Consider the following 57,671-nt stretch of genomic DNA (forward strand, 5'->3'; position numbering starts at 1 on the left):
ACCAGGCTCAAGAACAAGGAATACAAACCGTCACCAGTGCGTCGGAAATATATTCCCAAAAAGAACGGGAAGATGAGACCGCTGGGAATACCGAACATCGAAGACCGGATAGTGCAGCAGACAGTGGAATATAGAGCAAGGCTACAACCACATCTACGACTGTGACATCAAGGGCTTCTTTGATAATATCCCGCACAAGAAACTGATGAAAATTCTCAACAAGTATGTGGCCGATGGCACAGTGCTGGACATGGTCTGGAAGTGACTCAAAGCAGGATACATGGAAGATGGCAATCATCATCGGGCAGAAGCTGGAACTTCTCAGGGCGGCGGTCATTGGAATTATTTCCCGGTGAAACAGGCTTTTGATGCTGCCGGCAAGTCCGGCTTCCTTTTCAAAGCGGGTGTAGGTTTTGGTCAGGTTTTTGGTTTCAATGATCATGGTAATCCCTCTTTCTAAAATTTAAGATAAAAAGCCCGCAGGCATTACCGCACAAAAAGTGCAGAGTGCTCCTGCGGGCTGAGAATACACAAAATATGCCGGTACATATCAAAAACGCGGCACAGAGCCACGCTTCCCATAGATTAAGGACCGGCGTAAGATTTAAAGCAGTCTGTACGGTAATGGATTGCAAAGGTACGACGAAATAAAGGGTGTAATGCCCCTCATTAGTCAAACCAGTTGCAGCTTTTTAATTACTTATCACCATTACAGACTGGACGGACAAAAAAACATCCTTTCCAAGTTAAGACCCTTACAGTTTAGCAAACTCTGGTTTTGCTGACAATCGTGAAATAGAAATGTAACTTTGCCCAATTGGGGACGGAGGTTGGGTGAGCCATTTTCGGCAGAAAGTCGAGGGCTGTCCCGGACAAGGGACCTGTGCCCCTGTCCGGGAAATGTTTTTAGCAGGTGGCAGGATTTTGGGCAGAAATGTGGAAGTAATTTCTATGCAAACGATTGTGCAAAGGATTGTGAAGGGGAGAACGCTGTGGTTACGATTAAAGATGTTGCTTTGCGGGCTGGTGTTTCCGCCAGTACCGTTTCGAGAGCTTTAAGCGGTAAAATTCCTGTGGACCCGGCTACCCGGGACAGGGTGCTCCAGGCGGTGGAGGAGCTGGGCTACCGACCCAATGTCATTGCTCAGGGTTTAAAATTCGGTCGTTCCCAGACCATCGGTCTGATAATACCCAGCATCCGGAACTTGGTGTTTCCCGATGCAGTGCAGGGGATATCCCAGGTTGCTCGGGAGCGGGGATATAATGTAATACTTTGTGACAGTGAGGAAGACCCGGAGCTGGAGCGGGAATTAGTGGATAATTTGCACCGGCGTTTGGTGGATGGGTTGATTCTTTCTACCGCCCGGGGCAATGGTGAACATATTGAAGCATTGCGTAAGGCCGGGTGTCCGGTTGTGCTTTTGCTCCGGCATCTGGGCGCCTCTGTGGATGCTGTTATCGCTGACAATTACCAGGGTGGGCAGCTGGCGGGCAACTTCCTTGCCGACCAGGGGTTTCGGAAGCTGGCAATAGTAAGCGGGCCTCGGGATTTGGATTTGTTTCAGCAAAGATTTCAGGGGTTTGTCGATGCACTGAAAGAAGCCGACTTGGTTGTGCCCGAGCCAATGATTGTCCAGGCCACATCCGCATGGCAGGAATCGTACAAAGGGATGTTGGCGCTGTTGGACAGGGGTTCGGTGCCGGAAGCGGTTTTCGCCACCAGCGATCCCCAGGCTCTGGGCGTAATGAAAGCGATTCGGGAGCGGGGATTACGGGTGCCGGACGATATCTCCGTCCTGGGCTTTGATAATCTGGAACACTCATCATTGATGGACCCACCCTTAACCACCATCAGTCAACCCTTTTTTGAGATGGGCCGCCGGGCGGCCCAGCGCCTGTTTGAACTGCAGGTTGCAAAAAAGCCTCTGCCCCCCAATGTGGAGAAACTGCCTGTGGAGTTGGTGGTCAGGGATTCGGTTCGGATTACAACTGAGACGGGAGTGAGAGTGTGAAAGCAAAGGCAATGGTCCTGGAGGAGTTTAACAAACCTTTAGTGCTTCGCGATTTTGAAATCCCCCATCCGAAGCCGGGGCAGCTGCTGGTACGGATGTTGGCTGCCGGGGTTTGCGGCTCCGACCTACATATGTACCAAGGAGAGGATCCCCGCACCCCCCTGCCCCTGATTTTGGGCCACGAGGGAGTGGGGCGCATCGAAGCAATTGGCGATGAAGCCGTCAGCGTCTGCGGTCGGCGGCTGCAAACGGGCGACGTTGTTCTCTGGAACCGGGGTGTGAGTTGCGGACGCTGCTGGTATTGCCAGATCCTGAAACAACCGGCCCTTTGTACTCAGCGTCAGGTCTACGGCATCAATTTGGGGTTGAACGACCCGCCGGGATTGAATGGTTGCTATTCTGAATATATTTTGCTGCGGGAACGGACCGATTTGTTTTACGTTCCCCCGGGCGTGGATCCGGCAGCGCTGGTCTCGGCGGCGTGCTCTGGTGCTACAGTTGCCCATGGTTACGAGCTGGCGCCAGTCGGGCCTGAAGACACTGTGGTGGTCCAGGGCCCCGGTCCCTTGGGTATCTGGGCGGCGGCAATGGCCCGGGTACTGGGCGCCGGCCAAGTAATTGTCATTGGCGGTTCTCCAGAGCGCCTGGAGCTTTGCAAACGCTTTGGTGCCACCGGTGTGCTCAATCGCCGGGAGACTTCTGTTGGTGAGCGTCAGCAAGAGATTATGGCCCTGACCGATGGGCGCGGAGCGGACCTGGTCGTGGAGGCCACCGGCCATCAGAGCGCGTTTATTGAGGGAGTTGAGCTTTTGCGTCGGGGTGGCACCTATCTCTGCACCGGCTATGCTCAACCGGTGGGGACTGCGGACCTAGACCCGTACCGACATTTGGTGGGAAGGGGCGTGAAAATTCAGGGTGTGTGGGTCAGCGACACTGCTCATGTGCGGCAGGCGTTGGCTCTGGCCCTGCGGAATCCGGAGCATTTCGCGCAAATGGTCACCCTTCGTTTGCCATTGGAACGGGCCAACGAAGCCCTGGCGGCGGTAGCTGCTAAACAGGCCCTGAAAGTGATTCTGGAGGTGGGAGCATGAATGAATATAGCTGCGATGTACTTGTAGTCGGGGGAGGGGGCGGTGCCCTCAGAGCAGCAATTGCCCTGGCTGAGGAGCATCCCGAGTTAAAGGTTCTCCTGGCCACCAAGGGACAGCTGGGAAAAAGCGGAGTAACCGCGGTTGCCTGTTCAGACCGGATGGCGTTTCATGCCACTCTACCCCATACACCGCCCGGGGGGGAAGATGCCTGGCGCTACCATGCGGAAGATATATATCGAATCGGCGGCTGTGTGTCCGACCCTGAGTTGGCGGCAATTCTCGCCAAAAACTCCGGTGATGCGTTTCAGTACCTGGACGCGCTGGGGGTGCCCTTTGTCAAGGAGGGCACTGTGCCCCGGCAGTTTGTGACCGACGGCTCCGAGTATCCTCGGGCCTGTTACACCGGACCGCGCACAGCAGTGCATATCGAGGAAGCGCTGGTGCGTCGGTTTCACGCGCTTAACATACCAGTGCTGGAGCAGTGTATGGTTACACGCTTGCTCACGGATACGGCCGGAATCAATGGGGCCCTGGCCCTGCTGGGCGGAAGGGTTGTGCCAATCAGTGCAGGCGCGGTAATTCTCGCCACCGGTGGCGCCGGACTTATTTATCAGCAGCATGTGTTTCCACCCGGGATGACCGGCGATGGTTATGCCATGGCGCTGCGGGCAGGTGCGGAGTTGGTAAATATGGAGTTTATCCAAATGGGAGTGGCCTCGGTAAAGACCCGGCTTAACTGTTCCGGCAGTCTATTCCGGGCCCTGCCACGGCTGGTTGACGATAGCGGGCGTGAGTTTCTTTCCGAATATACTGGGGAAATGACGGTTGGCGACCGCTTGTCGCTTCTCTTCCGCAAAGGCGCCAGCTGGCCGGTGAGTAATGAGCATGATACCAAGTTGATTGACATCGCTGTTTACCGGGAACAAATGGCCGGTCGCCGGGTGTTCCTGGACTTTGGCGCCAACCCCGCGGGGTATGACTTTGAGGCCCTGCCGGCAAGTGACCGTAAGCGCTATCAGGATGAAATGGTCGTCGATTTGGGCAGTGCCCGAGACCAGACGCCCCTGGCCCGGCTCCAGGAAATCAATCCCGATTCCATAGCCTGGCTGCGGGAACACGGAGTTGACTTGGAGGCAGGGGATGCGATGGAGATTGCCCTCTGCGGCCAGCACTTCCAGGGCGGGATTAAAATTGACAATCAGGGGCAGACAATTGTGCCCGGACTCTATGCTGTTGGCGAGACCGCTGGTGGCCAGCATGGCGCCAACCGGCCTGGGGGCAACGCACTTTTAGACAGTCAGGTCTTTGGCTTTCTCGCTGCCCGGTCGGCGGCAGAACGGGCACGGGAACACAAGCAGACATCTGTAAGTGCGGCTGCAATCAAGGATGCCCAGCATCAATTGGCGGCAGCCGGGGGATACAAGCCGCAGGAGTTCAGGGAGCGGCTTCAGCAGGTGGTTTACCGTGCCGGCGCGGTCGTACGCACCGAAGCCGGGCTCAAGCAGGGGCTGGCTGACTTAGAGGAATTGACTGCCAAGGGCATGGTGGCCGGGGACCCGGTATTGATTGCCGAAAACCATAATTTACTGCTGGTGGCCCGGGCGGTGTTGACGGCTGCCCTGTGCCGGGACGAAAGCCGGGGACCACATCTGCGTTTCGAGGATGCAGCCGGGACCCGGCCGTTGAAACGCCGGGATCCGGAGTGGCAGAAATATATTATTATCAGCGGCGATGAGGCAGCGTTAAAGCTTGCTGTTCGCATGCCAGGGAGTTGAGATAATGAGCAAGCACTTTCCCTACAAGTCGGCGGACCAACTGGCAGCAGATTGCCGGGAGCGAGGCCTGGATCTAAGCGTCACTGAGGAAATCAGTCTCTTGACTGAACCAGTGGCAGTTGCCGAACGTCGACTGGATAATCCGCTTGTGATTCAGCCGATGGAAGGATGTGATGGCACAGCCGATGGCCGACCGTCAGAATTAACTCATCGACGGTATCAACGGTTTGCCGCTGGCGGCGCTGGTCTAATCTGGTTTGAAGCAACTGCCATCACCCGTAACGGACGGGGCAATCCGCGTCAGTTATGGCTTAATCCGCACACACTGGATAGTTTTAGCGATTTAGTTGCTTCCACCCGCTCTCAGGCGACAGGCAATCCGATTTTGCTCTTGCAGCTGACCCATTCCGGGCGCTACAGTCGGCCCGTTGGAGTGCGGGCGCCGGTGTTTGCCTTCAGAGATCCCCAGCTGGACCAGCGCACCAATGTGACCAGAGAGCATGTGCCAATATCTGACCAAGAGCTGACGGAGCTGCAACAGCAGTTTGTGCAGGCGGCAGTTTTGGCAAAAGCGGCCGGTTTTGATGGCGTGGATATAAAGGCCTGCCACCGCTACCTGGTATCAGAACTGTTGGCTGGCCACACGCGGCCGGGCGGTTACGGAGGCAGTTTGGAAGGTCGGACCCGGTTTTTGCGTGAAACAGTGGCGGCTGTCCGGCAGGCGGTGGGCGAGGATTTTATTCTGGCGACACGGCTTAATGTCTGGGATGCGGCCCCCTGGCCCTACGGTTGGGGTGTCACGGAAGGGAGCCCGGAGCAACCGGAGCTTTCTGAGGCCCGTTGGCTGGCGGCTGATTTGTCTGAGCGCGGCGTTTCTATAATTAATGTCACTGCCGGAAACCCCTATGTGCTGCCCTACATCGGACGTCCGTTTGACAAGCCGGTGATCGGGGGCGCTCTTCCTGCAGAACATCCCCTCACCGGCGTAGAGCGGTTGCTTGGCTTTGCCGCAGAGATTCAGAGTGAGGTGCCGGAAGTGGCTGTTGTTGGCACCGGGTACTCCTGGTTGAGGCAGTACTTCCCCCAGGTGGCAGCAGCAGAGCTTGCCCGTGGACGTTCCCGCCTAGTGGGGTTGGGTCGAATGGCATTTGCCTGTCCGGATTTCCCCCTGCAGTTGGCAGCGGGAGAGCTGGAGCCCGGAAATTTGTGCACAGCTTGCAGCATGTGCACCCAGATTATGCGGGACGGTGGCCGTACCGGCTGTGTGGTCAGGGACAGCGACGTATATCTTTCGGAATACAGGGCCGGTCACGCAAAAGCCTGATTGGTCGCTGAGTTGAATATATAAGGAGGGGTGGCGAATGACGGTAAAAATAGCGATGGTTGGTTTGGGGCGTTGGGCGATGTTTTTGGGCGCAGCGCTGATGGAGACTGAAGGTGTTGAACTGACGGGCGGGTATGATTCCAGTTTGCAGAGTGCCGAAAACTTTGCCGAGATGTTTGAGGTGCCGGCGGTGGCAGACTTGGCGGCAATTGCCGGCGATCCTGAGGTTGACGCTGTAGTGGTGGCCACCGCCAACCACACCCATCATCAGGTGGTTAAGACTTTGCTACAGGCAGGCAAGGATGTGTTTGTGGAGAAGCCGCTGGCTAACTCTTTGGCGGAGTGCCGGGAACTGATTGACCTTGCCCGGGAGCGCAAGCGAGTTCTGATGGTCGGCCATAATTCCCGGCGCTATCCGGCTGTGCGCAAACTTAAGGAACTGATAGATGCCGGGAAAATTGGCCAGGTGCATTCAGCGACCGCGATATTTTCTTACGAGAATCTGGCCGATATCAGCACCGATACCTGGCGCAACGATCCCGCCAAATGTCCCGGTGGGCCCTTGATGCAACTGGCTGTGCATCAGGCAGATAATTTGCTCTGGTTGCTGGGGCCGGTTGAGTCGGTGAGCTGTCAGCTGATGGCACCCGTTCCAGGAGGGAAAGTGCCGGCCGGCGGACGTCTGGGCCTGAAATTTGCGTCCGGCGCCCTAGGGGTGTTGGAAAGCGATTATCTCACTACCCCCGAGAGTTTCAGCATCACTTTGCGGGGTGAAAAGGGTGAGTTCCAAAGTCGAGGGCCGGGACATGTGAAAATCTGGGATAGCAGCGGCCAAGTGGAATCACTGGACTTAGGGCGAGACGATTCGCTTCGCCAACAGATGGCTGAATTTGTCGCCTGTGTCCGGGACCGGGTCCCCCCGGAAACCGGAGGCGAAGTGGGCATCGCTGCCCTTGCTCTGATTGTTGCAGGGCTGGAGTCCGCTGAATTGGGCCGTCCTGTGGAAGTGGGTGGTTACGATGATTAAGCGCTTAACTCCGGGTCGGATTATAGCCCTGGTTGTGGTGCTGGCCCTGTTGGGCGGTGGCATTTACCTGGAGCGCAGCCTGTATGTTGCACCTGAGTGGCCGCCCCCCCGGGAAGGGGACCCCCAGCCGGTCCGGCCCACTGCTGATGATCCTGAGTTTCATCGCACCCCGTTTGCCGAGACCTTCGAAGAGCGGCGTGAGCTCTATGTAGAGTGGGCTACCCAGCAACCGACACCGGATTCCCGGAACTCAATCTGGGCTGAATTGATGAAGATAGAGGCGGGGCAGGATTATTTTCCGGAGGCGACCATGGACTGGTTGCTGGACTTTGTCAATGCCCGCAATGATTGTGCTGATTTTGTGGTGGCAGGTCTGATCCGTCTTTACTACATGTACCCGGAAGTGCTTTCAGCCCAGCAAGAGCAGGCACTTCGTAATACACTCCTGGATTTCCAGTACTGGTTGGATGAGCCCAACCCCGATAAGGGTGCCATGGAATTATGGACTGAGAATCATCAGATTCTGATCTATACTTCTGAGTATTTGGCCGGCCAGTTGTTTCCCGAAGAGACATTTACCAATAACGGCATGTCCGGCGTGGAGCGCATGGAAAACGCCCGCCCGAAGATTATGCGCTGGATAGACTGGCGGGTGCGCACCGGCTTTGCCGAGTGGGATTCGATTCCTTACTACCCTGAAGATATTGCCTCGCTGGCAAACATCGTGGACTTTGCCGGCGATGAAGAGCTGGCTTTACATGCTGAAATGTTATTGGACTTGTTATTGTTTGATGTGGCAGTGGACTCTTTTTATGGCCAGTTTGCCACCTCCCACGGCCGGGCCTCCGGCCATCATGTGCAAAGCGCTGCCGGCGATTCCATGGTTTCAGTTCAGGCATTGCTCTTGGGCTTGGGACGTTTTCAGTCCAACAGCAATATGGGAGTCGTTTCGCTGGCCCTGAGCGAGAATTACCGCCTGCCGCCGGTTATTGAGGCGGTAGCTTTGGACATGCCTGAGGAAATGATAAATTATGAGCGCCATTCGATTCCGGTGACCAAAGAGGAGGCCGAGAGGCGAGGTTTGAGCATGGATTCCCCTGAGGATATCGACATCTGGTGGGGTATGGGCGCCTTTACCCATCCTTTGGTCATTGATCAGACGATTGCCCTGGCCGGTGAATGGGACCTATGGCATTACCCGGATTTTAAAGACTTTGAGGTCTTGGGCAAGGTTTTGGGCAGAATCAATGCTTTAGGGCTAGCCAGCAGGCTGCTGGATCCTGATCCCAACGGTACATTGATGTCTGAAGTCAATAAAGTCAGCTATCGCACGCCGGACTATATGCTCAGCAATGCCCAGGATTATCGTCCGGGAGAAAAGGGCTACCAACAGCATATCTGGCAGGCGACCCTTGGTCCCTATGCACGGGTCTTTGTCACTAATCCCGATTCGCTGCGTTCAGATGGGCATCGCCCCAGCTATTGGGGTTCCCACGGCCGCCTGCCCCGGACTGCTCAACATGAAAATGTGCTGGTAGCTGTGCATAAAATCGGTCGCTATCAGGGATTGTTGGAGGCCAGGCATTTTGCCTTCACCCATGCCTACTTCCCCCGCTGGGCCTTTGATGAAGTGGTGGAAGTGCCGGTGGACGACGGTAGCGGCTGGGTGTTTGGCTGCAAGGATGATGGTTATGTGGCCCTCTACAGCCACCTGCCCTATCGCTGGCAGGATGAAGGTATAGACGCCGATCAGGAAATCATCGCCTTGGGCCGGGAGAATGTCTGGATTACCCAAATGGGGCGCCGGGCGGTGGATGGCGATTTTGAGGACTTTGTCGCCGCGGTGAGTAATGCACCGCTGGCAGTCGATGATTTACAGGTAAATTATAAAGCCCCAGGCGTGGGCGAGGTTGAATTTGGCTGGGAAGGACCGTTCATGGTGGACGGTCAGGAAGTTTCGCTACGAGATTATCCCCGCTGGGAAAATCCCTACACCCAGGCCGCCTTTGATTCCCGCGAGTTTTTAATCCGGCATAACGGTCTCGAATTACACCTGGATTTTGACCGCAATCTCCGCTACCTGGGTCAGGAGGAGAACTAAATGTCCGCCGGTGGACAGTCCCCCCGGCGGCCCCAGCCTGGGGACAGGCCTTTTCACAAGGTTCCCCTGGCAGAAACTTATGGAGAGCGCCAACGCTTGTTTCTGGACTGGGCCACTGAGCACCCGACTCCGGACGATCTCTATGCCATCTGGGCTGAGATTTGCAAGCTGGCCCGGGGCGCGGCAGCCATTGCCGGGAAGACCTTAGATTTTGCCCTGGAATTTGTGGACGCCCGCCGGGACTGCGCCGATTTTATCGTTGCCGGCTTAATCCGGGCGCTCTACTGCTATGGCCAGAATTTGCCCGGGGAGCAGAGGGAGGCAATTGCCCGCTCGCTCTTGGGCTTCCAATACTGGTTGGATGAGCCCAATCCCAATTTGGGCGCAATGGAGCTCTGGACCGAGAATCACCAGATTCTCATCCACAGCAGCGAGTATCTTGCTGGCCAGCTTTTCCCCGACCAGGTTTTTGCCAACGGCATCACCGGTCGGGAGCGGATGGTCCAGGCCCGGGAGCGGATTTGTAAATGGATTGACTGGCGGGTGCGCACTGGTTTTGCCGAATGGGATTCAATTCCCTACTATCCGGAGGACCTGGCTGCCCTGCTGAATCTGGCGGACTTTGCCCAGGATCAGGAGCTGGCTCGCCAGGCGACAATGTTGGTGGACCTAATCCTGTTTGATGTGGCGGTGGACTCGTTTTATGGCCAGTATGGATCCAGCCACGGCCGGGCCTATGACGAACATATCAAGAGCGCTGCCGGTGATACAATGGTCACCCTCCAGGCCCTGCTCTGGGGAATGGGTAGGTTTCAGACCAATAGCAATATGGGAAGTGTCGCCATGGCAACCAGCAGTTACCAAATGCCTGCTGTGTTGGAAGCAATCGGTCAGGACATGCCTGACGAAATGACGAACCGGGAACGGCATTCCATCGAGGTGGAGGCAGCGGCCGACTGGGATCTGCACTTTGACAGCGATGAAGATATCCGCATTTGGTGGGCAATGGGTGCCTTTACCCATCCCAAAGTGATAAAAAAGACTATGGAGCTGGCCGGCCGTTGGCAATTTTGGCATTATAGCGATTTCCGACCATTTCGCGCCTTGGCCCGGGTCCTGGGAACGCTGGGGCTGCTGGGTTTTGCCAGCCGGGTGTTCGATCCAGATCCCAACGGGGTGTTGATGTCCGAGGTAAACAAACTTACCTTTCGCACCCCCGATTACATGCTCTCCAACGCTCAGGACTGGCGCAAAGGGCAGAAGGGTTATCAGCAGCATATTTGGCAGGCGACCTTGGGTCCTTATGCCGTTGTGTTTGTGACCAATCCCGATTCCCTGGAAGTGGGTGACGCCAACCGGCACCGTCCCAGCTATTGGGCTTCCCACGGGCGTCTGCCCCGGACTGCCCAGTACCGCAATGTTCTGGTGGCTGTGCATAAAATCCCCGCCCGCAAAGGACTGTTGGAAGCACGCCACTATACTTTCACCCATGCCTATTTTCCTCGCTGGGCCTTTGATGAGCTGGTGGAAGTGCCGGCAGCGGGCGGTGGCGGCTGGATTTTTGGTCGCAAGGATGAGGGGTATATTGCTTTCTACAGTCACCTGCCCTATCAGTGGCAGCAGCAGGGGATTGATGCCGACCAGGAGGTTATTGCCCCAGGGAGGGAGAATATTTGGATTACTCACTTGGGACGCCGGGCGGTGGACGGCAATTTCACTGATTTCGTCCACCGGGTGAGTCGCGCCCCATTGACAGTAGATGGTCTGCAGGTGGAGTACGAGGCCCCAGGAGTAGGGTGCATCCACTTTGGCTGGCACGGCCCGTTAACTGTAAACGGCGCTGAGGTTTCGCTGCGGGATTACCCTCGTTGGGACAACCCCTACGCCCAGGTTCCCTTTGATTCCCGGGAGTTCACAATTGAGCACAATGGTTTGCATCTACATTTGAATTTCCCGCGCAGTCTGCGGCAATTCAACTCCCAGGCATAGACAGGCAGTTACTTCCGGCTTTCCGGAAGCAAAAATAATTTATCAGGAGGGGTACTGATGGAAATTCCTGCTTTCATGCTCAAAAAGCTCTACAAGAAAGGTTCGTTGACCAACACCGATGGCGGCGTCAGCTTTATCGTCAAGAACTCAATCTCGCCGGCAACAATAATCGGACTCGATCAATTGCTCATCGATGGCGAAGAGGTTGAAATCGCCAAGGTAAAGCTGATTACCAGCAAGAGTGAAGTAAATGCCGCTGAAATAACCGAGGAGCAGTCCCTGCATGTGAATTGGAATGACGCAATTACTTTGGTGGTGGATGGTCTGACTCTGGCGTCAGGCAGCCACAAATTGGCATTGACAATTAACACCCGGGACGTGGGCCCCCTGACTTTGGAGGTCAGCGACACCCTCGCCGGGTAGCAGAAAATGAACGACACAAAAGCGCTTGTCCTGGAAACGGTCACTGGGCTAGCCCGATTTCTCCATGGCTGCCAGGTAATAACCGGGGATATTGAGGTGGATGTGCCGGATGGGGAAACAATCAGCGTGGATTATCAGTTTCTGCGCCGGGACCCCGGCCCCTATCCCCTGGAAGTGCGCCGCCAGGGCGCCGATATCTGGCTGCGGGCAATTGAATCGGAAGCATGGCATGGTCCCCTGGTGGCCGACAGCTTTGTCCGGGTGTTCCCGGGGCGGGGAATTCGCAACCCCGCCCGGGGGGGCGGCGGCATTACTTTCCGCTACCCTGGCGGCGCAGAAACAGGCCGGGTGATCTTGGAGGCCTATGACCGGGGAGGAATTTGGGACGATTTGCCCAATATGGAGGTATTTATCTACGAACCCCAGGTGGCGGCCACCTTTTACGCCGATGCCTATTCGGCCTGGATTTTTGCCTGGCTTGCATCTCGGGGCGAGAAACAGTACCGGGAGCCGGCGGCCATGGCCCTGGATTTTGTCCAGCGCATTTATCCGGTCTATACGCCGATGATCATGGACGGACTCAACCACAGCGATTTTAAGAATCCGGCCTTTATCGAGGCAGTGGAAGAACTGGCGGTGGATTGGGCCCAGCCGGAGCAGCTGGAGCGCTGGCGAAAGCTTTTCCCAGGGATGGTTAATGATGACGCCTACTCCCCCACCAATGTCCACGCCCTGCGCTATCACTGGAGGGCAGTCCGCCAGTATTACACAGGACTGACCGGAGCCGAACCCCAGCAATATCTGAAACGAGTCTTTGCCGACGCAACTGACGACGGTTTGATTCACGACAATAATACATCGGAGCTTTCCTTTGGCGGCCACACCGACGCCCACGATTTGACCTATCATTTGTATACCTTGGCCTGTCTTGTTCGGGGCTATCAATATCTGCCCCTGCCGGAAGTGCTGGCAACCATTGAACGGGGCGCAAACTTCAGTTTGTCCCTGACAACTTCCGGCGGCGAGGTATCGTATCTCGGCCGTGGCGCCAACAATGTCTATCATCTGGCCTCGGCATTTTACACCTTTGCGTTTATGGCCAAACAGCAGGTAGAGCAGGCGGGACGTTTCCGGCGTGCAGCGACGTTAATCCTCAACTATATACGTGGCTTTCAACAGGAGAGCGGAGAGATTGCCACTGCTCTCAACCGCTACCCCGAGGAGCGGATGGGCTGGAATCACTGTCATACTCCCTACAACGGGCTTACCGCCTATTTGTTGGCACAGGCTTTGCCTCTGTTGACTGAGGAAGGTGAGCAAAGTCTGGTGCTAGAGGGTAAGGCGAAGCTCCTTTACCCCGAGGCGCGATACGCTGCCGTCAGCACGAAAGATTACTATGCGGTATTCTTTGGCGGCAATGCTCTGTCTTACCCCTGGTCGGGTTGTCATAAGACAGGGGTGGCTGGACTTGCTCATCTTGGTGTCCAGGGACGTCCGGGCCAGCTGCCGATACTTGAGCAGTCGCTGCGGGAAGGCGAGTGGTCCACCGGTGACCTACCGGATGTTGTCAGCGCTGATGGCGATACAGCCGTGCCGGCAGGTCTGGGCAGCTTGCAGGAGGAAGCTGACGGCTTCTCCCTGGAACTGGAATACGGCGGCTTTCAGGCGCGGCAAGTTTACCGTCCAGAGGCCAATGGGCTGCTGCTTGAGACAACACTAGTCTGTTTGAATCCTGGGCATTATCAATTGGCTGGACTGCCAACCATTTCGGTTTTGGTTGATTCGGGCTGGCGGCACGAGGTTTCCGACAAGTTGGTTACGTGCTCTGGGCCCAACGGCAATTTGCGTTTAGAGGTGCTGGACGTTTCTGAGCCCGGGGAATGGCAAACCTTTGAAGAATCATCTACAGCCCGGGGGCTGCATTCCAAACTGGCCCGGGTTGTGGACCGGGAGTTTAGCGTCGGAGACACACTCACCTGTCGCGTCAGGATTACGGTGGGAATTTAACTGGCCCTTGCAGGCGCAGGGCAAACATCTGAAATTAAGGGAGAGGATTTGTTTGGCCGAGATGCAAAATAAGCATAGGCTGCCTCTGCTCACCAAACTGATTTACGGTTCGGGAGATATGTTTGGCGGCGGTTCCCTGATGTTAATAGGCTTCTTTTATCTGTTCTTCATGACTGAGGTTGCAGGGTTGAATCCGGGTCTTGCGGGTATGGTTCTGCTTCTGGGCAAGGGCTGGGATGCTGTCAGCGACCCGTTGATGGGTTGGCTCAGTGACCGCACCCGCAGCCGCTTTGGTCGGCGCCGGATTTACTTTCTGGCCGGGATTGCACCGATTTTTATCTGTTTTACACTGCTCTGGATGGTGCCGCCCTTTAGTTCCCAGATTGGCACTTTCCTGTTCTTTTTAACTGCGAATGTATTGTTTAACACTACCCTTACCATGGTAATGATTCCGTACAATGCTTTGGTTCCCGAGCTTACTCCCGATTATGACGAGCGTAGTTCGCTCACCGGTTTCCGACTGGCATTTTCCAATATCGCTTCATTGCTTTCGGCAGCGGTGCCAATGCTGATCGTCGATGCCTTCGCTAGTCCTGCCAATGGTTACCTGGTAATGGCGATGACTTTTGGCCTGCTTTTTGCCCTGCCATTCTTGGGCGTGTTCTTGGTAAGTTTTGAGACCACAAAAGAGGTTTCCAAAAGCCGGTTTAATCTGCTGGGGGATGTCACCCAGGCTCTGTCCAATCGTTCTTTCCGGCGTTTGGTCGGCGTTTACCTGCCCACTTTTCTGGGCGTTGATGTTATCTCTGCGGTTATGGTCTACTACTTAACCTATGTTCTGGGGCGGGGCGAGGGCATGCAGGTGTCTATGGTTCTTGGTCTCTTGCTCTTGTGTCAGACCCTGGCGTTGCCCGTGTATGTAAAGATAGCCCGCACACGGGGCAAGCATGTCTCATACACAACAGGCGCGCTGATTTGGATGATACTACTGCCGGTGCTCTGGTTCTTTACGCCGGAGACTCCATTCGCCGTGGTCTTGGTATTGGCAGCCATGGTGGGGATGGGGACGGCCGGTGCGGGCTTCAGCCCGTGGGCGATGTTCCCGGATGTAATTGATGTGGATGAGTTGGTTACTGGCAAGCGGCGGCAGGGTATTTATTCTGGGGTCATGACTTTCATGCGTAAAATCTCTTCGGCCCTGGCTCTGGCTGTTGTTGGCTGGATGATTGACTGGTCTGGTTACATCGCCAATGATGACACAATTGCCCAACCGGATGGTTTTCTGACCATGGTCCGGTTTTTGGTGGCGGTATTCCCCATCTTCTTGGTGTTGACCGGTCTTTGGTTCTGTCGCCGTTATCCCTTGAATCAACAGCGACACGATAAGTTGCGCAACATCCTGGCAACCCGGCCCGCAGGCACCGCCGACCTCAGCGGCGAAGCCGGTGAGCTGGCCGACTTGCTTTATGGGCCGCTACCTGACGATATTAATAACGAGGTGAGTTAAGTGTCTGTTCTTTTAGGCGTTGTAACCGATGAAGTCTCCCAGGATCCTGTGTACGCGCTGGATTGGGCCCGGAAACATCGCTTAGATTATGTCGATATCCGCGATGTCTGGGAGCTGAATATCGCTGAGCTTAGTGAGCAGCAACTGGCTACATTGGAAAAGCTATTGGTTGATTCGGATTTTAAGGTGAAGACGATTTGCCCCCAGCTGTTTCGGGCGGAACTTGATCCAGAGGCGGTGACCCGGGTCACTGCCAATCCGGATTTAGTTGCCACAGACCCCAGCGAGTATGCCGAGCATTTACGGCTGCTGCTCCATAGTCTGGAATTGGCCGAGCGGCTGGACGCTCCCTATGTGCGCTGCTTCGGGTTCTGGCGGGAAGAAGAGCCTGAGGATGTCTGGGATACACTGGTGAGCGCGTTCCGGTTTGCGGCAGATTTAGCCACCAAGCGGGACAAGATCTTGCTTTTGGAGAACGAGGCAATGACCTATGCCATTTCCGGCAGTGAGGCTGCACAGGTGATAAACGCTGTTGACAGTCCATCCTTTGCTGCAATTTGGGATCCGGCTAATGGATTTTTCCATCCGGAAACTCCTTTCCCTGATGGTTATATCGCCCTCGGTGATCTAATCAAAGTTGTGCACGCCAAGGACGCCGGTGCCCAGGGGTTCACTGTCATTGGCCAGGGGGAGTTGGATTGGGAGGGGCAAATTAAGGCCTTGAAACAGTTTGATTCAGTTTGTGTCTCGGTGGAACCACGTACCGCTCCTGACGACGGCACGCTGGAGCAAGCTTCCGGAGCGATTCTAGACTGGCTGCGGGCTCGGATTTAATGTATAGGAATGACGCCTCGGCAATGGGCCGGGGTGTCATTTATTTGTAAATTTTGTGTATGTGTGTCGGGAGATTCAGAGAGAAAAATGGAGCCACGCAGAGTAATTCTAGGATAATATTCCGACAGCCCGGTTATTAAGGTGATTCTACTTCAAAACAAACCTGTATCTAGGGCGAGTTGTTTCCAATTTTCCTGTTTCAGGAGTATACTGTAAGTGAAACGGATTTCTTTCACAAGCGATGCGGCTTTGATGTGTTGTATTATCCTTTTAAAGTCAGGGGCTGCTGTATTAATACAGCTCTAGCTGCCAAGGAGGTGCTGTGAAATGCTAAAGTGGAACCCGCTGATTAAATTCGTTGTTTTACTGTTATTTTGGCTTGTTATTTCCGGGGAGTTGGACTGGCAGCATGTTGTAGCCGGTTGCGGCGCCGCCCTTTTAGTCATGCTTTTTTGGCGGCGCAAAGGGGAGAATGAGGAACTGTTTGGGATTAATGCGGTGTTTTATGCGCTGGCCCTCGCCCTGGTGATGCTGGTGGATATTTGCCGGGCTGCGTGGCATGTGGCAATTATCATTCTCACTCGTCGACCGATACAGCCGCAGTTTGTGCATTTGGATACACCGCTGCGTTCCCGCTTGGCCCGGGTTTTACTGGCCAATTGTATCACCCTTACCCCCGGCACGCTGTCGGTGTCCCTGGAGGGAAATACGCTGCTGGTGCATGCGCTAACTGATGAGCATGCCCAATCCCTGAACGGAGGCCGGGTACAAAGAATCTTGATGAAGATGGAGGGATGACAGATGGCCGATTGGACAACCATGATAATAACTTTAATTACTGGTTTATTGATCTTTCTTTCATTGGCCCGGACGTTGTCCTCGCCAGGGGTAACCGATAAATTGGTGGCGGTAAACATCATCACCACCAAGACGATTATACTGATTGTCTTGCTCAGTGAACTGTTTGAGAGTTGGTTTTATCTTGACGTTGCGCTTGTTTATGCCCTTTGCAGCTATGCGGCAACTGTAGCCGTGCTTAAGGGGCAGGTCCGGCAGCGGCTGGATTAAGGGGGAGATTGAAATGGATTGGCTGTATGTAATTTTGCTGGCAATCGGCTGTTTCTACTTATTTACAGCGACAATTGGTTTGTTTATGCTTCCTGATGTATTTACCCGCCTCCATGCCACGACAAAATGTGACACCATGGGCGCTGGCTGCATTCTGGCCGCAGTAGCGGTTAAGTCGGGAAATTGGTTCGTTGCCGGCAAACTGGCTTTGATTTTTGTGTTTATATTACTAGTCAGCCCGACTGCTTCACATATGATTGCCTGGGTGGCAAAAGAGCAGCTACCCAAAAAAGCCTCTGAAAAGGAGGCGGGGTAATGGACAACTTGTTCTTGTTTATGTTTCTTACCTTTCTGTTGGTTGCATCAATTTCGGTTTGCCTGATTCGCAAGGTTCTACACGCTGTGATTGTATTTGGCATATACAGTTTGGTAATGTCCATCGTTTGGTTGCAATTGGGTTCGCCCGATCTGGCTATTACCGAAGCCGCCGCCGGTATCGGAATGAGCATTATAATGGTGGCGGTTGTCACCAAACTGGGGAGGGAGTGCCAGTGAGAAAGGTTTTGGCGCTATTGGTGGTTCTGCCATGTTTGGCCGCCCTGGTATTGTTGGCGGCGGAATTGCCCGCCTTCGCCAGTCCCGACAATCCGGCCAATAACGAGGTCATCGCCCGTTATATAGAACAAGGAGTGGAAGAAACCGGCGCCATAAACGTTGTTGCCGAAATTCTAGTGGATTACCGGGCTTACGACACTTTAATTGAGACCACGGTGCTGTTTACGGCCCTAATCGCCGTGCTGTTGGCCCTGAAAGGGGAGAAAAAAGAACATGCCTGATTTAATTCTAAGGGAAGTTACCGCCCTATTGCTGCCGTTGATTCAGATGTACGGGATTTATGTAATTCTTCATGGCCACATCTCCCCTGGCGGTGGTTTCGCTGGTGGGATGATACTCGGTGTAAGTATGGTATTGTATTTGTTGGTCTTTGGCTTGGACAGCTGTTTACGCAAAGTTCCCCATCGAATGTCTTCTTTCTTGGAGAGCGCCGGGACGCTTTGGTACGGTGCGATTGGTCTGGTGGGTGTAATGCGCGGGACCAGTTTTCTGATGAATAAAGGCGCCGGCATCCCGTTGGGCACGCCCGGACGCCTGTTCAGCAGCGGTTTAATCATTATTATTACAATTGGTGTTGGCATCAAAGTGGCATCGACAATGCTCAGCCTGTTTTATACTTTGATTGAGGAGGACTAGCAGTGGCAGTTAAACTTCTTCAAAACTATCCTTATCTGATTTCAACCTTAATCTTCGCTGTCGGCTGCTATACGGTTTTGACCCACACCAATTTGATGCGCAAGGTAATTGGCATCAATGTGATGGAAAGCGCAGTTTTTTTGTTCTTTATCGCTGCCGGCAATGTCCAGGCGGGTCGCCCGCCGATTATAGATCTGAATAACCCGGATGTTATTTATGTGAACCCACTGCCCTCAGCCCTGATTCTCACCGGGATTGTGGTCAGTATCTCCGTAACTGCATTGGCTCTCGCCTTTGTGGTAAAAATTCATCGCCAGTACGGAACGATTGATGCCGATGAGATAGCGGCTATCAGGAGTCAGCAAGATGCTTAGCGCCAACTTTCCTGTGCTGGGTATAGTTGCTCTGTTGATGACCGCATATCTTCTGCCCCTGGTGGCCATGCGGAGGATGCGTTTAGGTCAGGGGCTGGCAGGCCTTATTCTGGCGTTGTCCGCAGTTTACAGCGCGTTATTGTTCTACGATGTATTGGACTCGGGCCCGGTTTATTATGCCATGGGCGGGTGGGAAGCGCCTTGGGGAATTGAGCTCGCCATCACACCGCTTTCGGCATTTGTCATGACAGTGGCAACAGGTCTGACAGCGTTGGTTGCCCTCTCCCTGCCCCAGGAGCTGGTGGATTGGTCCAAGCGGAAAGCGGGTTGGTATATTACTTTACTCTTGCTGTTGACCGCAGCGCTTCTGGGGATAACCATGGCCAATGATTTGTTTAACCTCTACGTGTTTACCGAGGTGAGTACGCTTGCTGCCTGTGCTCTGGTTTCAGCAAAAAAAGACCGCAACGCCACCGATGCGGCATTCAAGTACCTGATGTTGGGGGCAATCGGTTCCGGATTTATATTATTTGCGATTGGTATTACTTATGTTATCACTGGCCATCTAAATATGGGGTTTGCAGCAGCGGTTTTTGCTGCCAGCGATCTCCATCCGATTATTCCCTGGGTAATGAGCGCTTTTTATCTAGTAGGGTTTGGGGTAAAGGCAGGCTTGTTTCCCTTGCATGTCTGGTTGCCTGACGCCCACTCTTCGGCGCCGACCACAGCCAGCGCATTGCTTTCCGGTGTAGTGGTCAAAGTCTTCGCCGTGGCAATGGCCCGGGTGTTTTTTGGATTGTTTGGCAGCGCTGCCCTGGAAACGATGGGCATCGCAGGAATGGTGCGGCTGATGGCCGCCGCCAGTATTTTGGCCGGTTCGGCCTTTGCTGTGGTCCAGACCGATATTAAACGGTTGCTAGCCTACTCGACCGTCGCCCAAGTTGGCTATATCTTTCTGGGCTTCGGCGTTGGCGGTGTTGTCGGTGTCGCCGCTGCCCTTTACCATGTGCTGGCCCATGGCTTGATGAAATCGATATTGTTCTTGACCGCCGGTAAGGTCATTGCCATCAACGGAACACGAGAAATCAGCGGCTTTGAAGGGATGGGACCAAAACTGCCGCTGCCCATGGGCGCATTCTCCCTAGCTGCGCTGTCTATGATTGGGTTGCCGCTTCTGGCGGGGTTTGCTACCAAGTGGTACTTGTTTAATGCTGGTCTGTCAGCGCAGATTTATTGGCTGCCAGTGTTGATAATCATCAGCGGCCTGCTAAATGCAGCCTATTTCCTGCCGATTGTCTGGAAAATTTGGTTTGGGGTTTCGGAAGCGGAAGCTACCGACCGGCGAGTTCCCGGGCTGCTGGTATTGGTTGCCGTCCTGGCAGTAATCGGATTGGTGCCGGGGGCAGTGCTGGACCTGCTGGAACAGGCCGCCGGCTGGTTAATTTCCTGATTAGGGGGCGTCCAAATGAATGTTCTTATCACCTTAATTATCCTCTTGCCGATAGCCGGGGCAGCGGCAATATGGCTCCCTGGGTTGCGATCCCGGCCGGTTGTTGCCCCAATTCTGGCAGCCGGCGGTGTTGCGCTTGCAGTCTGGTTTGTCGGCCGGACGCCGGAGGTTGCTCCGGTTGTAACCTGGTGGCAAGTGGTTCCCGGATTACCCCTGGCATTCCGGGTCGATCACGCCGGTTGGCTGTTTGCCTTGTTGGCGGCTGCCCTCTGGGTGCCGGCAACTGCCTATGCCAACAGTTACAGCGCCCATCATCCCCATAAGCGTCGGCGGTTTTTCACCTTTTATACATTGTCCCTGACCGCCACCATGGGGATTGCCCTGGCTGCAAACTTTTTCACCCTGTATCTGTTCTATGAACTTTTGACGTTTGTCACCTGGCCGCTGGTAATTCACAACGAAACGCCGGCGGCGAAACGGGCTGGTAAACTATATTTGATCTATAGTCTGGCCGGCGCCGCCTTGGTTTTGGCGGCAATGGTTGTAACCTGGGCCACCGCGGGTACATTGGATTTTGCCGTCGGTGGTGTGATTGGCTCCGAAATATCCATTAGAAGTATCCGCTTGCTAGTGGTCTTGTTGGTGGCGGGTTTTGGTGTCAAGGCGGCAGTTATGCCTCTGCATACGTGGTTGCCGACGGCGATGGCAGCGCCGACTCCGGTCAGTGCGCTCTTGCATGCCGTGGCAGTGGTTAATGCCGGCTGCTTTGGGCTGGTGCGAACTTTTTACAGCCTGGTTGGGACTTCTGCTTTGGAGCGGGCAGCTTTGGCAGATTACCTGATTCCAGTAGCGGCAGTGACGATTATTCTGGGTTCAGTGATTGCCCTGCGCCAGGACCACTTGAAACGGCGTTTGGCATATTCTACTGTAAGTCAGCTGGGCTATATTACCTTGGGTGTGATTTCCGGCCACGCCGGCCTCTTGCTTGGCAGTTTAGTGCACTTTGTAAATCACGCGCTGATGAAGATTACCCTGTTCTTCTGTGCCGGAGCGATTATCAGCGAGACGGGAGTGGAGAATATCTCCGAAATGGATGGAATGGGCAGGCGGATGCCGATGGTGATGGGGGCATTCACGTTGGCTGCACTTGGATTGGTGGGTGTTATTCCCATCAACGGCTTTCAGAGTAAGTGGTCGTTATTTCAAGGCGCGCTGGCGGCAGAACGTCCGGAGATTATTGTCATCCTTTTAATCAGTGCTATGCTCAACGCCTTCTATTTCTTCCCGATAATCGGCGCCGCTTTTTTCCGCGGCACCGGTCGTTGGCAGCAGGAGCGAGTCAGTAGCGGCTTGGTGTGGCCACCGCTTTTGACCGCTATTCTCTGCGTGATATTTGGGCTGTTACCGGCCCTGCTTTACCCGTATCTGTCGGAAACCGTGCAAGTCTTAATGAATTGAGGGAGGGGGGCGCAAAATGTGGTTACTGGTTTTGACACCGCTGTTGGCGGGCAGCCTTTGCCTTGCCAGCACTAACTTACGGCGTCAGGTGACTCTGTCGGTTGCTGCCTGTCTGTTGGCGGCTGGCGGCCTCGTTGCCATGTGGCAGGGTTGGCTCTCCGGCGCCGGCAGCGAACTGGTTCTGCCGGGGATAACGCTTTCGTTGTCAACCGGGGGAATCGGCTTGGTTCTGGCTGGATTTGCGCTAATCCTTTGGGTTGCGTCGCTGTTATTCAGCCTTAGTTGGTTTAAACCCCACCAGGATATGCGGCGCTATATGCTGCTATTGGGAGCCACCTGCACCGGGATTCTGATTACTTTCCTGGGTGGGGATTTTCTGACGCTGTTTTTGGGGTTTGAGTTGATGTCCCTGGCCTCCTGGGGACTGGTTGTTCATTCCCAAAGTGATGAGGCCTATCGGGCCGGCGGACTGTATCTCTACCTGGGCGTGGCTGGTGGAATGTTGCTCCTTACCGGATTGAGTGTGCTTTACTTCTATACCGGCAGCTTTGCCTTTGATGCTGTAATGCCCGAGGGGGCGCCCCTGGACCTGGTGGCAATGTTGATGATAACTGGGTTTGGCATCAAAGCAGGAATGATTCCCGTGCATATTTGGCTGCCGGAGGCGCATCCCGCAGCTCCGGTTCCGGCAAGCGCACTGCTTTCCGGGATATTAATCAAGACCGGCGCCTACGGGATTTTACGGACCATGGGAGTGGCTGCGAGTGTTCCTGAAACCTTGCAGGTTCTGGGATTGACCGTCCTTTTGGTCGGTATCCTGACCATGAGCTTCGGCGTTGTCATGGCGCTGCTGCAGCATGAGGCCAAGCGCATGCTGGCCTTTCACAGCATCAGCCAGATGGGTTATGTTATCACCGGCCTTGGCGCCGCGGCATTCCTTGCCGGCGCCGGGGGCGAGAGCCTGGTTGGCGCCGTTTACCACATGCTCAATCATTCGGTGTTTAAAGCGCTATTGTTCTTGGTAGCAGGCTCTGTGTACCTCTATACAAGCCGCCTTAATCTCTATAAACTGGGCGGAATGTACCGGCTGCTGCCTTTTACCTTCGGTCTGGCGTTGGTTGCGGCCATGGGCATCACCGGGTTTCCGGGGCTCAACGGCTTCGCCAGCAAAACGATGCTCCATCATGGGCTGCTGACAGTGGTCGATACGATGCCGGCCCTGGCCTGGACGGAAAAGGTCTTCGTGGTGGTTAGCGCAGGCACAGTATGTTCGTTCATCAAGTTTATCTGGTTTATTTTCGCTGGCAAACAGGCAGAAGATGTGAGCACAGACCAAAAGACTGAAACCTGGCCGATGCTGGTGGGGATGGTGCTCTTGGCGATCGCGGTTATTGGGCTTGGCGCTTTTCCATACCAGGTGGCGGATAACCTGTTAGCCCCGGCCCTGGCGGAGTTGACGGTGTATGGGATAGAACATTTCCACGCCCATATCTATTCCTGGCACAGCTTAATGGATATTGCCATTGCCTTTGGCCTCGGCGCCGTAATTTTCTGGGCCGGCTGTCGCTGGCATCTGTTCCACCTTTCGCCGCCTTCTTGGTTTAGCTTCCGCTATTGGGGAGGAATTCTGGCCCATGGCGCCGATGACAGCATCAGCTCAACGGAACAGAGTTGGGGCAGAATCTGCGCCAGCACATCGCAACGGTTGCTGAATCTTGAGCGCAAGGGAGAGCAATTACTGCAAAACATGGACTGTCGGCCCCGTTCCCGATTTGAGCAGGCATTGAGTGTAATCAACCTCAATTTCGATACATTGCTGGTAATGGCTGTCTTGAGTTTGGTGCTGCTCCTTTACTTCCCGTTGAACGCCATGTTCATTTCCTGATGATGTCTCATTAAAGACCGGGTCTGTTTCCCGGTCTTTGTTCTGCTATAATGGTGGCAGGATATGACAGGAGGGAGCAGTATGAAGATAGTGATCGTCGGCGGAGTGGCCGGAGGGGCCAGTGCGGCTACCCGGCTGCGCCGGTTAAACGAGCAGGCTGAGATAATAATGATTGAGCGAGGCGCACATATCTCGTATGCCAATTGCGGTCTTCCCTATTACATTGGTGGCGCAATCAGAGAGCAGGAGCGTCTGACAGTCCAGTCTCCGGAGGGACTGGCTGCCAGGTTCAATATCGATGTGCGGGTAAACAACGAAGTGACTGCCATTGACCCAGCTGCCAAAGAGGTAGTGGTAAAGGATCTTATCAGTGGTGAGCAATACAGCGAAGCTTACGATAAGCTGATCCTCTCGCCGGGGGCAGAACCGCTCCGCCCGCCAATCTCCGGCATTGACTCGCCAGGGATTTATACCCTGCGGACTATCCCCGATACCCTGGCCATCAAGCAGTTTATCGAGGAGCGAGATGCGCGTAAGACAATTGTGGTGGGCGGTGGATTTATCGGCCTGGAAATGGCTGAGAATCTCCGGGAGCGTGGATTAGAGGTGGTTGTGGTGGAAGCCGCTGACCAGGTGATGGCGCCCCTGGACCCGGAAATGGCAGCGATGGTGCACGACCTGCTACGGGATAAAGGTATTGATTTGCGCCTGGCAGACGGGGTGCGGGAGTTCTCCGCCGGAGAAGATGGACTGAATGTTACACTCCAGAGTGGTGTAAGTTTAAGCGCGGATTTGGTGCTATTGGCGATTGGTGTCCGACCCGACAGCAAGCTGGCAAAGAATGCCGGACTGGAATTAGGTGACGGTGGCGCAATCAAAGTCAACGCGCATCTGCAAACTTCTAGCCCGGATATCTATGCTGTTGGCGACGCTATCGAGGTAACTGATTTTGTCAGTGGCAACCCGACCCGAATTCCCTTGGCCGGTCCTGCCAATAAGCAGGGGCGAATTGCCGCCAACCACATCTGCGGTATCGCCGACACATACAAAGCCACCCAAGGCACAGCGATTGTCAAGCTGTTTGCGATGACGATTGCTGCCACCGGCAATAACGAAAAGCAATTGCAGCGGGAAGGAATTGCGTACGAAAAATCTTATACCCACTCTGGTTCCCATGCCGGATACTATCCCGGCGCCACGCCGCTGTCTGCGAAACTGTTGTTTGCCCCGGATGACGGCAAGATTCTTGGGTCCCAGATTGTCGGCTATCAGGGGACAGACAAGCGAATCGACGTCCTTGCCACGGCTCTGCGGGCCGGCCTCACGGTTTATGACCTTGAGGAATTGGAATTGGCGTATGCACCGCCCTTTTCCTCTGCCAAAGATCCGGTGAACATGGCTGGTTATGTGGCCGCCAACATGCTCAACGGTCACCACCCGGTAATCCACTGGCATGAACTGGACGATTTGGACCAGGAACAGGTTTTGCTCCTGGACGTTCGCAGCAGGGAAGAGCATCAGCTGGGGGCGCTGCCCAACTCGGTTTTAGTTCCACTGGACCAGTTGCGGAGCCACCTGCACGAACTCCCCCGGGACCGGGAAATCATTGTCTACTGTCAGATTGGTCAACGGGGATATCTGGCAGCGCGCATGCTGGCACAAGCAGGATTTAAAGTGCGAAACTTGAGTGGTGGTTATGTCACGTACCGCTACGGAATATCTGAGTGAAATAAACCCCAGGCGTTTTCACAGCATGGGGTCTGCTGTTCGGGGAATGATTTCAACATCAGCTTCCGAGATATCATTGACCACAGTCAAGAGGTAGCCCCAATATTCTGTAAGCTGGCGGAACAAAACGATATGTCGTTTTTTCACTCATACACTTCCCTTGTTCTAGCTTGTTACAGATCTGAATCCGCTTCTCCTGACAAGATAATCTAGGCAGGATTTGTTTAGTTTATGTAGAATCTCACCCATAGAAGGGTGAAGTAAGGGAGTTCACCCTGGAAAGGGTGATAAACTTGCAGCGGATTACAGTACTCACAGCTGATGTAATTGCATCCCGCTCGGCCCAGCAGGCCGTTGGCGCGCTGTCTACGGCTGTGACAGAAATTGTCCATACTGACTTAGTGGTGCCGTTTACTCTGTCCCGGGGCGATGAAATCCAGGGTGTGCTCCGGGGGTGGTTGACGGCTCCAGAAATAATCCGTATCTTGCGGTGGCGATGCCGGCCGCTGGACCTGCGTATCGGTATTGGACTGGGCACATTTATAGGTGAGCTCGGCAATAACCCCTGGGCGCTTACGGGTACCGCTTTTTTCCGGGCACGGGAGGCCCTGGACAGGTTGAACGGCCAGCGTCGACCTGGTACTACCCTGGTAAGCGGAGGACCGGGGGAGTATGATGAATTGGTGAACGCTCATATGCATCTAATTGATACTATTCAGGGCGCCTGGACTGATGGGCAATGGCAGGCGGTTATGAGTTATGAAGCGGTGGGGACATATGCGGCAGCGGGCCGGGAGTTGGGCGTTGCCGCACAAAATGTTCAAAAGCGTTGTAAGGCGGCCCGCTGGCCGGAGATTCGCCAAGCAGAGCAAGCGCTTGGCGCCGCCGGTCGCCTGTTAATGACAATTTTGGGCTAAGCAAATGGGATAAGGGAGAGGGTGTAATGACTATGTTTTGGTTATTGTTGCTTGCCCATGTTCTGGCAGATTTTGTGTTTCAGAACGAAGCGATGGTTGCCGCCAAAAGCAGGCGGGACTGGCGTGGCTATGACAGCCATGCCTTGGCAGTGTTTCTGTGCGCTGCGGTTTTAATGCATTTTTACGGCTGGTTTATCGCGATTTCTGCTGCCCTGCTGGTTACTGTTGGCCATCTGCTCTTGGATTTATTGAAGAACGCCGCTTATGACCTCTATACCCGCTTTGTAGGCGGTAAGAGTAGGCGGGGCGTGATGGGATTTCTGTTGGACCAGCTGCTGCACGTATGGATACTGTTCTGGGTCACAAACCTTTGGGCACAGCCCCCCAGTGCCGCTGTGGTCTCGTTTTGGCGTAGAGTGGCGCCAATTCCAATAGACTTTTTCGCCGGCATTGAAATTTGGGCTGCTCTGCTTGCAGGTTACGTGCTTACTGCCTTTGGCGGCGCGGTTTTAATCCGCATGGCTTTGGACGGAATTTTTGGCCCCGAAACAGCGGCTCGGGGCGGCAGCCCGGCCGGTAAATACATAGGGATCTTGGAGCGGTTGCTGATTCTGACTTTGGTGTTGTCTGATTCCCTGGCGGGAGTGGGGTTTGTTTTCACAGCCAAATCGATTGCCCGTTACAACGAGATTGCCGAACGGCGGGAATTTGCCGAGTATTATCTAATTGGCACGTTGCTCAGTTTGTTTGTGGCTTTGGTAGTCGGTTTAGGTTTGCGAATGTTGTTATAGAATTGATAAGATACTCCTGAAAGGAGCGATTATTGTGCTTGGCTGGTTGTGCCGTAACGGACTAATTTGGGCTGGAAATGTTCTGCGCGCTCAGTGCAAGGGCCCTGAATGGATTCATATGGTTTTGGAAGGTGATTATCCCGATTTGCGCTCACCCCGGCCCGCCTTTTGGCAGCGCCGGTTTACGAGCCCGCAGTTGAGCCTGCAGGAACTGGCGGAACGATTCAATGTTATCGGGCTCGATAGCAGGACCAAAGGAGTGGTTTTGCACCTGCGCCCTTTGTCGATGCCTTTTGCACGCCTACAGGTCCTACGGGAACTGATTGCCACTTTGCAAAAGCGGGGCAAACGGGTTGTAGTATGGTCAACTGGCTACGATACTGCCAATTACTATGTTGCTGCGGCTGCAGATGAAATCCTCCTGCAGGAGGGCGGCCGGGTGGCGCCCCTGGGCTTGCGGTATGAGCAGCTGTTCCTGGCCAATTCCCTTGCCGCTTGCGGCCTCAAACTGGACGCCATCCAGATCAGCCCCTATAAATCTGCTGCCGATCGCCTGACCCGGACCAATATGTCTAAGGAAGCGCGGGAAATGCAGAACTGGCTGCTGGATGCCCAATATCAGGAGCTGGTTAAGGCAATATCTGATGGCCGGGGAATGGATGAGGCAGCGGCGCAGGAATTAGTCGATTCTACTCCCCTCACCGACACTAAAGCAATTGAGCTGGGTGCGGTGGATAATATTATCAGTGAAGAGGCATTGCCCGAGTATCTGGGCAGACTCAACTCCTGGCGGCGGGCGCGGAAAGTGTTGAGGCGTCTGCCCGCGCCTAGGCAACATGCTTACTTTGCTGTGATTAGGGTGCAGGGGACAATTGTCGACGGCAAATCCCAGCGCCCCCGGTTTGCGCCACCGCTGCCCCTGCCCTTTATGTTTGGCCCCCGGGCAGGGGACCGGACTGTTGTCACGCTGGCCAGGCGGGCATTGAAAGACAAAAAGGTGAAGGGCGTTTTGCTCTATATCGATTCCGGCGGTGGCTCGGCCACCGCTTCTGAGGCAATGAGTGCCGCTCTGGACAAACTGGCAGTTGAAAAGCCGGTGGTGGCGATGATGGGCTCGGTGGCGGCTTCCGGCGGCTACTACGTGGCCACGCCTGCCCACTGGATAATAGCCCGGCCGGGGACAATTACCGGCTCCATTGGCGTGCTCACCGGCAAGCTGATTACCGCCGGCCTACTGGAAAAGCTGCTTATAAATAAGGAGACCCTCTCCCGGGGCGAAAACAGCGGCCTGGAGGGACCTGACCGGCCATTTACGCCAGATGAGCGGGCAAAGGTGCGGGAGTTTATCGAAAACACTTATGAACTCTTTATCCGCCGGGTGGCCCGGGCCCGTAAAATGGACACGATTGCTGTGGACCTGGTAGGTGGCGGCCGGGTCTGGACCGGGAGTCAGGCGCTTGAGCACGGTCTGGTAGATGAACTGGGCGGACTGCCCGAGGCCCAGGCAAAACTGCGTGAACTGGCAGGTATCGACCATGATATTGCCCTGCGGGAGTTGGAACCTTCTGCAAAGGACTTGCCGCTGCTTGGAGAGCCTTTAGCCGCACTCAGCTATGCTCGGGATAGTCTTAACCTGTTGGGACCGGGGAAGGTGCTGGCCGCCAGCGCCTTAATCTGGCAGGACTATATTCGATAGCTAATGGTGGGGAGCCAATCTTTGGCGGATATAAGTATTCACTAGAAAGGGGGGATTGACGCTGACTGATTTTATGCTGTCGCATGCTATTTTTGTTGTCCTAAATCTACTTTTGTTCATTCTAATTCCGGTGCTGGCGATTTGGGGAATTTATAAATTAGTGCAGTACTTCCGTGCTCATAACCAACGCCAGCAAGAGATTTATAATACTTTGCAGGAAATTAAACGGGCCCTGGATAAGTAAGCAAAATATCCCGGGAATAAAAAATCCGAGACCAAATGGTCTCGGATTTTGCTTAATAAGCCCGGGCGAAGACGGCCACTTCTTTGGCTTCGTGGCCACAATGAACGCATTTTGCCGCCTGGGGGGCAAGTTTTTTTGCCGCCTCTTGGTCCAGGGGGATGTTGCGGATGGTGGCGGCCATTCGATCCTTGGCGGCCAGTTCGCATTCGAGACTGCCGCACCACCAGCTGTAGACAAAGCCGCGTTTTTCGGTGATGATTGCTTCCATTTCGTCCATGGTGCCAGCGGTGTGGGTGTTTTGCTGACGGAACTGTTTGGCCGCTTCAAACATGTCCTGCTGAATCTGGGGCAGGAGCTTGGTCAAAGTCTCTTCCAGCAGATCCATGGCAACGAAAAGTTTTTCGCCGGTGTCTCTTCTAACCAGCACCACTTGGTTGTTCTCGATATCCCGGGGGCCAATCTCCAGGCGCAGGGGCACGCCCCGCATCTCCCAGTCGTTATACTTGAAGCCGGGTGAATGTTCTTCCCGATCATCGAGGTGGACACGGATGCCAGCGCTGCGCAGCTGTGCCTTCAGTTCATCAGCTTTATCGAGGACCAGCTCCCGTTTTTTCTTGGGTGCAATCGGTACAATCACCAATTGAATGGGCGCGATCTTGGGGGGGATTTTCAGGCCGCGGTCGTCGCCGTGGACCATGATCAGGGCGCCCATCAGACGGGTGGATACACCCCAGGAGGTCTGGTACACATGCTTCAACTGGCTGTCTTCATCCAGGAAGGTGATGTCAAAAACCTTGGCAAAGTGTTGACCCAAATGATGGCTGGTGCCAGCCTGCAGGGCTTTGCCGTCCAGCATAAGCGCTTCGATGCTGTAGGTGTCCTCGGCGCCGGCGAATTTTTCCCGTTCGCTTTTCCGGCCCATAATTACTGGAACTGCCATGTCCGCTTCCACAAAGTCCCGGTAGACGTCGAGCATCTTCATGACCTCTTCTTGGGCGTCTGCATGGGTGCGGTGGGCGGTGTGCCCCTCTTGCCAGAGGAATTCAGCTGTGCGCAGGAAGGGGCGAGTAACCTTTTCCCAGCGCACGACATTGGCCCATTGGTTAATCAGCACCGGCAGATCCCGGTAGGAGCGGATCCACTTGGCGTACATCGAACAGATGATGGCCTCGGAAGTGGGGCGCACAACCAGCCGCTCCTGAAGTTTTTCGTGACCGCCATGGGTAACCCAGGCTACTTCGGGGGCGAAGCCCTCCACATGGTCAGCTTCCTTTTGCAGCAATGATTCGGGGATGAAGATTGGGAAGTAGGCGTTCTGATGGCCTGTTTCTTTGATGCGGCGATCTAGCCCCGATTGCATGTTTTCCCAGATGCCGTAACCGTAGGGGCGGATAACCATGCAGCCTCGGACCGGTGAATAATCCGCCAGCTCCGCTTTGCGGATTACATTGACATACCATTGTGACGCGTCTTCTTCGCGACTGGTAATCTCCTTGACAAAGTCTTTGCTTTCGTTATTACTCATTGCGCTCACTCCTTAAATATGTGGATACAAAAACAGCAGCCATCCGATAAGGACGAAGGCTGCTTCGCGGTACCACCTTAATTCGCTTCCCTGACGGGAAACCTCATTGTCGCTGTAACGGGCGGACCCGGTCGACTCGTCGCCGACGGCTCAGAGGTGGGTGACTGACGGGACAGAGAAGCTTGCAGCAACCGCTTCCTCTCTGGACTGTCCTTAGCCTGTCGTGGCCTCTTCACTGCCACTGACTTATGTATTGAAAGACTACCATAATTTCGGTATTGAAGTCAAGAATCTCTCTCTAGCCCTTCGTTTAAAGTTATACCGTTTATAAGTATAGTGTTATACTGGACAGGTAATGCAGACAATTGATTTGGCCTGGGAGGTAATGAAATGGACAAGTATAAACTGCTGGCGGCTTTGCTGGTTCTGAGTCTGCTTTTAAACATCTATAGCTTGATGCAGATTGGCCGCCTAGAAGATCAACTAATCAATGTTGTTATGAATTCAGCTTCGAATGTTTCAAATGATGTAAACAGATTGCATACCGCCATCCAGGGTGTTTAGGGGACTGTGTATCAACTGCAGCGGGAACAGGAATGGATTTTGGAACGGGAGGTTACTGCCGCTGAGGAAGCTACCAGCCCCGATGATATTAGATTGCAGATTGACTTTTCCCTGCGGTAAGTAGCGCCGGATGCGGATGTCAGGGTTTACTATAAACCTGAGTTCGCTGAACATTGGGAGGTTGTTACTGCTGATGGACTGGGCGCCAATTCGTTTCGGGCCCCTTTAGAAGTAAACTCTAAAGATAATTTCGTGTATAAAATCGCCCTCGATGATCAGGTTTCCGAGGCCGCGTATATTCCCGGCCGCCTCTATAAACCGCAGCCGGTGATGATAAACGGCTGGTCTGCAACTGGCAGCAGTATTCAGGATGTGGAATTTTATTTCCACCAGGAGCAACCCCGCTTTGAGTTTTTTAAGGTTGAGGAAATAAAGCTACGTGTTTACAAGGATAGTCGGTTCACTGAGACAGTGCCGCTTCGGGCTCATCAAGGGTTCGATCCTGGTTATGACGAGCATATCCAGGAGTGGGCTGCCGAGGTTAACGGCCTGGAGCATGGAACCTACGAGGTGTATCTGGAAGTGATATATCGTGACGGCACGGAAGAGACTTTCAAAGTCTGGCCGGATATAGATGAAAAAGCACGTCATTATTACCGCTAAATCTCTGGATTTCCTGAGATTTTTTCTTGCATGCAAACTATTATTGCCCCCGGTTCAGAACGCCTGCACATCTGACACATTCCACTGGGCTTTGGTTCCTGAATCGATGCAGCAGAATGAAAAGCCATTACTCAAGCCCCCGGTGATGGAGCAAGAGTCCAAGCCGCCGCCCCCACGACCAAAGATGGAGATTGTCAAGGGCAAGCTCACTCTACCCTCACAGGAAATGGGTTTAAACTTGCTCAAGGAAAATACAGCCAGGAGTGGATAGATGATTTATGCCTGTTGGCCAGAATCGTTTATGCAGAAGCCGGTGCTGAGCCCTATGAGGGGCAAGTGGCGGTGGCATCGGTTGTTCTCAACCGGCTTGCCAGCGAGGAGTTTCCTGATACAATCTACGATATCATCTATCAACCGCTGCAGTTTGAGCCTGTAGACAATGGGGCGATAGACAAGATTCCCAATAACCTAGCTTACAAAGCAGCCATGGAAGCGTTGTCTGGGAAAGATCCTACGGACGGCTCTCTATATTTCTGGAACCCCTATAAGGTTTCCAAAACCAATTGGGTTTGGAAACGTGAGATAATAAAACAAATTGGCAATCATGTGTTTGCCAGATAACCAACACAGAAATCTTCGTAGTTTCGAAGATTTCTGTTGTTTCCTGGACGTTATTTTAACACCTAGGAACTACCGTTAGGGTGTTTCTGAGAATTAATGGTATAGTTAGAGTATGTTCTATGGGTGGGGCAGAAAGGTGGAGGTATATATATGAACATGTCGATTCGTTCAGAACACATTGGAGACTATAACCAGGTGGCGGAAGTAATTTTTGATGCCTTTGCCCGGGAAAATTATACCTGTGAGGCTATTTTGGTGGATGTGCATCGCCGGGGACGAAATTTCGATCCAAATTTATCGTTGGTTGCGGAGTTAGACGGCCGGATTGTCGGTCATTGCTTGTTTTACCCACACCAAATTGTTGTCGGGGGTGAGCAGCTTACAGGGGTGGCTCTGGCGCCAATTGCCGTTGCGCCCAAGTTCCAAGGTCGTGGTATCGGCGGCATGCTAATCGAAGAAGGGCATCGACGTGCCCGGGAGAAGGGCCATAAATTTGCTTTCCTATTGGGGCACCCCGAATATTACCCCCGGTTCGGTTATAAGCCGGGTATGTTTGGTGAGTGTGCCATCGAAGTAGACTGCAGCCAGTATGAACTTGATCCGGATTTGAAAGACAACCTGGTGTTTTTAGGAGCATCAGATATACTTACTTCGTTATGGCAGTATAGCCATGCGGGTGCGGATTTGGCGATTGTTCCCGGCAATCAGCTCCAGGAGTGGAAACCAAATGCCGCCGGTGTGGACGCCCGGGTGTTTGGTGGTGACAATAAATGTGCGGGTTATTTACGCTTTGTGAAGAAGACAGGGGAAATCAAAGAGTTTGCGGCCCGAGGGAAGTTTGCTTCTGAACATATGCTGGCCTGGTGGGCGAACCAGTATGGTACTACTTGTCGGGTACCTGTGCATCCCGATAGTCGCTGCGGCCGCGAGATGCTCTCTGGTAAGCCGGTGCTCCACCGCTGGGGAGCGGCGATGATTAAGATTTTGGATAACAGTTGTCAGGAAATTGTTCACTATTGCCAATGCATGGACGCGGGTAACGGCAAACCCGGCCTGATGAATTGGCCGGCATTTTACGATGTTACCGAGGAAGCCTGAAGATAAATAAATATCTATTACTATATGACAACTCCTGTGCTTTGGGCAGGGGTTTTTTATATTGACAGCAGAAATTTTAAAAATGTTGCAGGATTGTTACAGGCAGTGTCGAAAATGTAATCATGTCAACATGTTTAAGAATATAAACATGTTGACATGGAGCCCCCTAGATGAGGGGAGAAGATCACCATATGTTTACAAAAATCTAATGAAAGGAGGTGTTTCAATGAGAGCAAAAGATTATTTCAGCGAGCAGGAACTAATTGATTTAACGACTCACCTGGTTTCCATTGAAAGCCATAAAGACTGCGCGGAAGAGGAATCTGAGGTTGCCAGAATGTTACATGCATTGATGCATTCCGAAGGGATACCCAGCGAAGTAAAGGAGGTTGACAGCAGCCGCTTAAATATCTTCGCGACGATAGCTGGAACAGAATCTGCAACGGCCCTAATGTTGAATGGCCATACTGATACAATCCCGGGATTTAATATGGACTTTCCCCCTTTCGAACCATTTATCAAGGACGGGAATCTTTATGGCCGGGGCGCTGTTGACATGAAAGGCGGCATTGCTGCAATGGTTGCAGCTTTAATCGCCGTCAAGAGAGCAGGTTTAAAGTTAAAAAAAGGCGTGGTTTTTGCAGGAGTTATCGACGAAGAACAATGCTCCAAGGGAACGGAGCAAATCGTCAAGGAACTGAATATCAGGCCGGAAATGGCGATTATCGGTGAGCCAACGAAATTAGAGGTAGCAATCGCCCATAAAGGAATGGAATGGACAGAGGTTATCTTCAAGGGCCGCTCAGGACATGGCAGTCGGCCGTATGAGGGCAATAACGCAATTTACGCCGCCACGGAATTTGTCAGCCTAGTCCGCTCTGAGCTTATTCCACAAGTTGAGGATACCAAATTTGATTTGCTGGGCAATGCTACGTTAAATGTCGGCGTAATTAAGGGGGGCGATGATCCCAACGTCATCCCGGACACCTGTATCGTGCAAATCGATCGCCGCTGGTTGCCCAATGAAGATATTGATGAAATCTATAGCCAATATAATGCTTTCGCCGCGCGTGCTGCCAAAGTCACGGGCTGTACATTTACTGTTCGCTGCATGGAGGAAGCAGTTGCCTCGCTAAAAAATACTCCCCACAGAATTGAGGCCGGGGACAGGCTGGTGACTGAAGCGTTGGCTGCGGTAGAGCAAGTGACCGGTAAAAAGCAAGAACCGGTTGCATTCCCTGCCTGGAGTGATGCAGCGTTGCTTAGCAACAACATCGGGACACGGTGCATTGTTCTGGGACCCGGAAATATTGACCAGGCACACACAAATAATGAGTTCTGCAGTATAAAGGATATCATTGATGCTTCAGAGATTTATCTCGATTTAATTAAGAGGCTATGCCTCTAAAAAGTGGGAGGCTGTATAATGAAAATTAAGATTCCACATACCTACGCGCTATTGTTCATTATTGTAATCATTGTGGTGGGGTTGACTTATGTTGTTCCGGCTGGGCAGTATGACCGGGTGGAAGACCCTGCAACAGAAAGAATTGTTGTTGATCCGGAGAGCTACCACCATGTGGAGCAAACGCCAGTTTCGATCTTTGGCCTCTTCCAGGCGATACCCAAGGGTATGAATCAGGCCGGATACATTATTTTCTTTGTATTGATGATTGGTGGCGCCTTTGGAATCTTGCAGGCTACAGGCACAATTGACGCAGGTATTGGCTCAGTAGTAAAGAATATGGCCGGAAAAGAAAAGTGGATGATTCCGATAATTATGATTATCTTCTCTTTGGCCGGTTCGATGTTGGGAACTGCAGAAGAGGCTTTGCCCTTTTACCCGATTGTTATCGCCCTGGCCTTGGCAATGAAGTTCGATACTATTACCGGGACGGCAATGGTATTGCTGGGTGCTGGCGCTGGTTTTGCAGGCGCTTTCGCCAATCCGTTTACAGTTGGTATCGCTCAGGAGATTTCTGGTCTGCCGCTTTTCTCAGGATTTGCGTTTAGGGTTGTTGCGTATATTTTAATCCTCGGTTCAGCAATCCTGTATGTTTATCGCTATGCAGTTAAAGTACGGGAAAACCCGGAACTCAGCTTGACTTATGAAGAGGACAAGAAGCGCCGTGGCGATGTAAACATGGATGAAATGCCCGAGTTTACAGGTCGGCATAAGCTTGTTATGCTTGTATTGGTAACAGGAATTGTCGTTTTGGCCCTCGGTGTTGCAATGTGGGGATTCTACATTACTGAGTTGACAGCTCTCTTCCTGGCTATCGGGATTGTAGCAGGAATCGTCGGAGGCCTTGGTATCAATAAAATCGCAGAATCCTTTGTCAAAGGTGCCCAGGAGTTAGTTTACGGTGCTCTGATTATCGGCCTGGCTACATCTATTATGGTCGTAATGCAAGAAGGCAATATACTTGATACCGTCATCCACGGTTTGGGGACGCTGGTCCAGGGACTGCCTGTTGCTCTGGGCGGAATTGGTATGTTTGTAGTCCAGAGTTTCATCAACATCATTGTACCTTCTGGTAGTGGACAGGCAGCGGTATCAATGCCGATTATGGCGCCAATGGCGGACATTATCGGTATGACAAGGCAAACTGCCGTTTTGGCGTTTCAATTTGGTGATGGGTTCTCCAACGTCATTAGCCCCACATCCGGCTACTTTATGGCCGCGCTGGCTATTGGTGGCATCAAGTGGGAGAAGTGGGCGAAATTTATGTGGCCATTGTTCTTGATCTGGTGTGCAATAGCCGTTGTAATGCTGATTATTGCTGTAGCAATCGGTTACGGCCCGTTCTAATCTATCTGAAGTGGCACCATACCTGAAGGTATGGTGCCACTTTACCGAAAAGGAGGATAACATGAACGAAGAAATAACCTATCTCGATATTCGGGCGGTCAAAACTCCGGCCTCCGACTTGAATACTGTGCTGACCATGGAAAGGGATAATTATAACAGTAGATTTGTCTATTCCTGGTCCCGGGAAGAACATCTTAATGCAATTAATCATGACAATTTCCTTCATCTGACAATAATGCATGCTAATGAGGACCTGGTTCTTGGCTACCTAATTTTGGGCGGCCTAACTTCACCAGATAAGGCGCTGGAGTTAATGCGAGTTGTAATTGACGTAAAGGGAAAAGGATATGGCCGTAAGACTTTGAGACTGGTGAAAAAATTTTGTTTTGAGTCACTGAACTATCATCGTTTGTGGCTGGATGTCTTCGAAGACAATGCCCCGGCTCTCAAACTCTATAGCAGCGAAGGATTTGTTCGGGAGGGACTGTTAAGGGAATGTAAAAGATCTCCACAGGGGTATCGATCCATGGTAATCATGTCTATTTTGGAACGTGAATATCTAACAGAGCAAAACAAATAGGAATGCCCCAGACAAGGGAGCATTCCTATTTGTTACCATTTTACATGAGCGAGTATACTTTGGGCCAACGAGGTCAGAGAATACATATTAACTGAGTAATATATCTCCTTACCGACTTTTCGGGACTTCAGAATACCCGCCATTTTCATGATTTGTAAATGGTGGGAAATGGTCGGTCGCGATATAGAAAATTGTGCGGCAATCTCTTGAACATTCTTTTCGCCACCAGCTAGGAGTTCCAGAATCTGAATTCTAGTTTCATCGGCTAGGGCCTTAATCATCTGAATGTCAACTATACCTTGAGTGTTCATTTAATATCAACACCTTTAATATAATCACCGGGACAGGTGTTAGAAAGGCCCGTAATTCATCAATACGGCCACAGTCATTAGAATACAGCCAATTATGACCCAAATTATAAACAAGGGTAGCATCCATTTAAACCACTTGCTCCAGGGAATGCCCGAAATTGCCAACGCAGCCATGAAGTAGCCGGATGTCGGCGAGATTACATTAGTGAAACCATCACCAAACTGTAAAGCCAGGACGGCAGTCTGCCTGGTAAATCCCGATATATCAGCTATATTAGCCATGATTGGCATAGTTACGGTTGCTTGTCCACTTCCAGAGGCGATGAAGATGTTGATTATGCTTTGGGCAAAGAACATCAGATTGGCGCTGATGATTGGCGGAAATACCTGAATAGCAGAAGCTAGATAAAAAATAATCGTGTCCAGGATATTGCCGTAGATCATTATCATCATGATTGCCCTGCTCAATCCGATTATTAGGGCCGCAGATAAAAGATTAGTTGCCCCTTTGTTAAATTCATTTGCAATTTGGCTCGGGTTAAATCCCGCCAAAACACCGCAAACAATTCCAGTAACTAGGAAGGTTGTGCTGATTTCAATGATATGAAAATCCAGACGTAATACAGCATACAACATAAACACCATAAATACAATTATGGCAAGGAAGACTCGCTTATGCTTGCTATCTAATGTAGGCATTTCGTTTAAACTAGGATTAAAATCCATGTTGGCTATAAATTTCTTGGTCTTGCCGGTACTGATTCTTGAAGCATACCAGTAAACATAGGCAATAGCCGAGCCCAAAAGTAAAACATAACAAATTAATCGTAACGCCAGCCCAGAAAATAAAGGAAGTTCAGAAATGTTTTGGGCAATGCCAGTGGTAAAAGGATTTAGAAAGCCCGCAGCAAAACCTGCGCCAGTCCCGACCAAAATCATTGCTGTGCCAGTTATGGTATCAAACCCAACAGTAATCGCCAGGGATATAAAGAAGATATAAAGGGGTAGAACTTCCTCCGCAAAACCGAAGATGGCTCCAGCCAGCGAAAAAACAAACATTATGATTGGAATCAGGGCTTTTTCCCGGTTACTGAACCGCCTTGCAACCGATGAGATTGTCCGGTTTATTGTCCCTGTTGCCTGGATGATACCAAAGCTACCACCGGTTATTAACACGAAAACAATGATGTTGCCAGCATTCATCATGCCAGCAGGAATTGCTTTAAAAACGTCGAAAAAACTTACGGGAGTATTGACCTGCCTGCTGTAGCTGTCTGGAATTACATACGTAACACCAGTCTCCGGATCAATTTGCCGTTCATAGGTTCCAGCAGGGACCAGGTAAGTTGCCAAAGCGAATAACAGAAGCAAGTAAAATAGCAAAACAAAGGAATTTGGAAACCTGTTCAAAATTTAGCCTCCCCTGCAGTTATGTTTATATATTTCGACATGTAATCTCTAACTCCTTTAATCAATTTCTATGTTGCCACCCATATTCTCTGTGACAACGGTCACTGATAATCACTCCCAAAATCTGCTATGCTAGGTATAGTTCAAGGCGGAAAAAACTAGACTAATACCGAAAGGAGCGGGTATTGTGAGTGAACTGATTAACAACAGGGAAGAGCGGCAACGGATTGTCAAGGAGCTGATCAAAGAGCTCCATGATGGCAAGACTGTGGAGGATGTGAAGCAGCGGTTCAAAGAATTATTGGACGGCATTGGCGCCAGCGAACTTTCGGTGGTTGAACAAAAGCTGATTGAAGAGGGAATGCCGGCAGAAGAAGTCAAGCGACTTTGTGATGTGCACGTTCAGGTTTTCAGGGAATCTCTTGATGAGCAGCAAAAGCCCGAATCAACCCCCGGCCACCCGGTTCACACCTTTATTCGGGAGAACCGGGCTGTGGAGAATGTTATTGCCAATATTGAGGCTGAGTTGAAGAAGCTTAAAGCAGCAAAGGACGGCGATGATGTCAGTTCAATAATCAAGGAATGGCGCCGCCTGCATGACGATCTGATGGATATTATCCGGCACTTCAGCCGCAAGGAGAACATATTGTTTCCCTATCTTGAAAAGCAGGGAATATCCGGACCCTCAACAGTAATGTGGGCAATCCATGACGATATTCGGGGCCAATTGAAGAAGACCCGCCGACTGCTGGCCGATACCGGTCCGGAAATGTCTGCCGACTTACGCAACAGTATAAGCGAGCTGGTAGAACCGATGCATCATACAATCAAAGAGTTGTTTTACAAAGAAGAGAACATAATGTTCCCCACCAGCCTGGAAGTACTATCTGAGCAGGATTGGGTGGAAATCTACGAACAGAGCGATGAGATTGGCTACACCTTGATTGAGCCGGAGAAGAAATGGACGCCCAAGGGCGATGGTGATAAACCGACTGATGACGCTGTTGAAGTTGAGGGAGGCTTGCGTCTGGATACCGGCGTGTTGACCCAAGAGCAAATTGACCGGATGCTCAACACCTTGCCGCTGGATATAACATTTGTCGATGCAAATGATGAAGTGAAGTATTTTTCCCGTGGTAAGGAACGGATTTTTGAACGGGCTCCGGCAATCATCGGCCGCAAAGTTCAGTTCTGTCATCCCCAGGCCAGCGTCCATGTTGTTGAGCGGATAGTCAACGATTTTAAGAGCGGCAAGCGGGATCATGCCGATTTCTGGATTAATATGGGCGGAAATTTCATCTTCATTCGCTATTTCGCCGTTCACGATAAGGACGGAAAGTATATGGGAACGTTGGAAGTAACCCAGAATGTCAGTGAGATTCGTAGTTTAGAAGGCGAAAAGCGCATCGATGACCACAAATAAATTAAGCCACCGGTTTCCCGGTGGCTTAATTTTTAGCGGATTAAGAGCAGAACGCCAGCAATCAGGGCGATTACCGGCAAGATTGCACTATGGATACTACCGATATTGAACACTCCCAAATCCCGCAAGGCGATGAGAATGAACCAGACACCAGCCAGAGTCATACCCAATTTGCCATCCAATTTCATTTCCTTTACCCTCCTTACATAGTTTCTTTGATATATATTCCATGCGGGGAAGTATTATCCTGCAGTCGGGCCAGCTGGATATTTATCTAGGATCGTGCCGGTATCGGCATCAACGTAAATTTGCCAGGCTTTTGAATGGGGATGGTCCCCCCGTAGAATGAACCTGTAGGCCAGGTAGAACCGATCCTGATAGGGGAAGATTACCAGTTCCACTCCGTGACATTCTGCTGACGGATCTTGTAGCGCCAGGCGGGCCACAACTATTGCTGATTCTTTCGAAAGCGATGGTTGTGTACCGATGCTGGCATCCCCTAAATCGTTTAGGTAATTTCCGTGTACGGATGTGATTACGTTGTCGGCGCTAAAATGAACCTTCAGTTGGTTATAATCAACGGGGATGCCGTGATAAACTTGCTGAAATGTAATATGGGTCATGCCCAGCTGGTCAGTAGCGCAGGCAGTTGTGCGCAGGTTTTTTTGGGGATTGTTAATTCCAAAGAAGTGTTGATACCTACTTAAAAATGCGATAGCTATTTCAGGGTTTGCTGCGGACAATTTATCAGAGAGCTGTCCCGAGACTAAAATTACTTTACCATAACGCTTTTTTATAGAAACTTGACCGGGAAACAATTTCCCCACCTTTCTTCCCCTCCTCTCAGGATGTTTCCGTATTATTATATCTTTGTGCGGTGTTTAAAGCCCCCTGCAAAAGCAGGGGGCGTATGCTTCTACCACAGGGGCGGGCGGGGATTATCGAAGCGGGTCCAACCCTCATATAATCCGATATCGTCAAAAGCGCCCAAGAAAGCGGCATACTCTTCACTATCCTCACCATAGAGATCGATGGCGGATTGGAGAATTGCCTCACGGAATTCACCAAAGGTTGCGTCATAGTGCAGGTAGTCATAGGACCGGAACCAGGTGTCCGCGACAACCTTTCTGCCCATCCCGTACTCTTCCGCTACCAAGTAAGCGGAGTGCTGGAGAATGGTGCAGTTGACGTGGACGCCACCGTTATCGATGTTTTGAGGCAGGTAGTAATACTCATCCATATGGGCAGGATACCGGCCTTCGCCATCGATGCTGTAACGGATACGCTCTGCACTGACGATAAATTTGCCGGGATCAGAGTTGCTCCGTAATGCTGTACGGCCAGTAGCGATTTCATCTTCGCCCATAATATTTTCGCCGACATCCCAGCTGCTGGTATCAACCATAACTGCAAACACGTCGGAGAAAGCTTCATTGATGGCGCCGGTGTCAAACCGGTAGCGTAAACCGCCCTTGAACTGGGTGATGCCATGGGTCAGTTCGTGGGCCACCACATCCAGCGCTGTCAACGGAATGAAATAGCTGCCATCACCGTCGCCAAAGGTCATGTAGTTGGCTCCACCACTCCAGAAGGCGTTGTTATACTGATTGCCATAATGGACCCGCATGGTTAGTGCCAGGCCATTATTGTCTACTGAGTTCCACCCGTGATTTTCCAGGTAATACTCATAAGTTTTTCTGGCATGGGCATGGGCGTCAACGCCAGGACCCTGGCCGACAATTTCCCAAGAACTGCTGTCGCCACTGTACAAAACATCCATCCAGGAGGCGTTGGTGTTTTCATAGAGATCGGTACCGCTGCTTCCGTTCTTTAGGTTATAGGTGAAAATCCCATCCATAAAAGGCAGGGTCAGATCGGCAAGATAGAACTTACTGCCGGGGTCCATGGTGAAACCGTCGAAACGGAACCCCATGGCCTGGGTATAGTTGTATCCCCAACCAAGACCACCAAAATAGGCGTCGCGGTTCCGCCAATTTTCGCCGATGTACCGGCCGGTCTGGGCATATGTCCTGGCATCGGCTGGTTTGGTGATTTCCATCTGATAACGGTCACCGACATTAACATCGAAGGGCTGAATTGCGAACTCTATCCAGCCGGCTTCGGTGGCGATGACCGTATGGGTTTGCAATACTGTTCCGCTGGTATTTTTAATGTTCAGGGTATATTCACCAGCGACATCGGCTTTGTAAGTTACAGCCTGCAACTCGTTGTCAGCTGTGAACTCAACCAGGTTAGCAACTGGGTTGTAGATGTTGCTGAATATGCTGGTGGCGTCAAATTGCTCGAAATTCGGCTGCCGGCCAGGCTGGTTGTTATGAACAATATTGATTTTTTTCTTGTCACCCTTGACGCCAAGGCCCATTCCACGGGCCGTTTTATATTCTGTAGTGTTGGCAATTGCATTGGGGCTGGGGGAGTTGATTGCGGTTGTTGCCGGCTCGGTGTAGTTGACGATGGGCAGCACATCACTGAACTCGGCAAACCCGGTCATGGCATCATATTTGTCAAGAATAGCGCCGGTGTGCGCGTCAATAAAGACGAACCAGTTGCCGGTTTCCCCGGTATGAATCTCCAAGTTAATTTCGTAGGCAAGGTAGTATTTGCCATCGATCGGTAGGATTATTAACCGGGGTGCGATATAGTCAACGGCTTCGGGCGCGTTGACTGCTTCCATGGCAACTGCCACGGCGGCCAGTTCATCAATAGCTGGCTTAGTTTCAATTTCCGGCTTTGGTGCATAGCGACCGTTGACGGCAGTGACGACATTGTCAGTATTAAAGTGAACGGTGAGTTGGTTGTTGTTTACGGGCAGGCCGTCAAACACTTGCTGGAATTGGACTTTGGTCATGCCCAATTCATCAGTTTCTGTAGAAATTGCAACCAGTTCATCGGTAGGGTTGGCAATTTCGAAGAAATTTTTGTGCTTGACCAGAAACTCCATTGCCACGCTTTCGTTGCTGGCTCCAAGTTTGCCAGAGAGAATACCCGCGACAAAAGAGGGCGGTCCATCCGCCTCAACTCTGATTACCCGTAAGCTCTCGGCGCTGCGGGCTTGAAACTCTTGCAGGGAGTCGCCGGCATACATCGATTCACCGGGAAACATACTTAATCCGACAACCAAGACCAGGCTCAAAAACAAAACTAATAGTTTTTTCACTTGAATTCCCCTCCCATTTCTTTGATTGCTGCGTCAGCTGGAAATAGCGCTAACTCGTATATCACCCCCCAGAAAATCTCTATCAGATTATGCTTAGAGAGGCGAGATTTTCTGTCGGTGATGTGAGAAATTTTCCAATTGAACTACAATACAATAAAAAGACCTGCCTATGTAAACCTTTACCGGATTAAACGGAAACAAAAAAGAGCCGAGTCTCCCGATATCGGCTCTTTTGAACAATTACTTGCCTGTCATACGAAAAATATTACTTAGATTACGTTGATGCCACTTGTGAATGATTTTGTCCGGTTCGGTTATACAGTCTTCAATACTGCAATGCGGGCCAAGTTCCTTTAGTTTGAGTAGGTAGAAACGGTAAGTATCAATCAATGTCTTCTTCAGTTCCGGTGTAATTAAAATGCCATGGGCAGGAATTAGAGTAGGGACCTGTAGGTTTTCAACTATATCCAGGTCGTGCAGATATTGCTCAATGCTGCCATCGGGGGCGATATAGGGTAACCAAGGAACTCCGTCATAGGCGGTCATCAAGAGATCACCCAAAAATGCAAATTGCCCATCAATAACTGTTACCAACTGATGTCGACAATGCCCAGCGGCCTCAATAAAGCGAAGCTGAAAGTGGTTAAAGGTCAGTACCTCCCCATCACTCAACAGTTGATTAGGGGGAGGGTTGCGATGTTTGGCTGTGGCGTGGAAGCAGCTGCCCCAGACATGGGCGCCAGGGAAAAACTTGTTACCATTGATATGATCAGGGTGAAAGTGGGAGTTGATGATTACTTCAACCTCCATGCCCTGTTCTTTTAAGTCCGTTGCCACTGCTTGCCCATGGGGGGAGAGACCGCTGTCTATAAGCAAAACCCGGTTGCCAGATTTCAGGGCAAGGATGTTTAGTTCGAAATGTTCTTGAAACCGGTAGAGGGTTAGTTCCGGTCCCAGTATCTTTTTTTGCATAGAAGCTCAGTCCTACCAACTGGCGGTATGGCCATCGGTGCGGGGCTCAGTTCCCCCGGCCAGAACGCCGGTCTCGGGATCCCGGAGAATTACCTGCCCCCGGCCGAAGCTACCCCCATCCAAAGTGACCTGGATGTTGTGTCCGCGGCGGGCCAGTTCCCTGGCCACAGCATTGGGGAAGCTGGGTTCGACAGCGATTGTCTTGTCCTTCAGCCATTGCCAGCGGGGCGCATCCAGGGCTGCCTGGGGATTAAGTCCATAGTCAATCAAATTCATTGCCACTTGGACATGCCCCTGGGGCTGCATGAACCCGCCCATGACGCCAAAGGGGCCAAGGGCCTGACCGTTTTTGCTCAGAAAACCGGGAATGATGGTGTGGTAAGTGCGCTTGCCCGGTTCCAGGCAATTGGGGTGCTCAGGATCTAGGGAGAAGTTATGTCCCCGGTTCTGCAGGGCGATACCTGTGCCGGGCACAACCAGTCCGGAACCAAAACCCATGTAATTGCTTTGAATGAAAGACACCATGTTGCCTTCGCCATCGGCAGTTGCCAGGTAAACGGTGCCACCGGCGGTCGGTTGCCCTGGTTCAGGGGTCAGGGCACGCTTGCCGATGAGTTTGCGCCGCTTTTGGGCATACACTTCCGAGAGTAGGTCGTCAACACTCACCGGCATTTTATCGGCCTGGGTGATGTAACGGAGACCGTCGGCGAAGGCCAGCTTTATTGCTTCCATTTGTCTATGATAGGATTCGGCTTGCTCCCGGGGGGCTGTTTCCATACCGTCTAGGATTTTGAGGGCAATAAGGGCGACTAGGCCCTGGCCGTTGGGGGGAATTTCCCAGATTTCGTGGTCGCGATAGCGGACATGGATGGGATCCACCCATTCGGGTTGGAAAGCTGCCAGGTCTTCCTGGCGCAGATAGCCGCCAAACTTGCGGGAAAAGGCGTCAATTTGCTCTGCTAGTTTGCCGCGATAGAAGGCTTCACCATCGGTATCCGCGATTTGTTCCAGAGTAGATGCATGGTCGGGTGAACGCCAGATTTCGCCGATTTCCGGAGGGCGGCCGTTGGGTGCGAAGGTCTCAAACCAGGCGGCAAATTCCGGCCCTTTCAGTTGTTCATTGTAGACCTCCCAGCCCCTGCGCCAGTAGTGCCCCAGAGTTGGCGAAATCGGGTAACCATCCCTGGCATAGCGGATGGCCGGGGCAAGCACGGTCTTTAGTGGCAGACGACCGAAGCGCCGGGATAGCTCTGCCCAGGTTCCAGGTGCCCCGGGGACGGTCACTGGAGTAAAACCGAAGCGTGGCATTTCTTCAATTCCTGCTTGTTGGAGCGTTTCAATCGAGATAGCTTGGGGTGCCGGGCCGCTACCGTTGAGGCCGTGGAGTTTGTCCTTGGTCCAGACCAGAGCAAAGGCATCACCGCCGATGCCGTTTGAGGTCGGCTCAACCACCGTCAGGCAGGCAGCAGTGGCAATCGCTGCGTCAATTGCATTGCCTCCTTGCTGGAGAATTTCCAGTCCCGCTTGAGCAGCCAGCGGTTGGGAAGTAGACACCATTCCCTTGCGGGCAAAAGTTACCATCCGTTGTGACGGGTGTGGATAATGTAGATAGTCCATTTTGTCCTCCTTATTCTAGCCCTTTAGTACGCCCAGGGGTGCCAGGCGCACCAGGGGTTTTACCAGTTCCTTTTGATATAGCATAACTTCCTCAATATCTTTGTAGGCCTCCCGAGCTTCCTCCACCAGAGTTCCCTTGTCTGGGGTGATGAGCACAATATTGCGGGCTTTGAGGTCCGTGAGCACCTGTTTGCGGTTTAATACTTTTTTCGCCTCTCTGCGCCCCAGGACTCGGCCAGCACCATGGGAACAGGATCTAAAACTCAGGGGATTTTCCAGGCCATGACCGATGAAAGAAGCGCTGCCCATGGAACCGGGAATTGCCACTTTTCCCTGGGCACGTACCGCTCCCTTGCGGTGGACGATCAGCTCTTTTCCCATGTGGGTTTCCAAAGCGGCGTAATTATGAACTGTTTCAATTTGCTCCCTGATTTCAAAATCGAAGGTATCTGCCAGTATATTAAGGCAGTGTTCGGCCATCAGGCGCCGGTTTTCAGTGGCAAAGCGGGTGCAGAACTCCATTGCCCGGAAATATTCCCGGCCCGATGGCGAATCCAGCTCCAACCAGGCGAGACCTGGGGGGTGGGATATGCCCTTCTTTTTCAAGTTTGTTTGCGCCAGACGGTGGTAATGGTTTGCCACCTGTTTCCCGAGATTGCGGGACCCGCTGTGGAGCATCAACCAAACATAATCATCTTCGTCCCGCTGCAGTTCGATGAAATGATTTCCTCCACCCAAAGTTCCCAGTTGCCGTCGGGCGTTAGTTTGTTCTCGCTTGAGAACAGGGCTGTCCGGCAGGTTCTGCCAGATTGGGCTGGTCAGCGGCTTCTCTCGCTTGCGAAACCCAACGGGAATCGCATCCAGAAAAGTGGTGAGAATGTTTTTCACTTTTCCTTTTATTAGCTTGGAAACCAAAGTGGTGGCAATGGCCAAAACGCCGCAGCCAATATCTACACCGACTGCGTTGGGAATTATGTAGCCGTCCAGAGCGGCGACGCCGCCAATGGGCATGCCAAACCCTAGGTGCACATCGGGCATGATAGCAATTTTTTCATAGAGACCAGGTACTTTGGCCAGCTCATCAATTTGGTTCCTGGCAGCAGGTGCAATTTTCTCCAGGGGCAGCCATGCCCGAACATTATGCCCGGACTCATAGTATGTCACCAAATACCACCTCCCTTTTCAGGATTATATCATAGTTCTCAGAATAACAATTTCGCCGTCGGGGGAGGGTATTTCCTTTCGAACGGGAAGTTAAAAGAAGAGTAAGGAGCCGGTGACATCATCTGCGAGGTGAGACTATGGAAATAAGACAGGCAACTGCCAGGGATATTCCAGCATTAGCTCGATTTATGGCTAAGCTGAATCATAATCCTGCCCACCATGTTGGTTACTGCGGAGCGGACTGGCGGGAAGTCAGGGGGGATATTGGAGAGTTCGGCCTGCCCGTGGACAAATCCTTTGTTGTTTTGGAGGCTCAGGGCCAGATTCGGGGAGTCCTTGGATTTGACCCCGATGCTGAGCGGGCGTGGATCTGGGGACCATTCATCACTGTGCAGCCTTGGCTGCCCGCTGCACAAGCGCTGTGGGCGGCAATGCTTCCGTTGTTGCCCCGCTCAATAACCCGATTGGACTTCTTTTATGACCTGGCCAATAGCAACGCCCTCACGTTGATGAATTGCTTTGGGGCAAAAGAAACCAGCCGAGAAGTTATCCTGAGAGCGACCCGGAGCAGCATTTCTCGGTCGCCTGTTGTTGGGTCAGTGGGCGACCTGCCGTTGCAGTTGGAAGCGAGATTTATTCAGCTGCACGATAGCCTGTTTCCCGGGACGTACTACTCTGGGCAGGAAATTCTTTGCCGGCGAAATCACTTGCGCCGGCTGCTGACATGTACTGACGGGGCAGAGTTAAACGGTTACATTTATCTAGAGGCTGAACCAGAAAGCGGTGGGGGGAGTTTAGAGTATATTGGCGTAAAGCCATCTGCACGTGGACGGGGCATAGGCCTAGCTTTGTTGACCTCTGGGCTGGACTGGCTGTTTTCTTTTGCTTCCATCGATAAGCTGCGTCTATGTGTAAACGTAGAAAACCAGGCGGCTATCCGTCTCTACCAGAGGGCAGGATTTGCCGTGGACCGGAATCTATTTGCCTTCCGTTTGTTCAGAACTGGTCCGAGGACAGGATAGCAGTGATTATATTCACATAGTTCAGAACATCTGAATACTTTTAAAGCAGCTAGTGCCGTAAATCTGGTTGATTATAATATGTGAACGTGTTCACTTTAACTATTTACGGTTTTATATAAATAAAGGAATCTTGGCCCCATGCGGCGTATGTATATATTAAAGCGGCATGGGGAGGAATGCTTTGTGGTCACCCAATGTATTGCCGAGTTGCAACCGCTTACCCGTAATGATGACAGCGAATGGAAACGTGCGCTGGCGGATTTTGGTTATGAACGCCAGCCTGTGACAATGGTTTACCCGGCCGCCGGGTTTGATTGGCGGGTGCCGGTGGCTCTTGCTCGTCTGCGTCAACGGGTGCCAAACTTGCCTGAACCGGAGCTGAGCATTTATATTGATTACAGCGCGGATTTGCTAGATCGTCTTGAACATGCCCATATCACCGGCGATCGTCAATTCTGGGGACCCGGCGTACAGCTAGTGAAAGTTGTAAAACTCAGCCCGCCTGGGGATTGGGTCTGGAAATTGCGCGCCCGGGGTCAGCACAATCCGGAGGGCGGATCGATAGTGTCCGACTACTGGTATCTGTTACAGGTCTCGATTAACCGGCGTCTGTTTCCAATTCTATATGTTCCCGCCGATGGTGTCGCATTTGTCCAGCACGTGTTGGCGCCACTGACAGTGCGCCCCGATTATCTGGTCACCGTCACCGATGGATGTCGCCAGGGCGGCGGCTGGTGTTGTTTGAGCGACAGCAATGGCCCTTTGTTTGCAGCGCTGGAAGCCACCGAGCTTCTGCCCCATTACTGGTTGACGGACCATGGCGACTTGCCTTATAAATTCCACAGTCTTGGCAGAATGAACACCGGTCTATATGGAAATGGCCAGAGCAAGCTGTTGGCTATAAATTAAAAATCAGCCCTGCGGGGCTGATTTTAGTTTAAAGTTCCTGACGGGAAAAGATAAGTATTGCCGCCAGCAATAAAATCACTGCTGTTCCAAGGGAAACGGCCACTGAACTCCAGACCAAAGACGTTTCAGCGGTTCCGGTTAGGACCGCACTCTGGTATCTCAGCAGCGCTGCCGGTGAGTAGCGGGCGAATACTGTGTGTGATGAAGGCAATATAGACAGCACCATGAGTCCGCCAATGGCGAGGCCGCCAGCGGCGATCATTGACTTTGCGATGGCGCTGCAGAACACCGTCAAAGCGACAATAACTGTGGCGTAAACACCAAATAGTCCGATTGCGCTGAGCGCGGGCAGAAATTCAGTGCCTTCAAAAAGGATTATCGTGTAGTAATAGCTGGCGATAAAGGCCAAGGCAGTGGCTGAAAGCACCAATAACAGATTGGCGAAGAATTTAGCCAGAATATATGCCGGCCGGGTCAGTGGTTTGGTGAGAACCAATAAGCTTACACCGTGGGCCTTTTCATCGGCCACTGTCCCCATCATGGTAATAATTACAGCCAGAAGGCCAATTTGATTAAGATTGCTAAACAGTTGTTCCATCGAGTCAATCCAGGTCATTTCCGGTAACTGAATTAACATGTCTTCCAGCATGCTCTCCATCATCTCAGGCAGCAAAACAGTAATCAGGGGACTGGCAAATCCAAAGAGCAGAAATATCACCGGAACGGCATAGATTTTATAGGTCCGGAAAATTTCCCGGACTTCTTTACGAAAGAATACCAGACTAGTCATTGCCGTTCACCAACTTTAGAAAAATGTCTTCCAGGGTCAACTCCGCCGGCTCAAAACGGCGTAAAGGTAATTGTAGCTGATCGATTAAACCAGGAATTTCCCTGCGGGCTGCGGCAATATCATAGATAGTGACCCGGATTTTGTTGTCTGTTTCTTCAACCCGTTCGCTCCAGGGCTTCGCTGCCAATGCTGCGATTAACGGTTCGGGGGCAGCGTCAATCTCAATGGTGACCGCCGACTGCATATGCTGCTCGCGCAGGGTTGCCATGGCTTGCTCTGTTATCAGACGTCCTGACTTCAAAATTGCAACCCGGTCGCATATACGCTCTACATCCGAGAGGATATGAGTGGAGAAGAAGACGGTGGTTTTCTCGGAGAGAAGTTTGATTGACTCCAGCATCTCCCGGCGCCCGATGGGGTCAAGGGCGGAGGTGGGCTCATCGAGGAACAAAAGCTCGGGATTGTTGATTAGAGCCTGGGCCAGGCCTAGGCGTTGTTTCATGCCCCGGGAATAACCGCCGATGCGGGTCTTGACGCCCCTGAGGGCCGTTGCTTCCAGCAATTCCTCAACTCGTTTGTTCAGTTCAGGGCCCGGAATTCCGAACAGCTGGCCAGAGAGACGCAAAAACTCATCGCCTCGCATCCAATTATAGAAGTTCGGTACATCAGGCAGAAACCCGACCTTTTGCAGCCAGGCTGCATCAGTGGCAGTTGTTACCTTTTGTCCTAACACCCAGGCCTCGCCCGCAGAAATGCGGGCGAGACCGAGGAGCATGCGGATGGTAGTTGTCTTGCCCGCGCCATTGGGGCCAAGGAAACCGAATATCGAACCCCGGGGCACATGTAAATTAAGTTTATCAACTGCAATGGTGTCCCCGAACCGGCGGCTGAGATTTTCTGTTTTTATTACATAGTCCATACTTTTTAATCCCTTCGACCCAAGACCAGGTAGATAATCGGGCCTAGCCCTGCAGTAACAAACAGGATTACCAGCGCCCAGATAATTTTGCTTCCTCCCATTACCCGTTCCCGTTTCACCAGGTCAGTCAAGGCGATAATCATCAGGATCAGTTGTAAGAGGACTAATGGAATCAGCAAAAGCAGATGTTCCTTTAATACTTCGATAGCTTCCATGCCCTGTACTCCTTATGGGGGAATAAATTCCCTAAATTTTTACCGCTGTACCGTAGACAACAATTTCAGCAATTCCCTGTCCTACTGAGGATGATGTGTAGCGGACACCGATGATGGCATTGGCGCCCAGCTTTTCAGCTTCGGCAATCATTTCATCCAAAGCGTTTTGACGGGCATCGCCAATCATCTTGGAATACTCAGTAACCTCACCGCCAAAAATGCGCCGCAGGCCGGCGACAATGTCTTTGCCCAGATGGACAGCCTTCACTTTAGAACCTTGGACCATACCGAGAACCTCATAATCAGTGCGCAGATCGGAAGTAGCTAACAACATTTAAAACGCCTCCTTAAAATTTAGTATTCTTTTTTGGCGAATTGATGAATCGCCAGACCGAATAACAACAATGTTACCGTAATCATGCCGACTATTGCCAGCCAGGGATAGGCGCCGCCACCGACGAACCAGGATATTCCCCTCATCTGCCAGAAAAACGATGCCTGGCTGGTAGCTCTGAACATGCCCAATACAGAATAGAGGGCCAGGAGTGCGGCGCTAATTGCCCCCGCCTTAATTGCATCGGCGCTGTGCACAGAAATCCACGTTGCAAACGCCTGGACAATGAAGAGCCCGATATTGGTAAGAAAAGTGGCCGCTAGTAAAGATTGCCAATGGACGGAACCCAGCGCCATGCCAGTGCCAATCACAAACAGGGTGCTTACCCAGACTGCTAAACTGAGAATGATTGCCCCGGCAGCAGACTTATGAATCAAGATTGAAGCCCTGGAAACGGGACGGCTGATCAGAAATTCGATGCTGCCTCGGTTCACTTCGCTGGCCACAGCCTGGGCGCCAATGATAATTGCCAGCAGGGTCCCGATTTGCAATAGGTTTTTCGGGTGCCACTGACTCCAAAGGTAGTTGGTGAGACTGTCCATGGCAAAGCGCATTTCCCCCTCCATCAGGTCACGAAACTCCTGGCCCATGAGGTCCAGCATGCCAAAGAGGTCATCAGTCCACAGCCAGGTGAGGGCCGCGATAATCCCCATCAGGGAAAGGACAATTATTCCCACCCATAACAGCCAACGCAGTTCCCGAAATTCCTTGCGCAACAAAGCGATGTTAAACAAGTTTTCCACCTCCCGGCTCAGCGTACTCGAGGAAAATAGTTTCTAGATCTTGTTCCACTACCTCCAGGAGGAAATGGGGGACCTTACCTAGAGCGGAGTATATTTCATCAAAATTGTCTTCGATGGTGATCAGAAAACCACTGCCCTGGCGTTCGACATTTTTTATCCCGGGCCGGGTCAGCAAGTCCTCGGGGGGACTACCCTGGAAAACAATGCGGATTTTCCGTTCATTAAACTTCATATCGTCCAGTTGGCGGACAGCCTGCAATTTGCCATGGGTGATGATTCCGACCCAATCAGCTACACGCTCCAGGTCTGAAAGTATGTGGGAAGAAAAGAGGACAGTAGTTTCTCTTTCCGCCACTTCTTTGGTCAGGACCTGAAGAAATTGGCGGCGCCATACAGGGTCCAGATTGCTGGTCGGCTCATCAAGTATCAGCAATTCCGGTCGACAGCAAAGTGCGAGGGTAAGTGCGACTTGAGTGCACATCCCCTTGGACAACTCCTTGATCTTGCTGGCCCGGGGCAGGTCAAATTGGTTCAGTAGTCGGTTGGCTACATCCCAGTCCCAATTCTTATAAAGCCCAGCGTTAAAACGCATCAATTCTTGCACCTGCATATAGGGATAGAGCGCAGCCTTTTCGGCCACATAGCCCACCCGTTGTCGAAGCTCAACTCCCTGCTTCCAACTGTCCAGACCCAGGACAGAAACAGTGCCCATAGTTGGCTTCAGTGTCCCCATCAGCAAGCGAATAGTCGTTGTTTTGCCGGCGCCATTGGGGCCTACCAGTCCGAAAATAGAGCCCTTGGAGACCTGTAGGTTAATATCCTTTAGGACTCGGGTAGGGCCAAAGTTTTTGTTTAAGTCGCGGGTTTCAATAACGTATTCCATCAATCCACCTCCTCAATTTTCCACCTTAGGAGTGCCTGTTCTAAGAGTTGTCGCAGAGTGCGTGCGTCAATCTTCTGGTGGTAGGCCTCAACCATAAATTCATCCAGCTTGCGTTCTAGGGTATCTAGATTTGTTTTGTGTTGTGGCTTTTCTGCCACATAAGTTCCGGCGCCTTGACGGCGCTGAATTAGGCCCTCGGCTTCCAAAATGCTATAGGCCCTGGCCACTGTATTGGGGTTAATCGCCAACTCGCCTGCCAGTTCCCGAACTGAAGGCAGTTGTTGGCCTGGTTGAAGCATTCCGCTGGCGACAGCGCTCTTGACCTGATCCACCAGTTGTTGATATATTGGCAGGGCAGCACGGGGATTCACAAAAAAACGCAGATAACTTCACCTCCCGGCAGTGTATCACTGTCTTAATACACTATGATTGTATCTGGCCTGCACCTGGATGTCAAAACGAAGGCGAAACTTGTAACATAAATATTATATAACTGCCACGAATTAACAGGGGTGGGGACAAATCGGATATGATATCGTTATAGACAAACGCTAAAAGTTATAGAGGTGGGAACATAATGAAGTTTGTTAGCATAATAATTGTGCTTTTACTTACAGTAAATTTACTTGGCGGCTGTATGAGCGCACCAGAAGAAACAAGGCCGGACGCTTCGGTCGCTGATATTGGCAATGAGCCCAATGGTAATGAACTGCCTGCAGCGGAACTGGTTTTCCGACCTAAAGCCAGGCCACAGCTCCCAGAATACCCCGATGTGACCCGGAAACCGGATGCAGAAACCTCCGACAACGGCTTAGGGCCGAAAAACCCTCCGCCTAGCGATTCAGCTCCAGCCCCCGACGCGCCGCCAGAGAATCCGGAGCCCGCTCCTAATCCGGAAGAACCAAAAGAAGAAACTGGAGGATTAAGTCAGCAGGAAAAACAGATGCTGGAATTAGTCAACGCGGAACGGGCAAAGGTAGGAGTTGCGCCGTTGAAACTGAACATGGAAGTGACAGAAGTGGCGCGGGTAAAGAGTAAAGACATGTTGGAGAACAACTATTTTGAGCATCAATCACCGGTGTACGGTTCTCCATTTGAAATGCTAAGCACCTTTGGAATAAACTTTAGCACTGCCGGTGAAAACATTGCCCTCTACCACGATGTTACAGCTGCTCACCAGGGATTGATGAACTCCCCTGGGCACCGGGAAAATATTTTACGAGAAGAATTCTCCCAGCTGGGTATCGGGATCATCAAAGCAGCAGATGGGAGACTTTATATAACCCAGCTCTTTATTGGCTAAGTAAACGCAGACAGGCTGGCACCGCCAGCCTGTCTTTTCGTGTTAATAAAAAACGTCCCGAAGAACGTTTATAATACAAGATTTTGTGGAGGATGTGAGCTGACAGTGTCCAGACGCTCAGAAACAGCCTCCTGGAGGTCGATGCCCAGTAATTGGGATAGCGACCGGCAAACCTGAATCATTTTATAGAGGAGAATGATATCACTGCGGCCACCGACAATTCCTGCCGTTAATTGGTGTAACTTATAGAGATGGTCCCAGATATCCCCGAATAACTTATCCACATGAAAGTCTTCCCACTCTTGGCTGCCCCAAATATCTCCCCAATCCGGAAACTGGCTAGGGAAGCTAACAATCTGAATTACGATGTCTGCTAACTTGGGGGCACACTGGCAATCGGGAACATTGTCACAGGCATTGGCAATACCTGAAATGCTGCTGTGGAGCATTACAATCCGCTGGTGAAACTCCGCTGTCTGCTGATGGTCCCCCAGGTTATCCCGGAGTTCGGCTAGTTGTTGCTGAAGCTGAGACAACCGCATAAGTAAACCTCCTGGCCGTGCCTGCATGAGCGGGCGTTGTTAGGTCTATTATATCCTTCACAGGGGTATGCTGTAAATGCCTAAGAGGGGTGATTTTGCATTTTACGCACTTTTTATGGTGGTTTGCCCCAGTTATTGCATTGTTTTTGGTAGTGAGTTGAGTTGACCTTCCAACTTAAGCCACAATAAAGGGGACGGTCAGCCGTCCCCACACGCGGTATCAAAACTATTTGTTGGTTTTTTTGCGAATCGGAACCTGTCCCTGGCCGGCGTTCCTTACCTTATAGATATCCCTCTGTTCTTTATCCCGGGGCTCGCCATGGCTGAGACCTAGTTCTTCAGCAATTTCCTCATAATCCCGGTTGCGTCCAAGGGCATCTTTGTATTTCTTTTTAGGCACTTTTTCACCTCCTGCTCATAGTATCACCGGAACCCAAGCGTAAAATTGTTCCGTCGTGCAGGAAATAACCGCCAGGCAGCGAAGTATACTACAAAGAGAGTAATAATAATCATTACCGATGGGAGTGATAAAATGGAGTATAACGTACGTCTATGTGGTGCCGCGGGGCAGGGCCTGCAATCGGTGGGAAAGGTGCTGATCTCCGCACTGTCAAAAACAGGTTGGCATATCTATGCCCACCAGGATTATGAATCACGGATACGCGGCGGAGCGAATTTTTTTCAAATTAGGATTAGTGATAGACCACTGACTACCTTTTCTCCTCAGGTTGACTTGCTTGTGGCGCTGAGTAGCGAATCCTACCAGATCTTTGCTGATGACCTTCATCCGCAAAGCATATGTTTTCATCCTGGCCCGGAGAAACTGAACCGGGACTTCACAGAGCATATCTTTAATCCGGAAACTGTCGCCCAAGAAAGCGGTGGCAACAAACGAATGGCCAGCGCCGTCGTGGCTGGTTTGGTCTGGGCCACTGTCAGCGAAGACCATGAACCGGTGTTGGCTGAGCTGGCAGAGTTTTTTGGCGCTCGCGACCAGGAGATTGGAGAGGGCAATCGCAAAGCAGGGGCGGCTGGCGTGGAATTGGCCCGACAGCTTGGTATTAAAGCACTTGCTGGTGGACCACGTCCCGAGGCTGGCCGAATGGTGCTGCGGGGCAATGATGCTGTTGCGTTGGGCGCACTGGCTGCCGGAGTAAAATATGTTGCAGCTTACCCCATGACCCCTTCCACAAGTATCACTGAACTCATTGCGGCGGAAGGAAAAAAGTTGGGCGTCAGCGTGGAGCAGGCAGAGGATGAGATTGCAGCCATAAATATGGCGATTGGCGCCGGCTATACCGGTGTCCGTGCCATGACCACCACCTCCGGCGGTGGCTTCTGCTTGATGACCGAGGCAATTGGCTTGGCCGGAAGCGCGGAAATTCCAGTGGTTGTTGTCAATGGCCAGCGTCCCGGGCCCAGTACAGGGCTACCCACGCGCACCGAACAGGGTGATTTGTTGTTTGCAGTGCATTCTGGCCATGGGGATTTTCCTGTTGCAGTTTTGGCCCCGGGCAGCATCGAAGAGGCGTTTTATATTATGGGCGATGCATTTAACTTTGCGGAGCAATACCAGATACCGGTGATTGTGCTGACTGATCAGTATCTTGCCGATAGCTTCCAGACGCTCTCGGAACTTGCCCCGGACCGGATTAAAATTGACAGAGGCAAATTGGCAGAGCCCAGTGAGAACTATAAGCGCTATCAGTTGACCAGTGATGGCATCTCCCCTCGTCTATTTCCCGGAGCCGAACCGGCTGTAGTTGTCTCGGCCGGAGATGAACATAACGAAGAGGGGCACCTGATTGAGGATGCCGAAACCCGGATTGCAATGATGGAAAAACGCATGAATAAATTAAAGCAGATCTCAGTTCTGCAGCCGGTAACATGTGGAGAAACAAAGCAGCCGACGCTCAGCCTAATTACTTGGGGCTCGACTTGGGGCATTGTTCAGGAAGCCGTGCAGGACTTGGTTAGTTCTGGAGTTTCTGTCCAGGGAATTCACCTGCCACAGTTGGCTCCGTTGCCGGCTGAAGCATTACAGGCCATTCTTTCTGCTGGGCCAGTATATACGGTGGAAAGCAACTTCAGTGGTCAACTGGCAACTTTGCTGAAAGGGCACGGCTTTACAATATCCGGAACGTGCAGCCGTTATGACGGCCGTCCACTGGAAGTGAGACAGATAATTGAGTATGTCAGGGAGGTGCAAGGTTGATGAGGGATATCAAAGAATATGCCGGTGGCACACCTGCTTGGTGCCCCGGTTGTGGTGACTTCGCGATCCTTGATGCTGTGAAGCAGGCGTTGGCAGAAATGGATATTTCCCCCTCCCGGGCAGTAGTAGTCTCCGGAATTGGTCAGGCGGGCAAATTACCCCACTATATGCGGGTGAACACCTTGAATACCCTCCATGGTCGGACCTTGCCAACAGCAACGGCTGTTACGCAGGTCAATCCGCAATTGACAGTGTTTGCTGTGGGCGGTGACGGAGATGGCTATGGCGAAGGCGGAAATCATTTTCTCCACGCCCTGAGGCGAAACCCTGATATGACTTACATCGTCTGCGACAACCGGGTGTTTGGCCTTACCAAGGGGCAGGCATCGCCGACCTCCGATGTCGGGACCCTGGGTGGGTTGACCCCCCAAGGAACTGTGTATCCAGCATTGAATCCGCTGGCGCTGGCAATAATGCTGGAGGCTGGTTCGGTGGCCCGTGGTTTTTCCGGCGCCAAGGAGCATCTGGTGAACCTAATAAAAGACGCGGTCAGGACACCGGGGTTCTCGCTAATAGATGTGCTGCAGCCATGTGTGTCTTTCAATAAAGTGAATACCTGGCAGTGGTATCGTGAGCGGGTTTATGAGCTCGAGGCCGACTATAATCCCACTGATCAGCAACAGGCGCTTGCGCTTGCGCGCCAGTGGGATGAGCAGATACCGATTGGTGTGCTTTATCGTTCCGGCCGCGAAAGCAGTATAGCGCCCGAAAACCTTGTTTCGGCAGAGCTGCGTCCGAACCTGGAACCGCTGCTGGACAGATATCGCGTATAAAGAATCTCCCCGT

At 52.2% G+C, this 57,671-nt stretch carries 54 protein-coding genes and 2 pseudogenes; 39 read left to right on the forward strand and 17 right to left on the reverse strand.

Features of this window, described 5'->3' with window-relative positions:
- Nucleotides 1-331: pseudogene (locus tag FH749_13355) on the forward strand (group II intron reverse transcriptase/maturase).
- Nucleotides 332-340: 9 nt separating this feature from the next.
- On the opposite strand, the pseudogene FH749_13360 reads toward FH749_13355, so the two are convergent.
- A pseudogene (locus tag FH749_13360) lies at nt 341-442 on the reverse strand (multidrug ABC transporter ATP-binding protein).
- Nucleotides 443-992: 550 nt separating this feature from the next.
- On the opposite strand from FH749_13360, the gene FH749_13365 reads away from it, so the two are divergent.
- The 26 genes from FH749_13365 (at nt 993) to FH749_13490 (ending at nt 28,952) form a co-directional block, all read left to right on the forward strand.
- The gene (locus FH749_13365; GenBank protein ID MTI96439.1) at nt 993-2,012 is read left to right on the forward strand and encodes a LacI family transcriptional regulator; all 1,020 of its coding nucleotides are present in this window, start codon (nt 993-995) and stop codon (nt 2,010-2,012) included.
- Nucleotides 2,013-2,023: 11 nt separating this feature from the next.
- Nucleotides 2,024-3,103: a zinc-binding dehydrogenase gene (locus FH749_13370; GenBank protein ID MTI96440.1), complete on the forward strand. Its 1,080-nt coding sequence runs from the start codon at nt 2,024-2,026 to the stop codon at nt 3,101-3,103.
- Nucleotides 3,100-4,878, forward strand: a complete 1,779-nt coding sequence (locus tag FH749_13375; protein MTI96441.1) for an FAD-binding protein — start codon at nt 3,100-3,102, stop codon at nt 4,876-4,878. The genes FH749_13370 and FH749_13375 overlap by 4 nt, the downstream gene beginning before the upstream one ends.
- A 4-nt stretch (nt 4,879-4,882) precedes the next feature.
- Nucleotides 4,883-6,202 carry a flavin oxidoreductase/NADH oxidase gene (locus FH749_13380; GenBank protein ID MTI96442.1) on the forward strand — a complete coding sequence of 440 codons (1,320 nt, stop codon included), beginning with the start codon at nt 4,883-4,885 and terminating at the stop codon, nt 6,200-6,202.
- 37 nt (nt 6,203-6,239) lie between these two features.
- Complete coding sequence (locus FH749_13385) at nt 6,240-7,229, forward strand: Gfo/Idh/MocA family oxidoreductase (GenBank protein ID MTI96443.1); 990 nt, start codon at nt 6,240-6,242, stop codon at nt 7,227-7,229.
- The gene (locus tag FH749_13390; protein ID MTI96444.1) at nt 7,222-9,330 is read left to right on the forward strand and encodes a hypothetical protein; all 2,109 of its coding nucleotides are present in this window, start codon (nt 7,222-7,224) and stop codon (nt 9,328-9,330) included. Before FH749_13385 ends, FH749_13390 begins: the two co-directional genes overlap by 8 nt.
- The gene (locus FH749_13395; protein MTI96445.1) at nt 9,331-11,319 is read left to right on the forward strand and encodes a hypothetical protein; all 1,989 of its coding nucleotides are present in this window, start codon (nt 9,331-9,333) and stop codon (nt 11,317-11,319) included.
- 57 nt (nt 11,320-11,376) lie between these two features.
- Nucleotides 11,377-11,742: a hypothetical protein gene (locus tag FH749_13400; protein MTI96446.1), complete on the forward strand. Its 366-nt coding sequence runs from the start codon at nt 11,377-11,379 to the stop codon at nt 11,740-11,742.
- 6 nt (nt 11,743-11,748) lie between these two features.
- Nucleotides 11,749-13,749: a hypothetical protein gene (locus FH749_13405; protein ID MTI96447.1), complete on the forward strand. Its 2,001-nt coding sequence runs from the start codon at nt 11,749-11,751 to the stop codon at nt 13,747-13,749.
- A 52-nt stretch (nt 13,750-13,801) separates the two neighbouring features.
- A complete protein-coding gene (locus FH749_13410) occupies nt 13,802-15,256 on the forward strand; it encodes an MFS transporter (protein ID MTI96448.1) in 1,455 nt (484 codons plus the stop codon).
- Entirely contained in the window at nt 15,257-16,090 is an 834-nt protein-coding gene (locus FH749_13415; protein ID MTI96449.1) for a sugar phosphate isomerase/epimerase, read from the forward strand.
- Nucleotides 16,091-16,417: 327 nt separating this feature from the next.
- Nucleotides 16,418-16,888 (forward strand): hypothetical protein, encoded by a 471-nt coding sequence (locus FH749_13420; GenBank protein ID MTI96450.1) that lies wholly within the window; start codon nt 16,418-16,420, stop codon nt 16,886-16,888.
- Nucleotides 16,889-16,891: 3 nt separating this feature from the next.
- Nucleotides 16,892-17,158, forward strand: a complete 267-nt coding sequence (locus tag FH749_13425) for a cation:proton antiporter (protein MTI96451.1) — start codon at nt 16,892-16,894, stop codon at nt 17,156-17,158.
- Nucleotides 17,159-17,171: 13 nt separating this feature from the next.
- Nucleotides 17,172-17,474 carry a monovalent cation/H(+) antiporter subunit G gene (locus tag FH749_13430; protein ID MTI96452.1) on the forward strand — a complete coding sequence of 101 codons (303 nt, stop codon included), beginning with the start codon at nt 17,172-17,174 and terminating at the stop codon, nt 17,472-17,474.
- Nucleotides 17,474-17,713, forward strand: coding sequence for a DUF4040 domain-containing protein (locus tag FH749_13435; protein MTI96453.1), 240 nt, complete (start codon nt 17,474-17,476; stop codon nt 17,711-17,713). The genes FH749_13430 and FH749_13435 overlap by 1 nt, the downstream gene beginning before the upstream one ends.
- Nucleotides 17,710-17,994: a hypothetical protein gene (locus FH749_13440; protein MTI96454.1), complete on the forward strand. Its 285-nt coding sequence runs from the start codon at nt 17,710-17,712 to the stop codon at nt 17,992-17,994. Before FH749_13435 ends, FH749_13440 begins: the two co-directional genes overlap by 4 nt.
- Entirely contained in the window at nt 17,987-18,409 is a 423-nt protein-coding gene (locus FH749_13445) for a sodium:proton antiporter (GenBank protein ID MTI96455.1), read from the forward strand. The genes FH749_13440 and FH749_13445 overlap by 8 nt, the downstream gene beginning before the upstream one ends.
- Before the next feature lie 2 nt (nt 18,410-18,411).
- Nucleotides 18,412-18,783: a cation:proton antiporter gene (locus FH749_13450; protein ID MTI96456.1), complete on the forward strand. Its 372-nt coding sequence runs from the start codon at nt 18,412-18,414 to the stop codon at nt 18,781-18,783.
- Nucleotides 18,776-20,233 (forward strand): monovalent cation/H+ antiporter subunit D family protein, encoded by a 1,458-nt coding sequence (locus FH749_13455; protein MTI96457.1) that lies wholly within the window; start codon nt 18,776-18,778, stop codon nt 20,231-20,233. Before FH749_13450 ends, FH749_13455 begins: the two co-directional genes overlap by 8 nt.
- A gap of 15 nt (nt 20,234-20,248) precedes the next feature.
- Nucleotides 20,249-21,691: a monovalent cation/H+ antiporter subunit D family protein gene (locus FH749_13460; GenBank protein MTI96458.1), complete on the forward strand. Its 1,443-nt coding sequence runs from the start codon at nt 20,249-20,251 to the stop codon at nt 21,689-21,691.
- 16 nt (nt 21,692-21,707) lie between these two features.
- Nucleotides 21,708-23,576: an NADH dehydrogenase gene (locus tag FH749_13465; GenBank protein ID MTI96459.1), complete on the forward strand. Its 1,869-nt coding sequence runs from the start codon at nt 21,708-21,710 to the stop codon at nt 23,574-23,576.
- A gap of 81 nt (nt 23,577-23,657) precedes the next feature.
- Complete coding sequence (locus tag FH749_13470) at nt 23,658-25,304, forward strand: CoA-disulfide reductase (protein MTI96460.1); 1,647 nt, start codon at nt 23,658-23,660, stop codon at nt 25,302-25,304.
- Between the two features lie 275 nt (nt 25,305-25,579).
- Nucleotides 25,580-26,221 carry a hypothetical protein gene (locus FH749_13475; protein ID MTI96461.1) on the forward strand — a complete coding sequence of 214 codons (642 nt, stop codon included), beginning with the start codon at nt 25,580-25,582 and terminating at the stop codon, nt 26,219-26,221.
- Between the two features lie 26 nt (nt 26,222-26,247).
- Nucleotides 26,248-27,012, forward strand: coding sequence for a DUF3307 domain-containing protein (locus tag FH749_13480; GenBank protein ID MTI96462.1), 765 nt, complete (start codon nt 26,248-26,250; stop codon nt 27,010-27,012).
- Nucleotides 27,013-27,046: 34 nt separating this feature from the next.
- Entirely contained in the window at nt 27,047-28,708 is a 1,662-nt protein-coding gene (gene sppA / locus FH749_13485) for a signal peptide peptidase SppA (GenBank protein MTI96463.1), read from the forward strand.
- Between the two features lie 55 nt (nt 28,709-28,763).
- Nucleotides 28,764-28,952, forward strand: coding sequence for a hypothetical protein (locus FH749_13490; protein ID MTI96464.1), 189 nt, complete (start codon nt 28,764-28,766; stop codon nt 28,950-28,952).
- Between the two features lie 52 nt (nt 28,953-29,004).
- Here the strand turns inward: FH749_13490 and FH749_13495 are convergent, their stop codons facing one another.
- Nucleotides 29,005-30,477 carry a proline--tRNA ligase gene (locus FH749_13495; protein ID MTI96465.1) on the reverse strand — a complete coding sequence of 491 codons (1,473 nt, stop codon included), beginning with the start codon at nt 30,475-30,477 and terminating at the stop codon, nt 29,005-29,007.
- A gap of 816 nt (nt 30,478-31,293) precedes the next feature.
- Between FH749_13495 and FH749_13500 the strand changes: the two genes are divergently transcribed.
- The 6 genes from FH749_13500 to FH749_13525 all read left to right on the forward strand — a co-directional run bounded on the left by FH749_13500 (nt 31,294) and on the right by FH749_13525 (nt 36,815).
- Nucleotides 31,294-31,704, forward strand: coding sequence for a hypothetical protein (locus FH749_13500; GenBank protein MTI96466.1), 411 nt, complete (start codon nt 31,294-31,296; stop codon nt 31,702-31,704).
- A 126-nt stretch (nt 31,705-31,830) separates the two neighbouring features.
- Nucleotides 31,831-32,325 carry a hypothetical protein gene (locus FH749_13505; GenBank protein ID MTI96467.1) on the forward strand — a complete coding sequence of 165 codons (495 nt, stop codon included), beginning with the start codon at nt 31,831-31,833 and terminating at the stop codon, nt 32,323-32,325.
- 150 nt (nt 32,326-32,475) lie between these two features.
- Nucleotides 32,476-33,423: an N-acetyltransferase gene (locus FH749_13510; protein ID MTI96468.1), complete on the forward strand. Its 948-nt coding sequence runs from the start codon at nt 32,476-32,478 to the stop codon at nt 33,421-33,423.
- 61 nt (nt 33,424-33,484) lie between these two features.
- Nucleotides 33,485-34,831, forward strand: a complete 1,347-nt coding sequence (locus FH749_13515; protein ID MTI96469.1) for a M20 family metallopeptidase — start codon at nt 33,485-33,487, stop codon at nt 34,829-34,831.
- 15 nt (nt 34,832-34,846) lie between these two features.
- Nucleotides 34,847-36,235: a putative basic amino acid antiporter YfcC gene (yfcC, locus tag FH749_13520; GenBank protein ID MTI96470.1), complete on the forward strand. Its 1,389-nt coding sequence runs from the start codon at nt 34,847-34,849 to the stop codon at nt 36,233-36,235.
- Between the two features lie 61 nt (nt 36,236-36,296).
- Nucleotides 36,297-36,815 (forward strand): GNAT family N-acetyltransferase, encoded by a 519-nt coding sequence (locus tag FH749_13525; GenBank protein MTI96471.1) that lies wholly within the window; start codon nt 36,297-36,299, stop codon nt 36,813-36,815.
- 32 nt (nt 36,816-36,847) lie between these two features.
- Here the strand turns inward: FH749_13525 and FH749_13530 are convergent, their stop codons facing one another.
- Complete coding sequence (locus tag FH749_13530; GenBank protein MTI96472.1) at nt 36,848-37,096, reverse strand: winged helix-turn-helix transcriptional regulator; 249 nt, start codon at nt 37,094-37,096, stop codon at nt 36,848-36,850.
- A gap of 69 nt (nt 37,097-37,165) precedes the next feature.
- Nucleotides 37,166-38,536: a YfcC family protein gene (locus FH749_13535; protein ID MTI96473.1), complete on the reverse strand. Its 1,371-nt coding sequence runs from the start codon at nt 38,534-38,536 to the stop codon at nt 37,166-37,168.
- A 187-nt stretch (nt 38,537-38,723) separates the two neighbouring features.
- Here FH749_13535 and FH749_13540 point away from each other — a divergent pair, with 187 nt between their 5' ends.
- Nucleotides 38,724-39,959, forward strand: a complete 1,236-nt coding sequence (locus FH749_13540; protein ID MTI96474.1) for a DUF438 domain-containing protein — start codon at nt 38,724-38,726, stop codon at nt 39,957-39,959.
- Nucleotides 39,960-40,201: 242 nt separating this feature from the next.
- Here FH749_13540 and FH749_13545 read toward each other — a convergent pair whose 3' ends face one another.
- The 5 genes from FH749_13545 to FH749_13565 form a co-directional block, all read right to left on the reverse strand.
- Complete coding sequence (locus FH749_13545; GenBank protein MTI96475.1) at nt 40,202-40,786, reverse strand: hypothetical protein; 585 nt, start codon at nt 40,784-40,786, stop codon at nt 40,202-40,204.
- An 89-nt stretch (nt 40,787-40,875) separates the two neighbouring features.
- Nucleotides 40,876-43,137, reverse strand: coding sequence for a M4 family metallopeptidase (locus FH749_13550; GenBank protein ID MTI96476.1), 2,262 nt, complete (start codon nt 43,135-43,137; stop codon nt 40,876-40,878).
- Nucleotides 43,138-43,377: 240 nt separating this feature from the next.
- Nucleotides 43,378-44,109 (reverse strand): MBL fold metallo-hydrolase, encoded by a 732-nt coding sequence (locus FH749_13555; protein MTI96477.1) that lies wholly within the window; start codon nt 44,107-44,109, stop codon nt 43,378-43,380.
- A gap of 12 nt (nt 44,110-44,121) precedes the next feature.
- Nucleotides 44,122-45,726: a gamma-glutamyltransferase family protein gene (locus FH749_13560; protein MTI96478.1), complete on the reverse strand. Its 1,605-nt coding sequence runs from the start codon at nt 45,724-45,726 to the stop codon at nt 44,122-44,124.
- A gap of 15 nt (nt 45,727-45,741) precedes the next feature.
- Nucleotides 45,742-46,893 carry an RtcB family protein gene (locus FH749_13565; GenBank protein MTI96479.1) on the reverse strand — a complete coding sequence of 384 codons (1,152 nt, stop codon included), beginning with the start codon at nt 46,891-46,893 and terminating at the stop codon, nt 45,742-45,744.
- A gap of 134 nt (nt 46,894-47,027) precedes the next feature.
- On the opposite strand from FH749_13565, the gene FH749_13570 reads away from it, so the two are divergent.
- Together FH749_13570 and FH749_13575 are read left to right on the forward strand one after the other, a co-directional pair.
- Entirely contained in the window at nt 47,028-47,912 is an 885-nt protein-coding gene (locus tag FH749_13570) for a GNAT family N-acetyltransferase (GenBank protein ID MTI96480.1), read from the forward strand.
- A 183-nt stretch (nt 47,913-48,095) separates the two neighbouring features.
- Complete coding sequence (locus FH749_13575; GenBank protein MTI96481.1) at nt 48,096-48,821, forward strand: hypothetical protein; 726 nt, start codon at nt 48,096-48,098, stop codon at nt 48,819-48,821.
- A gap of 28 nt (nt 48,822-48,849) precedes the next feature.
- On the opposite strand, the gene FH749_13580 is transcribed toward FH749_13575, so the two are convergent.
- The 7 genes from FH749_13580 to FH749_13610 are packed head-to-tail and all read right to left on the reverse strand — an operon-like array spanning nt 48,850 to nt 53,148.
- Nucleotides 48,850-49,611 carry a hypothetical protein gene (locus tag FH749_13580; GenBank protein ID MTI96482.1) on the reverse strand — a complete coding sequence of 254 codons (762 nt, stop codon included), beginning with the start codon at nt 49,609-49,611 and terminating at the stop codon, nt 48,850-48,852.
- Nucleotides 49,604-50,530: an ABC transporter ATP-binding protein gene (locus tag FH749_13585; protein ID MTI96483.1), complete on the reverse strand. Its 927-nt coding sequence runs from the start codon at nt 50,528-50,530 to the stop codon at nt 49,604-49,606. The genes FH749_13580 and FH749_13585 overlap by 8 nt, the downstream gene beginning before the upstream one ends.
- Nucleotides 50,531-50,535: 5 nt before the next feature.
- On the reverse strand, nt 50,536-50,745 hold the full coding sequence (locus FH749_13590) for a negative regulator of sigma-Y activity (protein MTI96484.1): 210 nt from the start codon (nt 50,743-50,745) through the stop codon (nt 50,536-50,538).
- A 31-nt stretch (nt 50,746-50,776) separates the two neighbouring features.
- Nucleotides 50,777-51,079: a YbjQ family protein gene (locus tag FH749_13595; protein ID MTI96485.1), complete on the reverse strand. Its 303-nt coding sequence runs from the start codon at nt 51,077-51,079 to the stop codon at nt 50,777-50,779.
- 20 nt (nt 51,080-51,099) lie between these two features.
- Nucleotides 51,100-51,894, reverse strand: coding sequence for a hypothetical protein (locus FH749_13600; protein ID MTI96486.1), 795 nt, complete (start codon nt 51,892-51,894; stop codon nt 51,100-51,102).
- Nucleotides 51,866-52,765, reverse strand: coding sequence for an ABC transporter ATP-binding protein (locus FH749_13605; protein MTI96487.1), 900 nt, complete (start codon nt 52,763-52,765; stop codon nt 51,866-51,868). The genes FH749_13600 and FH749_13605 overlap by 29 nt, the downstream gene beginning before the upstream one ends.
- The gene (locus FH749_13610) at nt 52,765-53,148 is read right to left on the reverse strand and encodes a GntR family transcriptional regulator (GenBank protein MTI96488.1); all 384 of its coding nucleotides are present in this window, start codon (nt 53,146-53,148) and stop codon (nt 52,765-52,767) included. The genes FH749_13605 and FH749_13610 overlap by 1 nt, the downstream gene beginning before the upstream one ends.
- Nucleotides 53,149-53,342: 194 nt before the next feature.
- Here FH749_13610 and FH749_13615 point away from each other — a divergent pair, with 194 nt between their 5' ends.
- Nucleotides 53,343-54,068, forward strand: coding sequence for a hypothetical protein (locus FH749_13615; protein ID MTI96489.1), 726 nt, complete (start codon nt 53,343-53,345; stop codon nt 54,066-54,068).
- Nucleotides 54,069-54,136: 68 nt separating this feature from the next.
- Here FH749_13615 and FH749_13620 read toward each other — a convergent pair whose 3' ends face one another.
- Nucleotides 54,137-54,610 carry a hypothetical protein gene (locus FH749_13620; GenBank protein ID MTI96490.1) on the reverse strand — a complete coding sequence of 158 codons (474 nt, stop codon included), beginning with the start codon at nt 54,608-54,610 and terminating at the stop codon, nt 54,137-54,139.
- Between the two features lie 532 nt (nt 54,611-55,142).
- Here FH749_13620 and FH749_13625 point away from each other — a divergent pair.
- The gene (locus FH749_13625) at nt 55,143-56,825 is read left to right on the forward strand and encodes a 2-oxoacid:acceptor oxidoreductase subunit alpha (GenBank protein ID MTI96491.1); all 1,683 of its coding nucleotides are present in this window, start codon (nt 55,143-55,145) and stop codon (nt 56,823-56,825) included.
- The gene (locus FH749_13630; GenBank protein ID MTI96492.1) at nt 56,825-57,658 is read left to right on the forward strand and encodes a 2-oxoacid ferredoxin oxidoreductase; all 834 of its coding nucleotides are present in this window, start codon (nt 56,825-56,827) and stop codon (nt 57,656-57,658) included. Before FH749_13625 ends, FH749_13630 begins: the two co-directional genes overlap by 1 nt.
- Nucleotides 57,659-57,671: the final 13 nt, after the last annotated feature.

It is taken from the genome of Bacillota bacterium, assembly GCA_009711825.1.
Classification (GTDB): Bacteria; Bacillota; Proteinivoracia; order UBA4975; family VEMY01; genus VEMY01.

What these genes read in the sequence shown, in the direction of transcription:
- FH749_13375 (MTI96441.1), top strand. Translation starts at nt 3,100, where the DNA reads ATGAATGAATATAGCTGCGATGTACTTGTAGTCGGGGGAGGGGGCGGT.
- FH749_13555 (MTI96477.1), bottom strand. Translation starts at nt 44,109, where the DNA reads ATGCAAAAAAAGATACTGGGACCGGAACTAACCCTCTACCGGTTTCAA.
- FH749_13430 (MTI96452.1), top strand. Translation starts at nt 17,172, where the DNA reads ATGGATTGGCTGTATGTAATTTTGCTGGCAATCGGCTGTTTCTACTTA.
- FH749_13530 (MTI96472.1), bottom strand. Translation starts at nt 37,096, where the DNA reads ATGATTAAGGCCCTAGCCGATGAAACTAGAATTCAGATTCTGGAACTC.
- FH749_13460 (MTI96458.1), top strand. Translation starts at nt 20,249, where the DNA reads ATGAATGTTCTTATCACCTTAATTATCCTCTTGCCGATAGCCGGGGCA.
- FH749_13420 (MTI96450.1), top strand. Translation starts at nt 16,418, where the DNA reads ATGCTAAAGTGGAACCCGCTGATTAAATTCGTTGTTTTACTGTTATTT.
- FH749_13370 (MTI96440.1), top strand. Translation starts at nt 2,024, where the DNA reads ATGGTCCTGGAGGAGTTTAACAAACCTTTAGTGCTTCGCGATTTTGAA.
- FH749_13480 (MTI96462.1), top strand. Translation starts at nt 26,248, where the DNA reads ATGACTATGTTTTGGTTATTGTTGCTTGCCCATGTTCTGGCAGATTTT.
- FH749_13595 (MTI96485.1), bottom strand. Translation starts at nt 51,079, where the DNA reads ATGTTGTTAGCTACTTCCGATCTGCGCACTGATTATGAGGTTCTCGGT.
- FH749_13435 (MTI96453.1), top strand. Translation starts at nt 17,474, where the DNA reads ATGGACAACTTGTTCTTGTTTATGTTTCTTACCTTTCTGTTGGTTGCA.
- FH749_13580 (MTI96482.1), bottom strand. Translation starts at nt 49,611, where the DNA reads ATGACTAGTCTGGTATTCTTTCGTAAAGAAGTCCGGGAAATTTTCCGG.
- FH749_13390 (MTI96444.1), top strand. Translation starts at nt 7,222, where the DNA reads ATGATTAAGCGCTTAACTCCGGGTCGGATTATAGCCCTGGTTGTGGTG.
- FH749_13615 (MTI96489.1), top strand. Translation starts at nt 53,343, where the DNA reads ATGAAGTTTGTTAGCATAATAATTGTGCTTTTACTTACAGTAAATTTA.
- FH749_13425 (MTI96451.1), top strand. Translation starts at nt 16,892, where the DNA reads ATGGCCGATTGGACAACCATGATAATAACTTTAATTACTGGTTTATTG.
- FH749_13470 (MTI96460.1), top strand. Translation starts at nt 23,658, where the DNA reads ATGAAGATAGTGATCGTCGGCGGAGTGGCCGGAGGGGCCAGTGCGGCT.
- FH749_13625 (MTI96491.1), top strand. Translation starts at nt 55,143, where the DNA reads ATGGAGTATAACGTACGTCTATGTGGTGCCGCGGGGCAGGGCCTGCAA.
- FH749_13525 (MTI96471.1), top strand. Translation starts at nt 36,297, where the DNA reads ATGAACGAAGAAATAACCTATCTCGATATTCGGGCGGTCAAAACTCCG.
- FH749_13465 (MTI96459.1), top strand. Translation starts at nt 21,708, where the DNA reads ATGTGGTTACTGGTTTTGACACCGCTGTTGGCGGGCAGCCTTTGCCTT.
- FH749_13395 (MTI96445.1), top strand. Translation starts at nt 9,331, where the DNA reads ATGTCCGCCGGTGGACAGTCCCCCCGGCGGCCCCAGCCTGGGGACAGG.
- FH749_13570 (MTI96480.1), top strand. Translation starts at nt 47,028, where the DNA reads ATGGAAATAAGACAGGCAACTGCCAGGGATATTCCAGCATTAGCTCGA.
- FH749_13620 (MTI96490.1), bottom strand. Translation starts at nt 54,610, where the DNA reads ATGCGGTTGTCTCAGCTTCAGCAACAACTAGCCGAACTCCGGGATAAC.
- FH749_13560 (MTI96478.1), bottom strand. Translation starts at nt 45,726, where the DNA reads ATGGACTATCTACATTATCCACACCCGTCACAACGGATGGTAACTTTT.
- FH749_13585 (MTI96483.1), bottom strand. Translation starts at nt 50,530, where the DNA reads ATGGACTATGTAATAAAAACAGAAAATCTCAGCCGCCGGTTCGGGGAC.
- FH749_13510 (MTI96468.1), top strand. Translation starts at nt 32,476, where the DNA reads ATGAACATGTCGATTCGTTCAGAACACATTGGAGACTATAACCAGGTG.
- FH749_13455 (MTI96457.1), top strand. Translation starts at nt 18,776, where the DNA reads ATGCTTAGCGCCAACTTTCCTGTGCTGGGTATAGTTGCTCTGTTGATG.
- FH749_13400 (MTI96446.1), top strand. Translation starts at nt 11,377, where the DNA reads ATGGAAATTCCTGCTTTCATGCTCAAAAAGCTCTACAAGAAAGGTTCG.
- FH749_13590 (MTI96484.1), bottom strand. Translation starts at nt 50,745, where the DNA reads ATGGAAGCTATCGAAGTATTAAAGGAACATCTGCTTTTGCTGATTCCA.
- FH749_13605 (MTI96487.1), bottom strand. Translation starts at nt 52,765, where the DNA reads ATGGAATACGTTATTGAAACCCGCGACTTAAACAAAAACTTTGGCCCT.
- FH749_13495 (MTI96465.1), bottom strand. Translation starts at nt 30,477, where the DNA reads ATGAGTAATAACGAAAGCAAAGACTTTGTCAAGGAGATTACCAGTCGC.
- FH749_13405 (MTI96447.1), top strand. Translation starts at nt 11,749, where the DNA reads ATGAACGACACAAAAGCGCTTGTCCTGGAAACGGTCACTGGGCTAGCC.
- FH749_13445 (MTI96455.1), top strand. Translation starts at nt 17,987, where the DNA reads ATGCCTGATTTAATTCTAAGGGAAGTTACCGCCCTATTGCTGCCGTTG.
- FH749_13630 (MTI96492.1), top strand. Translation starts at nt 56,825, where the DNA reads ATGAGGGATATCAAAGAATATGCCGGTGGCACACCTGCTTGGTGCCCC.
- FH749_13380 (MTI96442.1), top strand. Translation starts at nt 4,883, where the DNA reads ATGAGCAAGCACTTTCCCTACAAGTCGGCGGACCAACTGGCAGCAGAT.
- FH749_13385 (MTI96443.1), top strand. Translation starts at nt 6,240, where the DNA reads ATGACGGTAAAAATAGCGATGGTTGGTTTGGGGCGTTGGGCGATGTTT.